General features: G+C 63.4%; 53 protein-coding genes, 2 tRNA genes and 1 riboswitch (2 of these 56 cut by a window edge). Of the genes, 26 read left to right on the top strand and 29 right to left on the bottom strand.

What is annotated here, in order from left to right; genetic code table 11:
- From AC1DX4_RS20985 to AC1DX4_RS20965, 5 genes are all read left to right on the top strand, one after another.
- Positions 1-199 carry the 3' end of a malate--CoA ligase subunit beta gene (locus tag AC1DX4_RS20985; RefSeq protein WP_027044920.1) on the top strand. Its footprint begins 986 nt before the window's first position, so the window shows 199 of its 1,185 coding nt (coding positions 987-1,185); its start codon lies off the left edge, out of view; it ends in the stop codon at positions 197-199.
- 14 nt (positions 200-213) lie between these two features.
- Positions 214-1,113, top strand: a complete 900-nt coding sequence (gene sucD, locus AC1DX4_RS20980) for a succinate--CoA ligase subunit alpha (RefSeq protein WP_477222099.1) — start codon at positions 214-216, stop codon at positions 1,111-1,113.
- Between the two features lie 809 nt (positions 1,114-1,922).
- Complete coding sequence (locus AC1DX4_RS20975) at positions 1,923-2,792, top strand: MipA/OmpV family protein (RefSeq protein WP_477222098.1); 870 nt, start codon at positions 1,923-1,925, stop codon at positions 2,790-2,792.
- A gap of 17 nt (positions 2,793-2,809) precedes the next feature.
- Positions 2,810-3,577, top strand: coding sequence for a response regulator (locus AC1DX4_RS20970; RefSeq protein ID WP_477222114.1), 768 nt, complete (start codon positions 2,810-2,812; stop codon positions 3,575-3,577).
- The gene (locus tag AC1DX4_RS20965) at positions 3,574-4,899 is read left to right on the top strand and encodes a sensor histidine kinase (RefSeq protein ID WP_477222097.1); all 1,326 of its coding nucleotides are present in this window, start codon (positions 3,574-3,576) and stop codon (positions 4,897-4,899) included. Before AC1DX4_RS20970 ends, AC1DX4_RS20965 begins: the two co-directional genes overlap by 4 nt.
- A gap of 85 nt (positions 4,900-4,984) precedes the next feature.
- On the opposite strand, the gene AC1DX4_RS20960 is transcribed toward AC1DX4_RS20965, so the two are convergent.
- Positions 4,985-5,069: transfer RNA gene (locus AC1DX4_RS20960), tRNA-Leu, on the bottom strand.
- A 274-nt stretch (positions 5,070-5,343) separates the two neighbouring features.
- Here AC1DX4_RS20960 and lipB point away from each other — a divergent pair.
- On the top strand, positions 5,344-6,087 hold the full coding sequence (gene lipB, locus AC1DX4_RS20955; RefSeq protein ID WP_477222096.1) for a lipoyl(octanoyl) transferase LipB: 744 nt from the start codon (positions 5,344-5,346) through the stop codon (positions 6,085-6,087).
- An 11-nt stretch (positions 6,088-6,098) separates the two neighbouring features.
- On the opposite strand, the gene AC1DX4_RS20950 is transcribed toward lipB, so the two are convergent.
- Positions 6,099-7,349, bottom strand: a complete 1,251-nt coding sequence (locus tag AC1DX4_RS20950; RefSeq protein ID WP_477222095.1) for a site-2 protease family protein — start codon at positions 7,347-7,349, stop codon at positions 6,099-6,101.
- A 702-nt stretch (positions 7,350-8,051) separates the two neighbouring features.
- Between AC1DX4_RS20950 and AC1DX4_RS20945 the strand changes: the two genes are divergently transcribed.
- Complete coding sequence (locus AC1DX4_RS20945; RefSeq protein WP_477222094.1) at positions 8,052-8,603, top strand: STM3941 family protein; 552 nt, start codon at positions 8,052-8,054, stop codon at positions 8,601-8,603.
- Between the two features lie 187 nt (positions 8,604-8,790).
- Here AC1DX4_RS20945 and AC1DX4_RS20940 read toward each other — a convergent pair whose 3' ends face one another.
- The 3 genes from AC1DX4_RS20940 to proS are packed head-to-tail and all read right to left on the bottom strand — an operon-like array spanning position 8,791 to position 12,082.
- On the bottom strand, positions 8,791-9,519 hold the full coding sequence (locus AC1DX4_RS20940; RefSeq protein WP_477222093.1) for an ABC transporter ATP-binding protein: 729 nt from the start codon (positions 9,517-9,519) through the stop codon (positions 8,791-8,793).
- Complete coding sequence (locus AC1DX4_RS20935; RefSeq protein WP_477222092.1) at positions 9,471-10,757, bottom strand: lipoprotein-releasing ABC transporter permease subunit; 1,287 nt, start codon at positions 10,755-10,757, stop codon at positions 9,471-9,473. Before AC1DX4_RS20935 ends, AC1DX4_RS20940 begins: the two co-directional genes overlap by 49 nt.
- The gene (gene proS, locus AC1DX4_RS20930) at positions 10,754-12,082 is read right to left on the bottom strand and encodes a proline--tRNA ligase (RefSeq protein ID WP_477222091.1); all 1,329 of its coding nucleotides are present in this window, start codon (positions 12,080-12,082) and stop codon (positions 10,754-10,756) included. Before proS ends, AC1DX4_RS20935 begins: the two co-directional genes overlap by 4 nt.
- 216 nt (positions 12,083-12,298) lie before the next feature.
- On the opposite strand from proS, the gene AC1DX4_RS20925 reads away from it, so the two are divergent.
- Entirely contained in the window at positions 12,299-14,797 is a 2,499-nt protein-coding gene (locus AC1DX4_RS20925; protein ID WP_477222090.1) for a caspase family protein, read from the top strand.
- A gap of 489 nt (positions 14,798-15,286) precedes the next feature.
- Here the strand turns inward: AC1DX4_RS20925 and AC1DX4_RS20920 are convergent, their stop codons facing one another.
- Both AC1DX4_RS20920 and mce read right to left on the bottom strand, forming a co-directional pair.
- A complete protein-coding gene (locus tag AC1DX4_RS20920; RefSeq protein ID WP_010910093.1) occupies positions 15,287-15,571 on the bottom strand; it encodes a DUF1467 family protein in 285 nt (94 codons plus the stop codon).
- A complete protein-coding gene (mce, locus tag AC1DX4_RS20915) occupies positions 15,568-15,972 on the bottom strand; it encodes a methylmalonyl-CoA epimerase (RefSeq protein WP_477222089.1) in 405 nt (134 codons plus the stop codon). The genes AC1DX4_RS20920 and mce overlap by 4 nt, the downstream gene beginning before the upstream one ends.
- A 157-nt stretch (positions 15,973-16,129) precedes the next feature.
- On the opposite strand from mce, the gene AC1DX4_RS20910 reads away from it, so the two are divergent.
- Positions 16,130-16,993, top strand: a complete 864-nt coding sequence (locus tag AC1DX4_RS20910; RefSeq protein WP_477222088.1) for an MBL fold metallo-hydrolase — start codon at positions 16,130-16,132, stop codon at positions 16,991-16,993.
- Positions 16,994-17,009: 16 nt separating this feature from the next.
- On the opposite strand, the gene AC1DX4_RS20905 is transcribed toward AC1DX4_RS20910, so the two are convergent.
- From AC1DX4_RS20905 to AC1DX4_RS20815, 19 genes are all read right to left on the bottom strand, one after another.
- The gene (locus AC1DX4_RS20905) at positions 17,010-18,680 is read right to left on the bottom strand and encodes a ribonuclease J (protein WP_475450239.1); all 1,671 of its coding nucleotides are present in this window, start codon (positions 18,678-18,680) and stop codon (positions 17,010-17,012) included.
- A 134-nt stretch (positions 18,681-18,814) separates the two neighbouring features.
- The gene (locus AC1DX4_RS20900) at positions 18,815-19,636 is read right to left on the bottom strand and encodes a biotin--[acetyl-CoA-carboxylase] ligase (RefSeq protein WP_477222087.1); all 822 of its coding nucleotides are present in this window, start codon (positions 19,634-19,636) and stop codon (positions 18,815-18,817) included.
- Positions 19,637-19,641: 5 nt separating this feature from the next.
- The gene (gene nuoN, locus AC1DX4_RS20895; RefSeq protein ID WP_477222086.1) at positions 19,642-21,078 is read right to left on the bottom strand and encodes an NADH-quinone oxidoreductase subunit NuoN; all 1,437 of its coding nucleotides are present in this window, start codon (positions 21,076-21,078) and stop codon (positions 19,642-19,644) included.
- 18 nt (positions 21,079-21,096) lie between these two features.
- On the bottom strand, positions 21,097-22,602 hold the full coding sequence (locus tag AC1DX4_RS20890) for an NADH-quinone oxidoreductase subunit M (RefSeq protein ID WP_477222085.1): 1,506 nt from the start codon (positions 22,600-22,602) through the stop codon (positions 21,097-21,099).
- Positions 22,602-24,575, bottom strand: a complete 1,974-nt coding sequence (gene nuoL / locus AC1DX4_RS20885; protein ID WP_477222084.1) for an NADH-quinone oxidoreductase subunit L — start codon at positions 24,573-24,575, stop codon at positions 22,602-22,604. The genes AC1DX4_RS20890 and nuoL overlap by 1 nt, the downstream gene beginning before the upstream one ends.
- 10 nt (positions 24,576-24,585) lie before the next feature.
- A complete protein-coding gene (nuoK, locus tag AC1DX4_RS20880) occupies positions 24,586-24,894 on the bottom strand; it encodes an NADH-quinone oxidoreductase subunit NuoK (protein WP_019858930.1) in 309 nt (102 codons plus the stop codon).
- 1 nt (position 24,895) lies between these two features.
- The gene (locus AC1DX4_RS20875) at positions 24,896-25,516 is read right to left on the bottom strand and encodes an NADH-quinone oxidoreductase subunit J (RefSeq protein ID WP_477222083.1); all 621 of its coding nucleotides are present in this window, start codon (positions 25,514-25,516) and stop codon (positions 24,896-24,898) included.
- A gap of 127 nt (positions 25,517-25,643) precedes the next feature.
- Complete coding sequence (nuoI, locus tag AC1DX4_RS20870; protein ID WP_023812382.1) at positions 25,644-26,135, bottom strand: NADH-quinone oxidoreductase subunit NuoI; 492 nt, start codon at positions 26,133-26,135, stop codon at positions 25,644-25,646.
- Positions 26,135-27,178, bottom strand: a complete 1,044-nt coding sequence (gene nuoH, locus AC1DX4_RS20865; RefSeq protein ID WP_477222082.1) for an NADH-quinone oxidoreductase subunit NuoH — start codon at positions 27,176-27,178, stop codon at positions 26,135-26,137. The genes nuoI and nuoH overlap by 1 nt, the downstream gene beginning before the upstream one ends.
- Positions 27,179-27,180: 2 nt before the next feature.
- Positions 27,181-29,262 carry an NADH-quinone oxidoreductase subunit NuoG gene (gene nuoG / locus AC1DX4_RS20860; RefSeq protein WP_477222081.1) on the bottom strand — a complete coding sequence of 694 codons (2,082 nt, stop codon included), beginning with the start codon at positions 29,260-29,262 and terminating at the stop codon, positions 27,181-27,183.
- A 74-nt stretch (positions 29,263-29,336) separates the two neighbouring features.
- Positions 29,337-30,032: an NADH-ubiquinone dehydrogenase gene (locus AC1DX4_RS20855; protein WP_477222080.1), complete on the bottom strand. Its 696-nt coding sequence runs from the start codon at positions 30,030-30,032 to the stop codon at positions 29,337-29,339.
- Positions 30,033-30,110: 78 nt separating this feature from the next.
- Positions 30,111-31,415 (bottom strand): NADH-quinone oxidoreductase subunit NuoF, encoded by a 1,305-nt coding sequence (gene nuoF, locus AC1DX4_RS20850; protein ID WP_477222079.1) that lies wholly within the window; start codon positions 31,413-31,415, stop codon positions 30,111-30,113.
- A gap of 11 nt (positions 31,416-31,426) precedes the next feature.
- On the bottom strand, positions 31,427-32,734 hold the full coding sequence (locus AC1DX4_RS20845; protein WP_477222078.1) for an NADH-quinone oxidoreductase subunit E: 1,308 nt from the start codon (positions 32,732-32,734) through the stop codon (positions 31,427-31,429).
- Positions 32,734-33,093 (bottom strand): hypothetical protein, encoded by a 360-nt coding sequence (locus AC1DX4_RS20840; protein WP_477222077.1) that lies wholly within the window; start codon positions 33,091-33,093, stop codon positions 32,734-32,736. Before AC1DX4_RS20840 ends, AC1DX4_RS20845 begins: the two co-directional genes overlap by 1 nt.
- A gap of 17 nt (positions 33,094-33,110) precedes the next feature.
- On the bottom strand, positions 33,111-34,301 hold the full coding sequence (locus tag AC1DX4_RS20835) for an NADH-quinone oxidoreductase subunit D (protein WP_477222076.1): 1,191 nt from the start codon (positions 34,299-34,301) through the stop codon (positions 33,111-33,113).
- Between the two features lie 66 nt (positions 34,302-34,367).
- The gene (locus tag AC1DX4_RS20830; protein ID WP_477222075.1) at positions 34,368-34,745 is read right to left on the bottom strand and encodes a four helix bundle protein; all 378 of its coding nucleotides are present in this window, start codon (positions 34,743-34,745) and stop codon (positions 34,368-34,370) included.
- A gap of 34 nt (positions 34,746-34,779) precedes the next feature.
- Entirely contained in the window at positions 34,780-35,382 is a 603-nt protein-coding gene (locus tag AC1DX4_RS20825) for an NADH-quinone oxidoreductase subunit C (RefSeq protein WP_477222074.1), read from the bottom strand.
- A gap of 4 nt (positions 35,383-35,386) precedes the next feature.
- Positions 35,387-35,968: a NuoB/complex I 20 kDa subunit family protein gene (locus tag AC1DX4_RS20820; RefSeq protein ID WP_027145296.1), complete on the bottom strand. Its 582-nt coding sequence runs from the start codon at positions 35,966-35,968 to the stop codon at positions 35,387-35,389.
- Positions 35,959-36,324 (bottom strand): NADH-quinone oxidoreductase subunit A, encoded by a 366-nt coding sequence (locus AC1DX4_RS20815; RefSeq protein WP_010910112.1) that lies wholly within the window; start codon positions 36,322-36,324, stop codon positions 35,959-35,961. Before AC1DX4_RS20815 ends, AC1DX4_RS20820 begins: the two co-directional genes overlap by 10 nt.
- Before the next feature lie 332 nt (positions 36,325-36,656).
- Here AC1DX4_RS20815 and AC1DX4_RS20810 point away from each other — a divergent pair, with 332 nt between their 5' ends.
- The 8 genes from AC1DX4_RS20810 (at position 36,657) to AC1DX4_RS20775 (ending at position 46,816) form a co-directional block, all read left to right on the top strand.
- On the top strand, positions 36,657-37,856 hold the full coding sequence (locus tag AC1DX4_RS20810; protein WP_477222073.1) for a winged helix-turn-helix domain-containing protein: 1,200 nt from the start codon (positions 36,657-36,659) through the stop codon (positions 37,854-37,856).
- A 29-nt stretch (positions 37,857-37,885) separates the two neighbouring features.
- Positions 37,886-38,091: riboswitch (cobalamin riboswitch) on the top strand.
- Positions 38,092-38,130: 39 nt separating this feature from the next.
- Entirely contained in the window at positions 38,131-38,559 is a 429-nt protein-coding gene (locus AC1DX4_RS20805; RefSeq protein ID WP_477222072.1) for a DUF1636 family protein, read from the top strand.
- 2 nt (positions 38,560-38,561) lie between these two features.
- A complete protein-coding gene (gene cobW, locus AC1DX4_RS20800) occupies positions 38,562-39,599 on the top strand; it encodes a cobalamin biosynthesis protein CobW (RefSeq protein ID WP_477222071.1) in 1,038 nt (345 codons plus the stop codon).
- An 18-nt stretch (positions 39,600-39,617) separates the two neighbouring features.
- A complete protein-coding gene (locus tag AC1DX4_RS20795; RefSeq protein WP_477222070.1) occupies positions 39,618-43,148 on the top strand; it encodes a cobaltochelatase subunit CobN in 3,531 nt (1,176 codons plus the stop codon).
- Positions 43,145-44,665 (top strand): precorrin-3B synthase, encoded by a 1,521-nt coding sequence (gene cobG / locus AC1DX4_RS20790; RefSeq protein ID WP_477222069.1) that lies wholly within the window; start codon positions 43,145-43,147, stop codon positions 44,663-44,665. Before AC1DX4_RS20795 ends, cobG begins: the two co-directional genes overlap by 4 nt.
- Positions 44,666-44,667: 2 nt before the next feature.
- Positions 44,668-45,300, top strand: coding sequence for a precorrin-8X methylmutase (locus AC1DX4_RS20785; RefSeq protein ID WP_477222068.1), 633 nt, complete (start codon positions 44,668-44,670; stop codon positions 45,298-45,300).
- Positions 45,297-46,055, top strand: coding sequence for a precorrin-2 C(20)-methyltransferase (locus tag AC1DX4_RS20780; protein ID WP_477222067.1), 759 nt, complete (start codon positions 45,297-45,299; stop codon positions 46,053-46,055). The genes AC1DX4_RS20785 and AC1DX4_RS20780 overlap by 4 nt, the downstream gene beginning before the upstream one ends.
- Entirely contained in the window at positions 46,052-46,816 is a 765-nt protein-coding gene (locus tag AC1DX4_RS20775) for a precorrin-3B C(17)-methyltransferase (protein WP_477222066.1), read from the top strand. The genes AC1DX4_RS20780 and AC1DX4_RS20775 overlap by 4 nt, the downstream gene beginning before the upstream one ends.
- Here AC1DX4_RS20775 and AC1DX4_RS20770 read toward each other — a convergent pair.
- Positions 46,780-47,547, bottom strand: coding sequence for a cobalt-precorrin-6A reductase (locus tag AC1DX4_RS20770; RefSeq protein ID WP_477222065.1), 768 nt, complete (start codon positions 47,545-47,547; stop codon positions 46,780-46,782). The genes AC1DX4_RS20775 and AC1DX4_RS20770 overlap by 37 nt on opposite strands.
- A gap of 1 nt (position 47,548) precedes the next feature.
- On the opposite strand from AC1DX4_RS20770, the gene cbiE reads away from it, so the two are divergent.
- From cbiE to AC1DX4_RS20730, 8 genes are read left to right on the top strand one after another with little or no spacing between them, the layout of a single operon-like run.
- Positions 47,549-48,790, top strand: coding sequence for a precorrin-6y C5,15-methyltransferase (decarboxylating) subunit CbiE (gene cbiE, locus AC1DX4_RS20765; protein ID WP_477222064.1), 1,242 nt, complete (start codon positions 47,549-47,551; stop codon positions 48,788-48,790).
- Positions 48,787-49,287 (top strand): cobalamin biosynthesis protein, encoded by a 501-nt coding sequence (locus AC1DX4_RS20760; protein ID WP_477222063.1) that lies wholly within the window; start codon positions 48,787-48,789, stop codon positions 49,285-49,287. The genes cbiE and AC1DX4_RS20760 overlap by 4 nt, the downstream gene beginning before the upstream one ends.
- Entirely contained in the window at positions 49,284-50,048 is a 765-nt protein-coding gene (gene cobM / locus AC1DX4_RS20755) for a precorrin-4 C(11)-methyltransferase (protein ID WP_477222062.1), read from the top strand. Before AC1DX4_RS20760 ends, cobM begins: the two co-directional genes overlap by 4 nt.
- The gene (gene cobA, locus AC1DX4_RS20750; RefSeq protein ID WP_477222061.1) at positions 50,045-50,863 is read left to right on the top strand and encodes a uroporphyrinogen-III C-methyltransferase; all 819 of its coding nucleotides are present in this window, start codon (positions 50,045-50,047) and stop codon (positions 50,861-50,863) included. Before cobM ends, cobA begins: the two co-directional genes overlap by 4 nt.
- The gene (locus AC1DX4_RS20745; protein ID WP_477222060.1) at positions 50,860-52,173 is read left to right on the top strand and encodes a cobyrinate a,c-diamide synthase; all 1,314 of its coding nucleotides are present in this window, start codon (positions 50,860-50,862) and stop codon (positions 52,171-52,173) included. Before cobA ends, AC1DX4_RS20745 begins: the two co-directional genes overlap by 4 nt.
- Positions 52,174-52,221: 48 nt before the next feature.
- Complete coding sequence (gene cobS / locus AC1DX4_RS20740; RefSeq protein ID WP_477222059.1) at positions 52,222-52,995, top strand: adenosylcobinamide-GDP ribazoletransferase; 774 nt, start codon at positions 52,222-52,224, stop codon at positions 52,993-52,995.
- A 49-nt stretch (positions 52,996-53,044) separates the two neighbouring features.
- Positions 53,045-54,055 carry a nicotinate-nucleotide--dimethylbenzimidazole phosphoribosyltransferase gene (cobT, locus tag AC1DX4_RS20735; RefSeq protein WP_477222058.1) on the top strand — a complete coding sequence of 337 codons (1,011 nt, stop codon included), beginning with the start codon at positions 53,045-53,047 and terminating at the stop codon, positions 54,053-54,055.
- 25 nt (positions 54,056-54,080) lie between these two features.
- Entirely contained in the window at positions 54,081-54,338 is a 258-nt protein-coding gene (locus tag AC1DX4_RS20730; RefSeq protein ID WP_477222057.1) for a hypothetical protein, read from the top strand.
- Positions 54,339-54,936: 598 nt separating this feature from the next.
- Here AC1DX4_RS20730 and AC1DX4_RS20725 read toward each other — a convergent pair.
- Positions 54,937-55,012: transfer RNA gene (locus tag AC1DX4_RS20725), tRNA-Lys, on the bottom strand.
- Between the two features lie 106 nt (positions 55,013-55,118).
- Entirely contained in the window at positions 55,119-56,027 is a 909-nt protein-coding gene (locus AC1DX4_RS20720; protein ID WP_477222113.1) for a PhzF family phenazine biosynthesis protein, read from the bottom strand.
- Positions 56,028-56,128: 101 nt separating this feature from the next.
- On the opposite strand from AC1DX4_RS20720, the gene AC1DX4_RS20715 reads away from it, so the two are divergent.
- Positions 56,129-56,609, top strand: the 5' portion of a protein-coding gene (locus tag AC1DX4_RS20715) for an efflux RND transporter periplasmic adaptor subunit (RefSeq protein WP_477222056.1). It continues 812 nt past the right edge of the window; 481 of the gene's 1,293 nt are visible here — the first part of the coding sequence; it begins with the start codon at positions 56,129-56,131; the stop codon falls past the right edge of the window.

The following is a 56,609-nucleotide window of genomic DNA, read 5'->3' as shown; positions in this document are numbered from 1 at the left end:
CGAGGGCGTCATCAAGGCGATACGCGAGGTCGGCGTCAACGTACCGCTGGTGGTGCGGCTCTCCGGCACCAAGGCCGAGGAAGGTCGCCGCATCCTGGCCGATTCCGGCGAGGCGGTGATCGTCGCCGACACGCTGGCCGAAGCAGCCGAAAAAGCCGTCGCCGCCTGGCGCGCGGCCACCAAGAAAAAAGCAGCCTGAGGGAGGTCGAGAAAATGGCAATCCTGCTCAACCGCAGCACCCGCGTCATCGTCCAGGGTTTTACCGGCAAGATCGGCAGCTTCCATGCCGAGGACATGAAACGCTACGGCACCAAGCTGGTCGGCGGCGTCACCCCCGGCAAGGGCGGCCAGACGCATCTCGGCCTGCCGGTCTTCAACACGGTCAAGGGCGCGGTGCGCGAGACCCGCGCCGAAGCCAGCATCGTCTTCGTACCGCCGCCCTTCGCCGCCGATTCGATCATGGAGGCGGCGGACGCCGGGATAAAGCTCTGCGTCTGCATCACCGACGGTATCCCGTCGCAGGACATGATGCAGGTCAAGCGCTACATGCTGCGCTACCGCTACGAAGACCGCATGCGGCTGATAGGCCCGAACTGCGCCGGCGTCATCACGCCGGGACAGGCGCTGATGGGCATCATGCCGGGCAGCATCTATCTCCCTGGCCGCGTCGGCATTGTCGGCCGCTCCGGCACGCTGGGCTACGAGGCGGCATCACAGATGAAGTCGCTCGGCATCGGCGTGTCGACCAGCGTCGGCATCGGCGGCGATCCGATCAACGGCTCGTCCTTCAAGGACATGCTGAAGCTGTTCGAGCACGACGACGACACCGACGCCGTGGTGATGATCGGCGAGATCGGCGGACCGCAGGAAGCCGAAGCCGCGATCTGGGCCCGCGACAACATGCGCAAGCCGCTGATCGCCTACATTGCCGGCCTCTCCGCCCCGAAAGGCCGCCGCATGGGCCACGCCGGCGCCATCATCTCGGCCTTCGGCGAGTCGGCGCAGGAAAAGGTCGAAATCCTGAAAGAGGCCGGGGTGATCATCGTGCCGACGCCGTCGTCGTTTGGTGAGGTGGTTGCCGATACGTTGTCGCGGATGAAGAAGGCGGCGTAACCTTCACGAACAGGCGGCCTGAGGGCCGTTGCCAACCACGAGGCGGCGCAATCTGAATGCGCCGCCCAGCGGTCTCTTCCAAATAGTCGAGCAGCCCACGCCACGATAGAAGTCCGCCAGCTTTCGATGGCCTGGCAGAAGCCGGTTCGGCCCAGCCCTTAGGTCGGGCAACCGGAGCTAGGGCAAGCTACCGCCGTTACGGCGGACAGCTTCTCGCGCCTTGCGAACACCGGCTTCACATAAATCTTCTTCATGGTATCTCCCCTTCGCCAAAACCCTCAAGGCGACCCTTGCCGTAGCCTTGATCGCATTGTCAAGCGAGCTGCGAGCAACCACAAATAACAAAACAGTGACGGCCTCAGCTCGGCTGAGGAGACGGCCAGCCATCGATGAACTTTAGTTGGTCGAAAAGAACGCCCGCCATCTTCTCGGCAGCGATTCTTGTTCGCGAGCAGCGGACTGCGGCTGCCTTTCACATTGGATTCTGGTAGCCTGAGCGGATGGGGAATCTAATAGAATTCGCTCACGAGATGTCGCAGCCAGCACTAGACATGGACTGGCGGATCTTAGCGTTGGGTAGCCTTGCCGTACTGGTGGGCATGGCCGCAATATTCTGGTCAGGGCGCAAATCCTGAAGCTACCAAGGTTCCCAATTTGACGCTCCCGCGGTTTCGGCGCGCCCGCACAGGCGACAAGATCAGACCAAGATTGCGCAACAAAACTTAACATCACTTCACGCATGCAGCCACTTTCACCTGAAATAGTCCGAGCATCAGGGGCTCTTACTGCCTCGCTGCTCTGGAGCATGCATGTTCAAAATGATTTCTGGAATGGTCGCCGGCAGGGCCTCCCTCGCGGCGATGGCAATCCTGTTTTCAACGCATTCGGGGATCGTGCTGGCAGCGGACGCCATTGCCGTCGACACCGATGCCGTCGAAAATGGGGATTTGACCCCGCCGCCCGAGCCTTCCCGTTTCGGGCGCTTCGAACAGAAACTGGGCGACTGGCATGTCGTCCTTGGCGGTGGCGCCATCATCGCCCCCAAATACGAAGGCAGCAACGAGTTCAAGGTCATACCGGTGCCTTTCGTATCGGCGACATTCCTCGACACGGTGACGATCGATCCGACAGGCGCCAACATCGCCCTCTATGAACAAGGGCCGTTCGAATTCAGTGCGCGGCTTGGCTATGACATGGGCCGCAAGGAAGACGATTCCGATCATCTGCGCGGCCTGGGGGATGTCGACATGGGCGCGGTCGTCGGCGCCAAGGCGGCAGTGAAGTTCGGCCCGGCGGAAATCTTCGCACAACTGGACAAGACCATCGGCGGCAGCGATGGCCTGCAGGGCACGATTGGCATCGAGGTGAACCAGCCGCTGTCCCAATCGTTGATGGTCGGCGCCAGCGCATCGGTCGTCTTCGCCGACGAAAATTACATGCAGGCCTATTTTGGCGTCACGCCCGAACAAGCGGCTCGCTCGGGGTTGGCGCGCTATGATGCCGGCGCCGGGTTGAAGCGCACCGATTTTTCGATCTCCGCCACATATATGCTCAATCAGAACTGGATGGTGCGTGGCCAGGCGGGGGTCGGCATTCTTGTGGGGGACGCCGCCGACAGCCCTGTTGTCGTCGACAAAGTCCAGCCCTCGGGGATGCTCCTTGTCGGATATCGGTTTTAATGCCCACACATTCAGCAATGCAGGCAGCGGCAGACTCCAGCCGGATCGATTTGAACGCTGAGTTCAAATCGCCGAGGCAAGGGTCGCGTATCCTCATTGTCGAAGACGATATCGAGATCGCGCGCATGCTGGGCGAGACGCTCACGGAAAACGGCATGATCGTGGAAGTCGCCGGCAACGGCACCCGCATGAACGCCGCGCTTCGCACCCAGAAATTCGATCTGATTGTGCTCGATATCATGCTGCCGGGTGAAAACGGCCTCAGCATCTGCCGAAGGCTTCGCGCGCAAACGAACGTTCCGATCCTGATGCTGACCGCCCTTGGCGAGGAGATCGACCGCATCTTCGGACTGGAGATCGGCGCCGACGACTACGTGACAAAACCGTTCAGCGCGCGCGAACTGACGGCAAGGATACGGGCGCTGCTGCGGCGCACGGCTTACGCCCCCGACGAGCGGGACCGGACAAAGGTGCTTTGCTTCAACGGCTGGCGCCTCGATCCCGTTCGCCGGCAATTGCACGATCCGAGCAACGCGCGGGTTGCGACCACGACGCATGAATTCGATCTGTTGCTGGCGTTTTGCCGCAATGCCGGCCGGGTTCTGTCACGCGAGGAACTTCTCAGCGTCACCCATGCCGGGCTTGCCGGCCCGATCGAGCGAAGCGTGGATGTCCATGTCAGCCGGATCCGCCAGAAGATCGAAAAGGATGCGCGCGATCCGGTGCTTCTCAGGACCGTTCGGCTGGGCGGCTACATCTTCACCGCGACGGTGGAGGAAGCGTGACGGGTTTGGTCCGCCGTTTCCTGCCCCAGTCGGTGCGCGGGCAGTTCGCGGCAATGATTTTCATCGCGGTGATCGCGATCATGTCCGTAGGATCGGTCGTCGAAGGTTTGATAGAGAATGTCGACCTTCCCGTTGTGGAAGACAGCGCCAGGCGAGCCGCCATTGTCGCTGCCTTGTTGCGCGAAACACCGACCGAAGCGCGCAGTGCAACTCTCGCTTCGGCGACGCGTGCCGGCTTTGATTTCAAGATCCTGCCCAGGCAACAGATCAGCGCAATCCCATATTCCTATCTGCAATGGCGGAGCATCGAATGGCTCCTTCGAATGGACAGGGGGGCCGTTGATGGACGCTGGATGAGGATCGGCGATCAAGACGCGTTTGTCGTCGATCTGGACCAGCAGAGCGTCCTGGCTGATTTCGGCATGCCCGATTCCTGGCTCACGTCAGGCTTCGTGCGTGCCTCGTTCTACAGGTTCATGGCTTTCGTCGCCTTGCCCATCCTGATCTGGCTGTTTGCGGTATGGGCCGTGACGGATCCGTTGAAGCGCATCTCGGCGGCGGTGGGAGAGGCCGAGATCGAGAATGGCAACGAGCTTTTCGCCGAACACGGCTCCATCGAAATGGTTGGCCTGACGCGCGCGCTGAACAGGATGCGGGCGCGTATCCGCACGATGATCGAAAACCGCACCCGCATGTTGCGCAGCGTCAGCCATGATCTGCGCACGCCGTTGACGCGGCTGCGGCTTCGCGCCGAGCGCATGGAGGATGGCCCCGTTCGAACCGCCCTGCTGTCCGATGTCCAGCACATCGAAGATCTGATCGACGAGACGCTGACCTATCTGCGCAACGATGTCTCGACCGAGAAGCTGCAGCGGGCCGACATTGCCAGCGTGCTGCAAACCGTCTGTGCCGAATTCTCCGATGTCGGGTTTTCGGTTTCCTATTCCGGACCGGACAGGCTTCTGGGCTGGTGCAAACCCAATGCGCTGGCGCGTGCGATCACCAACCTGTGCGACAATGGGGTCAAATTCGCCGGCAATGTAACCGTTGCATTGACGCAGACCGACACGGCGGCGCGCATCGCGGTCGGCGATGATGGGCCGGGCATTTCGATGACGGCGCGCTCCCGCGTTTTCGAACCCTTCTTCAAGGAGGACATGTCACGCGGCGTTGCCTCGAAGCACGGCTTCGGCCTTGGCCTTTCGATCGTAGCCGACATCATCCAGGGCCACGGCGGCAAGATCGAGCTGCACGACAACCAGCCAACCGGCCTCGTCGTTACCGTCGAACTGCCGAACGGACCAACGGTCCAGCCATTGTAGGATGGCAGGCGCCGTGCTCGGTCTGATTATCGCCAGATTGCCGGAGGTGGTTTCAAGGCGTCCGAAGGCTTGCTTCAGGAGATATTGGTGCGGTCGAGAAGACTCGAACTTCCACGGGTTGCCCCACAGCGACCTCAACGCTGCGCGTCTACCAATTCCGCCACGACCGCACGTGGTAGGAGCCGGAACCAACCGGCTCGCGGCGTGTAGCAAATCGTTTCCGGCGAAACAAGTGCGCGACACGCAATAATCGCCAGTCATTTTGGCATAACGGTCGAGACGCTTGAAACGCCCCTCGAACTGGACGTTTTGGCCGATTGCCGCCATATGAAGGGTTAGGCATGTCGTTCAAGGGCACCGAGTGGTTTCGGGACTACGACATGAAAGACAAACACCCAGGGCGTATCGCGCATTTGACATGACGCGCCGCGGTCGAGAGCCGTGATGACAGAACGCAGCCAGATTGCCACGTCGTTCCTGCCCCTGCCCGGCTCAGCACCGGTCGAGTGGCGCACCCAGCCTGGCCTTACCGCCTATCCCCAGGCGCTGGCCTTCATGGAGGCGCGTGCCGAGGCGATCCGCAGCGGGGCCGCCGGCGAAATGGTCTGGCTGGTCGAACATCCCCCGCTCTACACCGCCGGCACCAGCGCCCGCATCGAGGACCTGATCGATCCCGACCGCTTTCCGGTCTTTTCGGCCGGACGCGGCGGTGAATACACCTATCATGGGCCCGGCCAGCGGGTCGCCTATGTCATGCTCGACCTGAAGCGGCGGCGCGAAGACGTGCGCGCTTTCGTCGCCGCACTCGAACAGTGGATCATCGGCACGCTCGCCGCCTTCAACGTGCACGGCGAGCGCCGCGAGGACCGTGTCGGCGTGTGGGTGGTGCGGCCTGATCGCCCTGCCCTGCCGGACGGCTCGCCGGCGGAGGACAAAATCGCGGCGATCGGCATCCGGCTCCGGCGCTGGGTGAGTTTTCACGGCATCGCCATCAATGTCGAACCGGACCTCTCCCATTTCGGAGGCATCGTGCCGTGCGGCGTGCAGGACCACGGCGTCACCAGCCTCGTCGACCTTGGTCTTCCCTTGGGGATGGCCGACCTCGATCTGGCGCTGAAATCAGCCTTCGAGGATGTCTTTGGCCCAGCAATTGCCTTGACTGCCGAAGCGGCCCGCAAGGCCGGTTGACCGTTTCGGGTTCAAAGCAGTTGCGCCGAGGCCCACAACACGCCGCAGCCATGAATGGTGAACACCGCCAGCAGCGCGCCGGCGATGGCTAAGCGATCAACGGTGCGGATCGGCTCCAACTCGTGGCGCGGCTTCACGCCGCTGCCGACAGTGAGCAGGCTGAGGATCGAAAAGACCGCTCCCGCCACAATTAGAAAGCCGGACGAGAAGCCTGCCTGTCGGCCGAGTGCCAGGAAGACGGAAAGCAGGAAGAACGAGGCCAGCGCCAGTGCGATCGGCCCAGGGCAGATCTGGCGCAGCACCTGGCCGCCGTCGAATTTCCACACCGGCACCAGATTGGCGATGTTGAACAGGGCCGCACAGCCGGCCAGCGCCGCCAGCAGCGCGGCCGCGGCCTTGTGCCCCTCGCCGCCCGCAAACGCACTGGCGGCGATGATGATAGGCACCAGGAACGCGGAGAACCCCGCCCCCATCAGCGCCACGAAGGCCACCTCGAAACGGCTGTTATAGGGCCGGCCACCAATGGCGATGCCGCCGAGCAGCGGAATGAAGATCATCCGCGCCTTGCGGTGACCCATCAGCCGGAACGCCGCCATATGGCCGAGCTCGTGCAAGGCCACGACCGACGTCAGGATAGCGGCCAGCGCCAGCCCGCCAAGGTGGAGGCCGAAGAACGGCCACAGGATCAACGCCGACAGCACGGCAAAGCCGACCTGGCTCAGCGGATGCTCGAACCAGCCGCCTTTGCGATACTGCCCGGTTACCGCCCAACGCTGCAGCTTGGACAGTTCGCGGCGTATGGCGAAGTACCGAAACACCAGGAAGGCAGCGCCGCGGTAACGATCCGTCTGGCTGAGCGTCACCCGCGTGCCGCTGCCTTCGGGGACGAGCTCGGCGGTTTCGCGATAGTCTTTCCAGAACGAGACATCGAGCGCGGTATCCTCGAGGACGCGCATGGCGAAGCGGCTGCCCTCGACGACGTCTTCAAATCGCGCCCTGCGTTCGATCGGCTTGCCGTCGCGGCCTTCCCACGACAGCATGATGCGGGACACGCCCTCCCCGTCCAGCGGCTGCGCCGACAGGATCTCGCCGGACCAGCCGGCGTCGCTGCCAAGCGGCCACAGCGCCTGCCAGAGGCGCTGGCGGTCCATCGCCACCACGCGGCTGACCCTGACCGTGCGCAAACCAAGCGGCACGGTCATCAAGAGAAAGATCAGCCCGAGATTGCTGGCCACCAGAATGGCCGTGACGATGGGAGACACCTGGACGTTGCTCCTGCCTTGGAGACGCACCCTAGCGCCGCGGCGGCAAGAAAGACTTAACGGCGAAGCGGGTTCAACCGCTGGGAACGACGGCGGCAAGAGCCGCCAAATCACATGGCGCCGATCCAGATCGCCATGGAAACGAGAAACGCACTCATGCAAACCAGCGAGATGACATCCTGAACCAGATCGGTCATAACTCTCTCCTGTTGTTGATATGTTCGCAATTTGTTCTAATTTTGTTTCAATGTCAACGACCCCAATCCCGGGCATTTCCGGAATCGCCGGCGATCAATTCCGCAGGGTTAAGGAAAGGTTGACGCGGCGAATGCCCGGTCATCAAGCGCCGACCAGGGCTCGTCGAGATTTAGGTCAGGCTGAGTCGAGAATGGTGGACTCCGAGAACCGGAACGAAGTGTACTTTCGGGTACACCGGAAGCGCAGGAGGCCGCCTTTCGCAGCCGGGCATCAACTGGGTATGCCGTGCCCTGCTAAAGCGGCACCACCTTGCCGTCGCCGCGAACCCGTCCGGCAGCAGTCGGCCGCGATGGCGCGGGGTTGGAAAGGACGGGCGGCATTCGCAAGCAAGCACGCGAACAAGTAAAGTTGAAGTTGAACCGATTTTCCACCGCGCGAAAAACGGGCATAGCCTGCGATGGAAGGCGGGTGTGCGACAATCCCGTTAGCTGCCATGAGGTTGTGATGTTAGCTGCCCACTCAGACAGTTTCGTCGCGTATCCGTCACGCTGGCGGTGCGCACTTCTTGCATTTGGTTCATTAGCTTTTGTTATCGTAGGGCTGTGGATGTTAGGCGCCTTTGGTGCTGTGCCTACCCCTACTATCCAATACTCTCATCGGAAAATACTTATTGCCGGCTGGATTGCTGTGATAGTGGGTCCGTTTGCCGCGATAAAATGGACTTCAAAATTGTTCGTGACGGCGGAGCAATTGCGTATCGACGCGGCGGGTATTCGCTATTCGCCTTGGTCCGATAAAACTATACCCTGGTCGGAGATAGCAGACGTAACGACCTGGTCACGAAACGCGCTGAAGCGAATCGTTTTACATCTACGCCATCCCAACAACTTCCCCGGCAAAGGATTAGCTGCTCGTTTGGTTAGTAAGCTTACCGGAGGTAATGTATCCATAACCATTTTACTGACCGGCACAGACCGTAGCTACGATGAGGCTATGTCAGCGATCGAGCGTTACAGGCAGCCGAGCCAACCCCCCGTTGCCCGCTTGGCCGCCTAATCAGTCGAGAAGCGGGCGGGCTAAAACCCACCAATCTCTGCCCTTCACGTTTATGGGTTACGGCCTGAATGAGGGATGCTGATTGACACTCGGAGAGATCAGACCCCGAACGCCAACCTATATTCGCGGAAATCTCGCTGGAGGTTGTCCAGGTTGGACCCACTCCGGCAGCGAACATCGACATGCCCTAAAGCGGCACGACCTTGCCGTCGGCCAGCGTAACGCGCCGATCCATGCGCGATGCCAGGTCGTGATTGTGGGTCGCGATCAGTGCCGCGAGGCCCGATTGCTTGACCAGTGCGCCCAGCGCGTCGAACACATAGGAGGCGGTGACCGGGTCGAGGTTGCCGGTCGGCTCGTCGGCTAGCAGCACCAGCGGCGCGTTGGCGACGGCGCGCGCTATGGCGACGCGCTGCTGCTCGCCGCCTGACAATTCGGCCGGCCGGTGCGAGGCACGCTTGCCGATCTGCATATAGTCGAGCAGCTGTGCGGCGCGCTCCGCCGCTTCCTTGCGCGACAGCCCCTTGATCAGCTGCGGCATCATGATGTTTTCCAGAGCGGAAAACTCCGGCAGCAGATGATGGAACTGGTAGACGAAGCCGACATCGTTGCGGCGAATCGACGTGCGTTCGTCGTCGGACAGCCGCCCGCAGGCCCGGCCGGACAGGATCACGTCGCCGGCGTCGGGGCGTTCCAGCAGGCCGGCTGTGTGCAGCAGCGTCGACTTGCCGGTACCCGACGGCGCCACCAGCGCCACCATCTCGCCGCGCTTCAGCGAGAAATCGGCGCCGTTCAGGATGGTGAGCTTGCGCGGCCCTTGCACATAGTGCCGCTCGACACTCTTCAGCTCGATAATGACCTCGGCCACTACTCGTACCTCAAGGCTTCGACGGGATCGAGGCGGGCCGCCCGCCATGCTGGAAACACCGTCGCCAGGAAAGACAGTCCAAGTGCCATGATGACGACATAGGTCGTCTCACGCGGATCCATCTTTGCCGGCAGCTGGCTGAGGAAATAGAGTTCCGGATTGAACAGCACCTTGCCGGTCATCCAGGAGAAGAATTGCCGGATCGATTCGATGTTGGTGCAGATGACGACGCCAAGCAACACGCCGGCGAGCGTTCCGGTGACGCCGATCGCCGCCCCCGTCATCAGGAAGATGCGCAAGATGGCACCGCGCGTCGCGCCCATGGTGCGCAGGATGGCGATGTCGTGCCCCTTGTCCTTCACCAGCATGATCAGTCCGGAAATGATGTTGAGCGCCGCCACCAGCACGATCAGCGTCAGGATCATGAACATGACGTTGCGTTCGACCTGCAGGGCCGAAAAGAAGGTCTCGTTGCGCTGGCGCCAGTCGACCATGTCGATAGGCCGCTGCGCCGCCTCTTCCACTTTCGGTTTCAGCGCGTCGACATCGTCGGGATTGTCGACATAGATCTCGATCGTCTGCGCGCGGCCATCCATGTTGAAATAGAGCTGCGCTTCGGAGAACGGCATGTAGACGATGGACGTGTCATATTCCGACATGCCGACTTCGAAGATCGCCGCGATCTTGTAGCCTTTCATGCGCGGTGTTGTGCCGATCGGCGTCACGTCGCCATCGGGTGAGATGAGCGTAATGGTATCGCCGAGCGTGAGGCCGAGATTCTCGGCCATGCGTTTGCCGATGGCGACGCCCTCGCCGCTATCGAAATCGGCGAGCGAGCCTTGTTTGATGTTGCTGGCGACGATGGCGATCTTGCCGAGATCTTCACCGCGTATGCCGCGCACCAGCGCACCGGTGCCGCCGCCGACATTGCCTTGCGCCAGCACCTGGCCGTCGATAAGCGGGATGGCGTATTTGACGCCGGGCACGCCGTTGATGCGGCCGGCGACCTGGGCGTAGTCCTCAAGCGGCGAATCGAGCGGCTGCACGATCAGATGCCCGTTGACGCCAAGGATGCGCGTCAAAAGCTCGGCGCGAAACCCGTTCATCACGGCCATGACGACGATCAGCGTCGCCACCCCCAGCATGATGCCAAGGAAGGAGATCGAGGCGATCACCGAGATCACCGTCTCCTTGCGCCGCGAGCGCAAATAGCGCCACGCCACCATGCGTTCGAAGATGGAGAACGGGCCGGCGCCCGCCGATCTTGCCGCCGCCGCCTCGCTCATGCGGCCGCACCGAAGCGTTTTTTCGCGTCAGCCAGCGGCAGTGTTTCGCGCTCGCCGGTCTTGCGATTCTTGATCTCGATCTCGCCGGCGGCCACGCCGCGCGGACCGACGATCACTTGCCAGGGCAGGCCGATCAGGTCGGCGGTGGCGAATTTGCCGCCCGGCCGCTGGTCGGTGTCGTCGTAAAGCACATCCTTGCCGCTGGCTGCGAAGGCGGCATAAAGCTCGTCGCAGACGCGGTCGCAGTCGGCGTCGCCCACCTTCATGTTGATCAAGCCGATGTCGAACGGCGCCACGGCGTCGGGCCAGATGATGCCGTTGTCGTCGTGGCTGGCTTCGATGATCGCCGCGACAAGCCGTGACGGGCCGATACCGTAGGAGCCGCCGGAGACGAAATGATCCTTGCCGTCGGGCCCGGTCACCTTGGCGCCCATGGGCTTCGAATATTTGTCGCCGAAATGGAAGATGTGGCCGACCTCGATGCCGCGCGCCGAGACCCGGTCCGCTTCGCCGAGCTTGTCCCACGCCGCCTCATCATGCATCTCGTCGGTGGCGGCGTAAGGCGTCGTCCACGTCTTGACGATGTCCGATATTTCGGCGTCATTGGCGAAGTCGGTGTTTTCGCCGGGCACCTGGAGCGACAGATAATCGCGATCGCAATAGACCTGGCTCTCGCCGGTGTCGGCCAGGATGATGAATTCGTGGCTGAGATCGCCGCCGATCGGTCCGGTATCGGCCCGCATCGGGATCGCCTGCAAGCCCATGCGCGTGAAGGTCCTGAGATAGGACACGAACATCCTGTTATAGGCAGCCCTTGCGCCTTCGAAATCGAGGTCGAAGGAATAGGCGTCCTTCATCAGGAATTCGCGTGAGCGCATGACGCCGAAGCGCGGCCGCACCTCGTCACGGAACTTCCATTGGATGTGGTAGAGATTGAGCGGCAGGTCCTTGTAGGACTTGACGTAGGCACGCACGATTTCGGTGACCACTTCCTCATTGGTCGGACCGTAGAGCATGTCGCGGTCCTGTCGATCCTTGATGCGCAGCATCTCCTTGCCGTAGTCGTCATAGCGGCCGCTTTCGCGCCACAGATCGGCCGACTGGATGGTCGGCATCAGGATTTCCTGCGCACCGGCGCGATTCTGCTCCTCGCGAATGATCTGGCAGACCTTGTCCAGCACCCGCTTGCCGAGTGGCAGCCAGGAAAAGCTGCCCTGCCCCTGCTGGCGGATCATGCCGGCACGCAGCATCAGCCGGTGCGAGACGATCTCGGCCTCGCGCGGATTTTCTTTGAGGATAGGCAGGAAATAGCGCGACAAACGCATGGACTGGTCCGTGAATGAGAACGGCCACGCCAGAATCGGCGCGACACAGGCTTGCTTGACCCGGCTTCATAGCCATTTCAAGGCACAATGGAAACCCGGCGAAGGCGGCACATTGACGCCCTCATGCCCGGAATCCCTCAGTTTCCGGCCCACATAGCGCCGGCTTGCTTGAGCCGAAAAGTCGTGGGACGCTGTCCACCGGGGTGGATTGGGGCATTGCGTTTTTTCCTGGCAGTCATCCTTGCGATCTTTTTCGTCTCGGCGGCGCACGCCGAGCGGCGGGTCGCGCTCATCATAGCGGCCGACGAGTACCGCAACGTGCGTCCCCTGAAGAATGCGGTGAACGACAGCCGCACGATCGAATCGGCGCTGCAAAAACTCGGCTTCGACGTCACCACAGAAGCCAACCGCGACTTGAAGCGTATGCGCCGCGCGATGGAGGACTTTCGCGACGATGCTGCCGGCGCGGATGTCGCGCTGATCTATTTCTCTGGCCATGGCGTCGAGATCGCCGGCGACAACCGTCTCCTGCCGGTCGATGCTGATCCGTCTTCGCTGGACCGGTTGAAGGCCACAACCCTTCCGCTTGAGGAGGTGCGTGAGACCGTGACTGCGGTCGGCAAGATCGGCCTCGTGGTGCTCGATGCTTGCCGCAACGATCCTTTCGGCCAATCGGGAGAACGCAACTCCGACGCAGGACGCGGCGTGGTGTCCATCGCGCCAGAGGTTAAAGCCGAGGCCAAGCCCGGGCTTGGACGCATGGGCCGGGCGGAAAACGTGCTGTTCGCCTTCTCCGCGGCACCCGGACAGACGGCGTCTGACGGCGCATCCGGCAATTCCGAGTTTTCCGCCGCATTGGCCAGGTTCCTGCCCACCGACGGGCTGGAAATACGCTCTGTGCTGACGCTGGTTCAGCAACAGGTTTACGATCTGTCGCGCGGCAAGCAGCTTCCCTATGTCGAGAGCGGCTTGCCGCGGCTTTTCTTCGCCGCGCAGGCCAGCAAGGATGCCCTGCCCGAGCGCGATCGTCTGCTGCTCGCCATGGCCGATGTCACGCCCGACTTGCGCGTCGAGGTCGAGGCGGTGGCGGCCCACGCCGACATGCCGCTGGCGCCGCTATACGCCGCACTTATCACCTCCGATGGCAAGGCGATGGCGCCAGGGCAGCGCCAGCAGAAACTCCAGGAAGCGGCCGACGCTTTCATCAAGGTGCGAGCCGATTTACGCAACTTCGCCTCCTCCGATCCGCAGGTGACGGCGCTGCGCCAACAGGCCGAAGCGCAATTGGCACTCGGCTCGTTCGACGAGGCACGTGCGCTGCTTGGCAAAGCGGCGGATATCGACGGCAAGTCGCGCGACGATCTGAAAAACCGCTTCATCGAGCGTACGCTGTCCGAGGCAACGACGCACTATTTAGCCGGCGGCGCTTCGCAGGCGCAGTTGCGTTACGACCTCGCCATTGAAGACTATCGCAAGGCCGTGGCGCTCTACGCTGATGTCGAAGGTTTCCAGATACCGGACGACGCGCGCTATCAGCAGACACTGTCCTGGGAACTGATCGGCACGCTGGAAACGACCGTCGGTCATCTGCAGGAAGCCGGCAAAGCCTATTATTCGATGGTCCGGTCCGCTGAGAAACGCGCGGCCGCCGAGCCCGACAAGATCGACCACCAGCGCGACCTTGCCGTGGCGCAGAACAAGGTCGCCGACGTCAAGAAGGCGATGGGCGACACCGCCGGCGCGATCGCGCTTTACCAGCAGGCTCTCGCCACGATGAAGGCGATTCTCGATAAAGAGCCTACGCTTGGCTATCTGCGCGACTACGCCGTCTGCTTCAACCGCATCGGCGACGCCATGCGGGTTTCGGGCGACGGACCCGGCGCGCTGGCGAACTACCGTTCGGCGCTCAAGGTGGCCGAATTCCTGGTCGAGAAGGCGCCTGATAATGACGGCTTTCGGCGCGACCTCTCCGTCAGCCATTCCAAGGTCGGGCTGGCGCTCAGGCTTACCAACGACCTCGAAGGCTCGATCGCCGAATATGAAGTGTCCTTGCAGATCACCGAGGCGCTGGCGAAGAAGATGCCTGATGACGCCGAACTGCAGCGCGACATCACCGTCAGCCTCACCGCTATCGGCGACCTGCAGCGGCTGACCGGGCACAACGACAGGGCTTTCGAACCCTACCAGCGCAGCGTCGATATCGCGCGGAAGCTGGTGGCTCGCGACCCCGGCAACACGCTATGGCGGCGTGACCTCGAGCTCGCGCTGGGCAAGATCGCCGACGCCCGCGCCGAGGCCGGCGACCTTGATGGATCGCTCGCCGACCGCCGTTCCGCGCAGGCCATTGCGGAATATTTGGCCGAACTCGACCCCGACAATGCCGAATGGCAGCGTGACCTCGCGGTTGGCCACAACCGGATCGGCGACGTGCTGATGGGCAAGGGCGACAAGACCGGCGCGGCTGCGGAATACCAGGCTGGCTTCGTCATCGCCGAGGCGCAGCTGCAAGCCGATCCGGGCAACGCACAGCGCACGGTCGATGCCGCCTTCAGCCGCTACAAGCTGGCAATCGCCGGCGTTGAACCCTCGGCAAATCTCAAGGCCGCGCTGGCCATGCTGACCGGACTGAAATCTGAAGGACGCCTGCCGGGTGCCAATGAAGGCTGGATCGGCATGGTCGAGAAAGCGATGGCTGAGGCCGGCGTCGCAAAATAGGGTCAGCCGACTGTACGGGAGAGCCCAACCTCTTGGGATTTGGCCGCCAATTCTTAGCGCGCGTCAACTGAGGACATGCCGCAAAGGCTCCGTGGTCGTTTCGAAAGCAAAGCATGCCATACTATTGTGCAGTGCAGCACGAGAATGCCTGTTTCGAGGCAAAATTCTTCGTGACATTTTCATTCGGCTTGGGCTAATGTCCCGCGATAACCGAGAGGGCGGAGAAAAATCTGCTCTCCTACGCGGTCAAAGTCTTGGGAGGATGCGATCTAGGCGCGGTTATTCGCTGCCGCCGGAAAACGGAAACAGATCGGACGCGTTTAATTGCAAGGCCTTGTGCCTTGCATTTTTTTTGTGCAATCATCTGGTTAGCGCGGCGAATTGCCAGGTTACATGACCTTGCGTCAGTTAGCGCCCGGCACAAAAATGGCGGCATCTCGATCCCCCTCCGCAGCGCTTCGATCTCGTCGGAGCCCCTCTCGCGGAAATCTATTTTGCCGGGGTCTGGCCGAAATCCGGCACGATGTGCGGGATGTCGTTGAGGCTGTATCCGAGCCCGTGCGTCAGGCCATAGAAAATGCCCATCAGGATCGCCGTAGCGATGGTGGTGCGGATCACCGCGCGCAACATGTGCGGCCCACGCGGCGCGCTTGGAACCGTGCCCAGCGTCACGTCGTGATCGTCATCCTGCGTGCGGACGCTGAACGGCAGCACGGCAAACAGCACCACCCACCAGGTCGCGAAAAACAGGGCGGTGAACGAAACCCAGCTCATGATTGCTCCAGTTCGATCAGCGTGCCGAAGAAATCCTTCGGATGCAGGAACAGCACCGGCTTGCCATGCGCGCCGATCCTGGGGTTGCCGTCGCCCAGCACGCGGGCGCCGGCGGCCTTGAGCTGATCCCGCGCGGCCAAGATGTCGTCGACCTCGTAGCAGAGATGATGCATGCCGCCGGACGGGTTCTTCGCCAGGAACGCGGCGATCGGCGAGCCCTCACCCAACGGCTCCAGCAATTCGATCTTGGTGTTGCCTACATTGACGAACACCACCGTGACACCATGCTCCGGCAACGCCTGCGGCTCCGTCACTTCGGCGCCCAGAGTGTTGCGGTAAGCGGCAATAGCAGCAGCCAGATCCGGCACGGCAAGCGCGACATGGTTCAGCCGTCCGAGCATGTGCGAGCTGTCTCTCTTCTGTCCAATGGCTCGCGTCATACGTCAAATCGGCTGAGATCAACAGCCATTCACCAGGCGCGCACTGTCGCACTTCGGCCTCAGCTTCCAAATCGCGATCCAGGCTATTCCAATCGGAAACCGCAAAGTACAAGCAGTAATGTCCGATATCCGCCCTGCCCGCGCCCGCGTTTTCACCTTCGATCTCGGGTCATTCAAGATTGCCGCCTTGCTCGACGCCGTCGATGTTCGCGACAACCTTGCATCGTCCTTCGCAGCCGGACAGTCGCCAGATTCGGTGCTCGAACTCGCGGTCTCGAACTTCATCGACCCGGATCGGTACGAACATTGTTTCATCCCGACACTGATCGACACCGGTTCCGAAAAGATCCTGTTCGACACCGGATGCGGAGATGAAGGCAGTTCACTTCTTGACTGTTTGCAAGACCTTGGGCTCGGGCCTGATGACATTGGCGTGGTGGTCATCACGCACGGCCATCCGGATCACATCGGCGGGCTTGTCAGAAATGGCGAACCGGTTTTCAGCCGGGCACGCTATGTATTCGGCGCGGCGGAATTCGCCTTCTGGACCGAGGGAACAGCGGTTCGCGAGGCCAGATTGGCCAACCGTGACCTGTTCAGGCAGATTTGCACCGGGCTGGCCGACCGGGCAACATTCATAGCGCCTGGAGATGAGGTGCTGCCGGGCATTACCGCCATCGATGCGTCAGGCCATTCCCCCGGCCTGCTGGCATTTCTCGTCGAAAGCGGCGGCCAGCAATTGCTGATCTGGTCGGACGCCTTCCTGCACTATGTCGTGTCCATCCAGCATCCCGAATGGCATGCGGACTTCGATGACGACAAAGAACAGGCCGTCGAGACCCGCAAGCGCCTGCTGAAGATGGCCGCGGAACAGCGCCTGCTGGTCGCCGGCCACCACATGCCATTTCCAGGCCTGGGCTACATCGAATCGGCGAACGGTTCTTTTCGCTGGCTTCCGGTCAGCTATCAGCTGAACGTGTAGCGAACCGCTGTCGTCCTCACCTGGTGACGAAAACCGTCACCAGTGGCTTCTTGCCCCAGGCTTCGTTGGCGGCGCCGCGCACCGCGCGACGCACCGCTTCCTGAACCAGGTCGAGGTCCTTTCGCCGCTGGCGGGGAATCGAATCGACCGCGCCGACGGCCGCATCGATCATCAAATCCTCAAGCGTCTCGCCGCTGGCATCGGCCTCGGCGACGCCGATGGCGACCAGATCGGGGTCGCCAGCCAGTTCATACTTGTCGTCGAGCACGACATTGACCGCGACATGGCCGGCAAAGGACAATTTGCGCCGATCGCGAATGCCCATCGCCTGGTCGGTACCGATCAGCCTGCCGTCCTTGTAGATGCGGCCGAACGGCACCTGGTCGATGATGGTGGCGGGACCGGGAGCAAGCCTCAGCATGTCGCCGTCGCGCACCTGCGCCACCTGGCCGATGCCGGAGGTCGACATCAGCGAGCCCTGCGCCACCAGATGCGCCGCCTCGCCATGCACGGGAACGCCGATCTGCGGGCGCACCCACTCATACATCTTGCGCAACTCGCTGCGGCGGGGATGGCCGGAGACATGCACCAGCGCATCGCCGTCCTCGATGATCTTGACGCCGAGATCGATGAGACGGTTCTTGATCTCGAGGATCGCCTTCTCATTGCCGGGAATGGTGCGCGAGGAAAACACCACCGTGTCACCCGCCGTCAGCGATACCGATTTCATCTCGTCACGCGATAGTTTCGCCAGTGCGGCCAGCGGCTCGCCCTGGCTGCCCGTGCAGATGATGACCAAGTTTTCGCGCGGGATGAAGCCGAAATCCTCCTCGGCGATGAACTCCGGCAGGCCGTCCATGTAGCCGAGCTCATCGGCCACATCGATGACCCGCTTCAGCGAGCGGCCAAGCACCAGGCACTGGCGGCCGGCATCGCGTGCCGCCCTGGCGATGGAGACGATACGCCCGACATTGGAGGAGAAGGTGGTGACGGCAACACGGCCGACAGCACTCTGAATGACGCCCTTCAGCCCCTCGCCAACCGCCACTTCCGAAGGCGATTCGCCTTCGCGCAGCGCATTGGTCGAATCGCAGATCAGCGCCAGAACGCCCTTGTCGCCATAGGCGCGGAACCGCGCCTCGTCGGTCTTGGGTCCGATCGTCGGTTCCGGATCGATCTTCCAGTCGCCGGTATGGATGACGGTGCCGGCCGGCGTGGTGATGGCCAGCGACATCGGCTCGGGGATCGAGTGCGCCACCGGAATGGCTTCGATCTCGAAGGGACCGACGGTGAATTTTTCGCCGGCCCGGTAGATCGTCACCGGGATCTTCGGTGCCCCCTGCTCGCCCTGCCGCTTGGCGTCCAGCAAGCCGGCGCTGAACGGCGTCATCCAGACCGGTGCTTTCAGCTTCGGCCAGGTGTCGAGCAACGCGCCATAATGGTCTTCATGCGCGTGGGTGATGATGATGCCGCGCAGATTGGCGAGGTTTTCCTCGATGAAGCGCGTATCGGGCAGCACCAGATCGACGCCGGGCAGGCTGGCATCTGGAAAGGTGACGCCGACATCGATGACGATCCATTCGCGTGCGCTCGGCGGGCCGTAGCCGTAGAGGGCGAAGTTCATGCCGATCTCGCCCACGCCGCCAAGCGGCACGAAGACGAGTTCAGCGTTTTCGGCTTTCGCCATGATTTTTCCCTTCCTGGCCCTCAGGCCAAGCCGTTGAAGCAACTCCAGGAAAAGCGTGTACCGGCTTTCCCACAGGAATTGCGCAGAAACAAACAGTTATAGCCGTCATTGTTCATATCGAACAATGAACCGCCCTAAACCCGAGCCGACGCCACCGCGCCGAAATGCACGTCGCCGGCTGCGATCGTCACAACAGACCCCTCATCGTCGCGGATCACGAAACGACAGTCTTCGTCAATGGTCTCGAACACCCCACGCACCACATTACCGTCAATTCTGACAGCAACCTCGCCGCCAAGCCCCGCCGCGCGCGCCAGCCAGCGCCGCCTGACGGCGGCCAAACCGCGCCCTTCGTCCCACAGGCGGGCATTCTCGCTCCAGGCATCCGAGAGCGCAAGGAACAGCGTTTCCGCGTCGCATGTCGCTCCCAGAGCTTGCAGCGATGTCGCGGGATACGGCAAATCCGGTGGATGCGCCACCACATTGACGCCGATGCCGACGGCGACCGCGAAGCGGCCACCATCCAGTATCGCCGACTCCAGCAGGATGCCGGCGAGCTTCGCACCGGACGCAAGCACGTCGTTCGGCCATTTCAGCTCGAAGCGGTTATGCCCCTGGCTGGCGCCATCGAGGCCGATTGATATCCGGCCCTTCGGCACCACGGCGTCGAGCGCGTCGGCAAGCGACAGGCCGGCAACGAAACCGAGCGTCGCGGCAAGGCGAAGCTCGCCGCCGGTGATGACGAGCAAGGTCGCCGCCAGATTGCCTTCCGGCGATACCCAGGCACGGCCACGCCGGCCACGCCCGCTTTCCTGCTTCTTGGAAACGACCCACAGCCTGCCCGGGTCGCCTGCCCTTGCGTGGTCCAGCGCCACCGTGTTGGTGGAGCCGACGCTGTCATGGGCCTCGAGCCGGAACCCTTCCGACGCCGAGGTTGGGGCCAGCCGAAATGCCATCCCGTCTAGAAAAATGTCTTGGCGGCGGCTTCGGCATAGGTGCCGATCGGTCCGCCGATCAGCACATAGAACAGCACGAAGGCGCCGCTGACGCCGAGCACGACACGCAGTTCGCTGGCCATCGGCACGAAGCCGCCGACCGGTTCGTCGAACCACATGATCTTGATGATGCGCAGATAATAATACGCGCCCACCACGGAGGCCAGCACGCCGATGATCGCCAGCGCATAGAGATGCGCGTTGATGGCGGCGAGGAAGACGTACCACTTCCCCCAGAAGCCGGCGAGCGGCGGAATGCCGGCCAGCGAGAACATCAGGATGGTCAGGATCGTCGCCATGATCGGATTGGTCGAGGACAGCCCGGCCAGATCGCTGATCTGCTCGACATTGCCTTCCTTGCGCCGCATGGCGAGGATGAACGCGAAGGTGCCGAGCGTCATCACCAGATAGATCAGCATGTAGATGGCGACACCACGCACGCCGGCCTGGCTGTTTGCGGCAAGTCCGACCAGCGCGTAGCCCATATGGCCGATCGAGGAATAGGCCATCAGGCGCTTGATGTTGGTCTGGCCGATCGCGGCGAAGGCGCCGAGCGCCATCGAGGCGATCGAGATGAAGACGATGATCTGCTGCCAGTCGGCGGCGATCGGCTTGAAAGCGCCCATGGTGACGCGCACGATCAGCGCCATCGCCGCCATCTTGGGGGCTGCCGCCAGGAAGGCGGTTACCGGCGTCGGGGCGCCTTCATAAACGTCGGGCGTCCACATGTGGAATGGCACCGCCGAGATCTTGAAGGCAAGTCCGGCCAGCACGAAGACGAGGCCGAAAACCAGCCCGAGCTGACGCTCGCCGCTGCCGAGTGCCGAGGCGATCTCCTGGAAGCCGGTGTTGCCGGTGTAACCGTATACCAGGCTGATGCCATACAGCAGCATGCCCGACGACAGCGCGCCGAGGACGAAGTATTTCAGGCCTGCTTCGGTCGAACGCAGATTGTCGCGGTTGATCGCGCAAAGCACATAGATCGCCAGCGACTGCAGTTCGAGGCCGAGATAGAGCCCGATCATGCTGTTGGCCGAGATCATCAGCATCATGCCCAGCGTGCACAGCAGGATCAGCACCGGATATTCGAATTTGTCGAAACGCTCCGCCTTGGCAAAGCGCATCGACATGACCAGCGTCACCGCCGAGCCGACCAACGCCAGCACTTTCATGAAGTGGGAGAAGGAATCCTGGATGAAGGCGTTGCCATAGGCACTGCCCTGCCCGGTCTGGAAGATCAGCCAGAAGCCGGCGACCACCAGCACGGCCACCGCAAGGCCCGTAACGAAGTTGGCGGTGTTGGCGCGCGAATAGGCGCCGACCATCAGCAGCGCGAGCGCGCCGATGGCAAGGATCAGCTCGGGCGTCGAGAGCGACAGGCTGGAGAGAAGGTCCGGCGTCATGGTTCGCAAAACCTCTGGTCAGTTCGCCGCCGCGGTCTGCGCGGCGCCGATGGATGCGGTGACATTGGTGACGAGCGACTTGACCGATTGGGCCGTCGCGTCGAAGACGGGAGCGGGATAGACGCCGAAGAAGATGACCAGCACGACCAGCGGGTAGATGATCACCTTCTCGCGCGTCGACAGATCGAGCAGCCCCTTCAGGCTGTCCTTGGTCAGCGCGCCGAAGATAACCCGGCGGTAGAGCCAGAGCGCATAGGCCGCCGAGAGGATGACGCCGGTGGCGGCGAAGAACGCCACCCAGGTGTTGACCCGGAACACGCCGAGCATGGTCAGGAACTCGCCGATGAAGCCGGATGTGCCCGGCAGGCCGACATTGGCCATGGTGAAGATCAGGAACACGGTGGCGTATTTCGGCATGTTGTTGACCAGGCCGCCATAGGCATCGATTTCACGCGTGTGCATGCGGTCGTAGATGACGCCGACGCACAGGAACAGCGCGCCCGAGACAAGGCCGTGGCTGAGCATCTGGAAGATCGCGCCCTGCACGCCTTCCTGGTTCATGGCGAAGATACCCATGGTGACGAAACCCATATGGGCGACCGACGAATAGGCGATCAGCTTCTTCATGTCCTCCTGCATCAGCGCCACCAGCGAGGTGTAGATGATGGCGACGACGGAAAGGGTGAACACCAGCGGCGCGAACATCTCGGATGCCAGCGGGAACATCGGCAAGGAGAACCGCAGGAAGCCGTATCCGCCCATCTTCAAGAGGATGCCTGCCAGGATCACCGAGCCCGCCGTCGGCGCCTCGACGTGCGCGTCGGGCAGCCAGGTGTGCACCGGCCACATCGGCATCTTCACCGCGAAGGAGGCGAAGAAGGCCAGCCATAGCCATGTCTGCATGTTGGCCGGGAATTGGTGGGTCAGCAGCGTCGGGATGTCGGTCGTGCCGGACTGGTAGAACATCGCCATGATGGCGAGCAGCATCAGCACCGAGCCGGCGAGCGTGTAGAGGAAGAACTTGAACGAGGCGTAGACACGACGCTTGCCGCCCCACACGCCGATGATGATGAACATCGGGATCAGGCCGGCTTCGAAGAAGACGTAGAACAGCACGATATCCAGCGCGCAGAACACGCCGATCATCAGCGTCTCGAGCAGCAGGAAGGCGATCATGTAGGCCTTGACGCGCTTCTCGATCGATTCCCACGACGCCAGGATGCACAGCGGCATCAGGAACGTCGTCAGGATGACGAACAGCATGGAAATGCCGTCGACACCCATATGATAGGAGATGCCGGAGTCGAGCCAGGCGAATTTCTCGACGAACTGGAAGCCGGCCTGCGAATTGTCGAAGCCTGTCCAGATGAACAGCGAGATGATGAAGGTGAACGTCGTCGTCAACAGCGCGATGGCGCGGATGTTGCGGCGCGCATTTTCGCTGTCATCCCTGATGAACAGAATCAGCAGCACACCAACCAGCGGCAGGAAGGTGACCAGCGAGAGGATTGGCCAGGCGGTCATCAGAGCATCATCCAGGTGACGAGTGCGGCAACGCCGATCAGCATGGCGAAGGCATAGTGGTAGAGGTAGCCGGTCTGCAGCTTGACGACGCGGTTGGTGACATCGACGACACGCGCCGAAATGCCATCCGGGCCAAGACCGTCGATGATGGTGCCGTCACCGGTCTTCCACAGGAAATGACCGAGGCGCTTGGCGGGCCGCACGAACAGGAAGTCGTAGAGTTCGTCGAAATACCACTTGTTGAGCAGGAAGGCGTAGAGCCCGCGATTCTGCTTGGCAAGGTTCACCGGCATTTCCGGCGAGCGGATGTAGAATTTCCAGGCCAGCGCGAAGCCGATCAGCATGGCGATGAAGGGCGACAGCTCGACCCACAGCGGCAGTTCATGGATCTCGTGCAGGATGTGGTTGTCCGGCAGCGTGAACAGCGACGCCTTCCAGAACGCTTCGTAGCCTTCGCCGATGAACGAGTTGTGGAAGATGATGCCGGCAAACAGCGCGCCGGCGGCCAGGATGAACAGCGGCACCAGCATCACCGGTGGCGATTCATGCACGTGGTGCATCACCTCATGGCTCGCCCGCGGCTTGCCGTGGAAGGTCATGAAGATCAGCCGCCAGGAATAGAAGGAGGTGAAGCAGGCAGCAATGACCAGCAGCACGAAGGCCAAGCCGGCAACCGAATTGTGGCTGGCAAAGGCGCTCTCGATGATGGCGTCCTTGGAGAAGAAGCCGGCGGTGCCGATGACGGTCACCGGAATGCCTACGCCGGTCAGCGCCAGCGTGCCGATCACCATCATCCAGTAGGTGGTCGGGATCAGCTTCCGCAGGCCGCCCATCTTGCGCATGTCCTGCTCGTCGGAGACGGCATGGATGACCGAGCCCGAGCCGAGGAACAGCAGCGCCTTGAAGAAGGCATGCGTGAACAGGTGGAAGATCGCCGCGCCATAGGCGCCGACGCCGAGCGCCACGAACATGTAGCCAAGCTGCGAGCAGGTCGAATAGGCGATGACGCGCTTGATGTCGTTCTGGACGAGACCAACGGTCGCCGCAAAGAAGGCGGTGAAAGCGCCGATGAAGGTAACCACCGTCAGCGCCGAATGCGACAGCTCGAACAGCGGCGACAGCCGTGCCAGCATGAACACGCCGGCCGTCACCATGGTGGCGGCATGAATGAGCGCCGAGACCGGCGTCGGGCCTTCCATGGCGTCCGGCAGCCAGGTGTGCAGCGGCACCTGCGCCGACTTACCCATGGCGCCCATGAACAAGAGCAGGCAAACGACGGTCATCGCCGACTGCTTGTCCAGCGCATGGCCGAGGAAAGTCAGGACTGCCGCACCTTGCGGCGCGCCTTCAGCCGGAATGAACGTTGCCGCATTGGCGAAGATGGTGCCGAGATTGACCGAACCGAACAGCACGAACAGGCCGAAAATGCCGAGCGCGAAGCCGAAATCGCCGACGCGGTTGACGACGAAGGCCTTGATTGCCGCGGCATTGGCCGACGGCTTCTTGTACCAGAAGCCGATCAGCAGGTAGGACGCGAGACCCACCCCTTCCCAGCCGAAGAACATCTGCACCAGATTGTCGGCGGTCACCAGCATCAGCATGGCGAAGGTGAACAGCGACAGATAGGCGAAGAAGCGCGGCCGGTTCGGATCGTGGTGCATGTAGCCGATCGAATAGATGTGAACCAGCGCCGACACGGTGTTGACCACCACCAGCATCACCACCGTCAGCGTGTCGATGCGCAGCGCCCAGGACACGTCCAGTCCGCCGGACTGGATCCAGTGCAGCACCGGCACGACGAACACCTCGCCATGGCCGAAGCCGACGCTGAAGAAGGCAACCCACGACAGCACCGCCGAAATCACCAGGAAACCGGAGGTGATGTATTCTGACGCCTTGGCTCCGAGCGAATTGCCGAACAGGCCGACGATCAGGAAGCCGAGCAGTGGAAGGAAGACGATGGCCTGATACATGGTGGTTCCGTCAACCCTTCATCATGTTCACGTCTTCGACCGCGATCGAGCCGCGGTTGCGGAAGAAGACGACGAGAATGGCAAGTCCGATGGCGGCTTCAGCCGCCGCGACCGTCAGCACGAACAGCGCGAACACCTGGCCGACCAGATCGCCAAGTGCGGCCGAAAAGGCGACGAAATTGATGTTGACCGCAAGCAGGATCAACTCGACCGACATCAGGATGACGATGACGTTCTTGCGGTTCAGGAAGATGCCGAACACGCCGAGCGTGAACAGGATCGCCGATACGGTCAGATAATGTGCGATGCCGACGACCATCTCAGACTCCTTCGCCCGACTTGACCTTGCGGATTTCCATGCCGGTGGCCGGCGTGCGGCCGACCTGGGCTGCGATCGACTGCCGCTTGACCCCTTCCTTGTGGCGCAGCGTCAAAACGATGGCGCCGATCATGGCAACCAGCAGGATGAGGCCCGAAATCTGGAAGTAGTAGAGGTAGTCGGTATAGAGGATGTCGCCGAGTGCCGCCGTGTTCGAGCGCGCGGCGAGATCGGGGATTGGCTTCGAGACCGTCGCGGCCAGCCTCGGCGCGAAAGTATAGCCGCCGAGCACGACGATCAGCTCCGCCGCCAGGATCAGCCCGACCAGCGCACCGATCGGCGCATATTGCAGCGCGCCGCTCTTGAGCTCGGCGAAATCGACGTCGAGCATCATGACGACGAACAGGAACAGCACCATGACCGCACCGACATAGACGACGAGCAGGATCATCGCCAGGAACTCGGCACCGGTCAGCATGAACAGGCCGGCGGCGTTGAAGAAGGTCAGGATCAGGAACAGCACCGAATGCACGGGGTTGCGCGACGAAATGACCATGAACGCCGACGCCACGGCGACAAAGGCGAAGAGGTAGAAAAAGGCCGCCTCTAGTCCACTCAGCATTGGGGTTCCCCCGGGTTCCTGTTCGAACATGGCGCTCTGCGCCGGGTTCGATTGTTTGCGACCGCCTCCGGTCGGCAAGTTGCGTTGTCCTTAGACGAGGCCCCTCGCCCCGTCCATGCGTCAAATATCAGCGGTAGGGCGAGTCCAGCGAGATGTTGCGCGCCAGTTCGCGCTCCCACCGGTCGCCATTCGCCAACAGCTTGTCCTTGTCGTAGTAGAGTTCCTCGCGCGTCTCCGTCGCGAACTCGAAATTCGGCCCTTCGACGATGGCGTCGACCGGACAGGCTTCCTGGCAGAAGCCGCAATAGATGCACTTCACCATGTCGATGTCATAACGCACCGTGCGGCGCGTGCCGTCATTGCGGCGTGGGCCGGCCTCGATGGTGATGGCCTGCGCCGGGCAGATCGCCTCGCACAATTTGCAGGCGATGCAGCGTTCCTCGCCATTGGGATAGCGGCGCAATGCGTGCTCGCCACGGAAGCGCGGGCTGGTCGGCCCCTTCTCGTGCGGATAGTTGATCGTCTCCTTCGGCGCGAAGAACTGGCGCATCGACAGGAAGAAGGCGCTGACGAAATCCTGCAGCAGCAGCGATTTTGCGGCCTGTGAAAGAGCGGACATCACGCAAACCCCGTGATCTTGAGGAAGGCTGCGGTGGCGACCACCATGAACAGCGAGATCGGCAGGAACACTTTCCAGCCCAGCCGCATCAGCTGGTCGTAGCGGTAGCGCGGCACGAAGGCTTTCACCATGGAAATGCCGAAGAACACGAAGCAGACCTTCAGCACGAACCAGATGACGCCCGGCACCCAGGTGAAGGGTGCGAAGTCGAAGGGCGGCAGCCAGCCGCCGAGGAACAGGATGGTGGCGAGCGCGCACATTAGCACGATCGCGACATACTCGCCGAGGAAGAACAGCAGGAACGGCGTCGACGAATATTCGACCATGTGGCCGGCGACCAGCTCCGATTCGGCTTCGACCAGATCGAAAGGCGGACGGTTCGTCTCGGCCAGCGCCGAGATGAAGAAGATGATGAACATCGGGAACAGCGCCAGCCAGTTCCAGTCGAGGAAGGTGTTGGGCAGGCCAAGCCGCGTACCAATTCCATCATGCTGCGACAGCACGATATCGGTCAAATTGAGCGAACCGGCGGTGAGCAGCACGGTGACGATGACGAAGCCGATCGAGACTTCGTAGGACACCATCTGGGCAGCCGAACGCAGCGCGCCGAGGAACGGATATTTCGAGTTGGATGCCCAGCCGCCCATGATCACGCCATAGACCTCGAGCGAGGAGATGGCGAAGACATAGAGGATGCCGACATTGACGTTGGCGATGGCCCAGCCCTGGTTGACCGGAATGACCGCCCAGGCCGAGATCGCCAGCACCGCCGACACCAGCGGCGCCAGCAGGAACACGCCCTTGTTGGCGCCTGACGGGATGACCGGTTCCTTGAAGACGAATTTCAGCAGATCGGCGAAGGCCTGCAGCGTACCCCAGGGGCCGACGACGTTCGGGCCACGGCGCAACTGCACCGCCGCCCAGATCTTGCGGTCGGCGTAGAGGATGTAGGCGACGAAGACCAGCAGGATAACGATCAGCACGACCGACTTCAGCAGGATGATCAGCGCCGGCAGCACGTAGAAGGAGAAGAAGGTGTCCATGCTTATTCCGCCGCCTGCTTGAAGCCGCTCTTGGCCAGTGCCGAGCATTCCGCCATCACGGCTGACGCCCGCGCGATCGGGTTGGTCAGGTAGAAATCCTTGACCGGAGAGGTGAAGGTGCCCTTGTTCAGCCGCCCACCGAGCTTTGCCACCTTGGCGATATCCTCGGCATTGCCGGCCGCGACCTGATCGATGCGGGCCAGATGCGGGTATTCGCCATAGAGTTTCGCACGCAGCTGCGGCAGCGAATCGAACGGCAGTTTCTTGCCCAGCACGTCCGACAGCGCTCTCAGGATCGCCCAATCCTCGCGGGCATCGCCCGGCGCGAAGCCGGCGCGGTTGGTCTGCTGCACGCGCCCTTCGGTGTTGACATAAGTGGCCGACTTTTCGGTGTAGGCGGCCGCCGGCAGGATGACATTGGCGCGGTGTGCGCCTTGATCGCCATGGGTGCCGATGTAGACGACGAAGGCGCCGCCGGTCTTGCCCATGTCGATCTCGTCGGCGCCGAGCAGGAACAGCACGTCCGTCTCGCCCAGCATGCCGGCGACATCCTTGCCGCCCTCACCCGGCACGAAGCCGAGATCGAGGCCGCCGACACGTCCGGCCGCGTTGTGCAGCACGGCAAAGCCGTTCCAGTCCGCCCGCGCTGCGTTGACCGCCGCAGCGAGCTTGGCCGCCTGGCCGAGCACCGCCGCACCATCGGCACGCGACAGCGCGCCCTGACCGACGATGATCAGCGGATGCGTCGCCTTCTTCAGCGTCTGGAAGAACTTGCCATTGCCGTCGGCCAGATCCTTCAGCGAATCCGGGCCGGCGCCCAGCAGTTCGTATTCGTAGCGCGTGTCGCCGACATCGCCGATGACGCCGACCGGTAGATTGCCGACCCGCCAGCGCTTGCGGATGCGGGCGTTGAGCACCGAGGCTTCATAGCGCGGGTTGGCGCCGATGATCAGCACCGCGTCGGCCTGCTCGATGCCTTCGATGGTCGAATTGAAGATGTAGCTGGCGCGGCCGAGCGCCGGATCGAGTGCGGCGCCATCCTGGCGGCAGTCGGTGTTCTTCGAACCGAGCGAAGCCATCAGTTGCTTCAGCGCGTAGATTTCCTCGACCGCCGCGAGATCGCCGGCAATAGCACCGATCTTCTCGGGCGCGGCCTTCGACACCGCGTCCTTGATCGCCGCAAAAGCCTCGGCCCAGCTTGCAGGAACCAGCTTGCCATCCTTGCGCACATAGGGGCGGTCGAGGCGCTGCGTGCGCAATCCATCCCAGATGAAGCGGGTCTTGTCGGAAATCCACTCCTCATTCACCTGCTCGTTGACGCGCGGCAGGATGCGCATCACTTCGCGGCCACGGCTATCGACGCGGATCGCCGAGCCGACGGCATCCATCACGTCGATGGATTCGGTCTTGGTCAGTTCCCAAGGCCGCGCCTGGAAGGCGAAGGGCTTTGAGGTCAGCGCGCCGACCGGGCAAAGGTCAATGACGTTGCCCTGCAGCTCCGAGGTCATGGCGCTTTCGAGATAGGTGGTGATCTCGGCGTCCTCGCCACGGCCGATCAGGCCAAGTTCGGAAATGCCGGCGACTTCGGTGGTGAAGCGGACGCAGCGCGTGCAGTGGATGCAGCGGTTCATCACCGTCTTGACCAGCGGGCCGATATACTTGTCTTCGACCGCGCGCTTGTTCTCGTGATAGCGCGAGGAATCGACGCCGAAGGCCATTGCCTGGTCCTGCAGGTCGCACTCGCCACCCTGGTCGCAGATCGGGCAATCCAGCGGATGGTTGATCAGCAGGAACTCCATCACGCCTTCCCGGGCCTTCTTGACCATCGGCGTGTTGGTGAAGATTTCCGGCGGTTCGCCATTCGGGCCGGGGCGCAAATCGCGCACGCCCATGGCGCAGGAAGCCTGCGGCTTGGGCGGCCCACCCTTCACCTCGATCAGGCACATGCGGCAATTGCCGGCGATCGACAGCCGCTCATGGAAGCAGAAGCGCGGCACTTCCGCGCCCGCGTCTTCCGCCGCCTGCAGCAGCGTGTAGTGGTCGGGTACAGTGATCTCTTTCCCGTCGACCTTGAGCTTTGCCATTTCGCTTCAAACCCCTGCGGATTTCCCGCAATCTCATTTCCCGGGCGCGGCAAACGCAGCACCCGGCATTTCATTCACTTCTTCGCGGCCAGCACCGCGGCCTGGGCAGTCCAGTCGTCGCGGCCGATGCGGCCGTTGAACGACAGATAATCGTCAACCCAGGCGATCTCCTGCGGCGACCAGCCGGCGATCTGGGCATATGTCCAGATACCGAGCCCGTTCAGCACCTTTTCCAGCTTCGGACCGATACCCGATATCGCCTTCAGGTCCGACGGTTTCGCCGGCTTGTCGATAGCCTTGGGCTGCCTGAAATCCTCGGGCAGCAGCGCGTCGGCGGCCTCACTCGTTGCCGGAGCGACATTCACCGCCGGCGCCGTGGTGGCGGCTTCCTTCGCGGCAATGTCGGTGACTTCCTGCGCAAAGGACTGCGCCTCGGCAATCATGGTCTTCGCCGTCGCCCGCGCCTTGGTGGACGACGAGTTCGCGTCCTCGAACTGCTCGACGCGCGCCTCGAAATCCTCGATCAGCGGCTGCATCAGCCGCTGCGATGCCTCGGCGGCACCCGAAAGCGCGCCCAGCCAAACGCCGAAGGCATGGTTCGCGAGCCCAAAGCCAAGCGCCGACATCGCCGCCGCACCCGCGACAGGGTGCACGAAAAGGTTGACGGCGCTGGCCATCTCCTTCGGCATCATCCTGGTCAGGTCCTGGTTCATCTTCTCGAGCTGGTCCAAATTGGGCATCATTGGGTAGGGTGTCGAATACGGCGCCATAGAGTTCTCCTGGTCGTTCTTCGTTCGCCCCGCCCCGCTAGTCTCGCTTCGGGCTTTCGCCCGCAGTCACAAATTCGTCTATTCCGCCGCCACCATCACCGGCTCGGCCCGGTGCGCGTTTCGCGAAAACTCGTCGATACGCCGCTCAACCTCGCCGCGGAAATGCCGCATCAGGCCCTGGATCGGCCACGCCGCCGCATCGCCCAGCGCGCAGATCGTGTGGCCTTCGATCTGCTTGGTGACGTCGAGCAGCATGTCGATCTCGCGCTTCTGCGCCTCGCCGCGCACCAGCCGCTCCATCACCCGCCACATCCAGCCGGTGCCTTCGCGGCACGGCGTGCACTGGCCGCAGCTCTCATGCTTGTAGAAGTAGGACAACCGGGCAATCGCCTTCACGACATCGGTCGACTTGTCCATGACGATGACGGCGGCCGTGCCGAGGCCGGACTTCAAGTCGCGCAAAGCGTCGAAATCCATCGGTGTGTCGATGATCTGCTCGGCCGGCACCAGCGGCACCGAAGCGCCGCCCGGAATGACCGCGAGCAGATTGTCCCAGCCGCCGCGAATGCCGCCGCAATGCGTTTCGATCAGCTCGCGGAACGGGATCGACATCGCCTCTTCGACGGTGCACGGATTGTTGACGTGGCCGGAGATGCAGAACAGCTTGGTGCCGACATTGTTGGGCCGGCCGAAGGACGAGAACCAGGCCGCGCCGCGACGCAGGATGGTCGGCGCCACCGCGATCGACTCGACATTGTTGACCGTTGTCGGACAACCGTACAAGCCGACATTGGCCGGGAATGGCGGCTTCAGTCTCGGCTGACCCTTCTTGCCTTCGAGGCTTTCAAGCAGCGCCGTCTCTTCGCCGCAGATATAGGCGCCGGCGCCGTGATGCATGTAGATGTCGAAATCATAGCCGGAGGTGTTGTTCTTGCCGATCAGCTTGGCCTCGTAGGCCTCCTCGATGGCACGCTGCAGCGCCTCGCGCTCGCGGATGAACTCGCCGCGCACATAGATGTAGGCCGCGATCGCGCCCATGGCGAAGCCGGCGAGCAACGCGCCCTCGACCAGCGTGTGCGGGTCATTGCGCAGGATGTCGCGGTCCTTGCAGGTGCCGGGCTCGGATTCGTCGGCATTGATGACCAGGTAGCTCGGCCGGCCGTCGCTCTGCTTGGGCATGAACGACCATTTGAGACCGGTCGGGAAGCCGGCGCCACCGCGGCCGCGCAGGCCTGATGCCTTCATCTCGTTGACGATCCAGTCGCGCCCCTTGGCGACGAGGCCGGGCGTGTTGTCCCAGGCGCCGCGCGCCATCGCGCCGGCCAGCGACTTGTCGAAGAGGCCGTAGATGTTGGTGAAGATGCGGTCTTTGTCCTGAAGCATTTTTCTTACCCTCAGACCGGCTTCTTGCCGAAAACGCGGATGTATTCGGCGACGCCGCCCTTGGCGAGCGCCTTGGCCTGCTTGACCCAGTCGTCGCGGTCGATGCGGCCGTGGAAGGAGAGATAGCCGTCCACCCACTCGCGCTCGGCCTTCTTCCAGGAAGCGACCTGCGCGAAGGTGAAAATACCAAGCGTATGCAGGATGCCCTCGATCTTCGGGCCGACGCCGGAGATCAGCTTGAGATCGTCGACCGCGGCCGGCCTGTCGATACCGGCCGGACGGTTCTTGTCCTCCAGCGACGGCTTTACCGGCTTTGCCGCCGGCGCCTTGGTTTCCGGCGCCTTGAAGGCAGCGGCCGGCTCGGCCTTGGCCGTCGGCCCATTGCGCTGCTTGGCGACCTGCTCGACTTCCGGCGCTGCCGTGTTGGCGTTGGCGGCCGAATGCGGCGGTGCCGAAACGCTCGCCGCCTTCTCCGCCGCCGGCGCCACCTTGGTCGCCGAAGGCGTCTTCAAGGCCGGGCTGGTCTCCGGCGCGTCGGTCTTCGGCTTGCCGGCATTGGACGGCGCCACTGGTGCGGCAGCCGGCACTTGCGCCGCAGGCGCAGCCGGCGTGGCTGCGGCCGGAGCGGCGGCAGCGGTCGGCGCCGCATTCTGGGCGGCCTTGGTCGCCGCCTTGGCTTCCTTGTCACGGGTCGACTTGAGGATCGCCTTTTCGCTCTTCAGCGTCGTCAGGCCGGAGGCCGGCTCCGAGCTGGTGCGGCCGTTCTGCGGCCCCGGCGCAACCGAGGCGCCCTTGCCCGCATCATAGAGATCGATGATTTCGGCCAGCCGTTCCGGCGTCAGATCCTCGAACGTGTCCTTGAAGACCATGACCATCGGTGCGTTGACGCAGGCGCCAAGGCACTCGACCTCTTCCCACGACAAGGTGCCCTTGTCGTTGGTGTGGAACTGGTCGTGATGGATTTTCGAGCGGCAAACATCCATCAGCGCTTCCGAGCCGCGCAGCATGCAAGGCGTGGTGCCGCAGACCTGGATGTGCGCGCGGGTGCCAACGGGATTCAACTGATACTGCGTGTAGAAGGTCGCGACCTCGAGCCCGCGGATACGCGGCATGCCGAGCATGTCGGAAATCGTCTCGATCGCCGCCTTGGTGACCCAGCCTTCCTGCTCCTGCGCGATCATCAGCAAGGGAATGATCGCCGACTGCTCACGGCCCTTCGGGTACTTCTTGATCCATTGCTTCGCCGCTGCCGCGTTCGCCCGGTTGAAGGCGAAGGAGGCTGGCTGGACGCTGGCATCTGCTAGACGGCGGACTGACATTAGTTTTGAACTCTGTTGTAGCAGTCGAAATAGAAACGAGGGTCGGACCTCGCCAAGACGGCGGTGCTCTCATCGTTTCCGATTTTTTTCCAGGTAGTGTCGACATAGTCGCGATATTCTCGGTACCGATCCGAGCAATCGCCGCCAAGCGCCAGCTTCCAGTCCGGATATTGCGTATCCGCGCTGAGATACCAACCCGAATCCAAACTCCAAAGCCTGCCCATCTCGGTGATCCTGCACTTGACATTTGTCTTCAAGCCCTCAAGTGCGCAGGACACCCAATAGGCTTGCGGCGAGCTGCCCCACGCGGCAACCGCACCCATGCCGGTAACACCGGCGGCAAAGCCGACAGTAACCAACAGGGCGCCTCGCGTGCTCACCGATCGACCTCACCAAACACGATGTCGAGGGAGCCGAGAACGGCGGTGACGTCGGCCAGCATGTGGCCGCGGCAGAGGAAATCCATGGCTTGCAGATGCGCAAACCCAGGGGCGCGCAGCTTGCAGCGGTACGGCTTGTTCGAGCCGTCGGAGACGAGATAGACGCCGAATTCGCCCTTCGGCGCCTCGACCGCCGCATAGACCTCGCCGGCCGGCACACGGTAGCCCTCGGTGTAGAGCTTGAAGTGATGGATCAGCGCTTCCATCGAGCGCTTCATCGCCTGGCGCTTTGGCGGCACGACCTTGCCGTCGAGGTTCGACACCGGACCGGTGCTTTCCTTGCCGAGCAAGAGATCGACGCACTGGCGCATGATCCGCGCCGACTGGCGCATCTCTTCCATGCGCACGAGATAACGGTCGTAGCAGTCGCCGTTCTTGCCGATCGGAATGTCGAAATCCATTTCCGAATAGCATTCATAGGGCTGCGACTTGCGCAGATCCCAGGGCGCGCCCGAACCGCGCACCATGACGCCGGAAAAACCCCAGGCCCAGGCATCGGCCAGCGAAACAATGCCGATATCGACATTGCGCTGCTTGAAGATGCGGTTGCCGGTCAGCAGACGATCGAGATCATCGATCGACTTCAGGAACGGGTCGATCCACTTGCCGATATCCTCGACCAGCTGACGTGGCAGGTCCTGGTGAACGCCGCCGGGCCGGAAATAGGCGGCATGCATGCGCGAGCCGGAGGCGCGCTCATAGAACACCATCAGCTTTTCGCGTTCGACGAAGCCCCACAGCGGCGGCGTCAGCGCGCCGACGTCCATCGCCTGCGTCGTCACATTGAGGATATGCGACATGATGCGGCCGATTTCGCAATAAAGCACGCGGATCAGCTGGCCGCGCCTCGGCACCTCGATGCCGAGCAGACGCTCGACGGCAAGCGCGAAGGCATGCTCCTGGTTCATCGGCGCGCAATAATCGAGCCGGTCGAGATAAGGCACAGCCTGCAGATAGGTTTTTGCCTCGATCAGCTTTTCCGTGCCGCGATGCAAAAGTCCGATATGCGGATCGACGCGGTCGACGACTTCGCCGTCGAGTTCCAGCACAAGGCGCAAAACGCCATGCGCCGCAGGGTGCTGCGGCCCGAAATTGATGTTGAAATTGCGGACGGAGGTTTCAGCCATTCTGGCGCCTCTGACGATGAGTCAGTAGTGAGTAGTGAGTAGTGATCATCAATCTCAATGCCTGCTTCATTCCGCCTGCTTGGCCTGCACCGTTCGGATAAGAGATCTCATCATTTTTCCAATCTCTTCGCATCGCAGGAGCAGTTCAATCTCATTGTCTTTTCGTAGCAAGCCTACCCGGCATGCCAGCAGTATGTGCGTTTCCAGTTCCTTCAACGAGCCTTGCGACATGCGCAAAAATTGAACGAACGACCCTCTGTTTTCCCGACCGTATCCCTCTGCGATATTCGCCGCGATCGAAACCGCCGATCGCCGTATCTGAGAGGTCATGCCGTAAATCTCATCCCTCGGAAATTCTTTGGTGAAGCGATAACAATCTTCAGCGAGCGTCATCGCCGATTGCCACACCTTCAAGTCACGATAAGATTCGATCCGTTGCTCCAACTCTTTCCCTACTGACTACTGACTACTTCCCTACTCACTGTTTCGCTTTTTCGTCCCCGGGCAGCACGTAGTCGGTGCCTTCCCAAGGGGAAAGAAAATCAAAATTGCGAAATTCCTGCTTGAGCTCGACCGGCTCGTAGATGACGCGCTTGGCTTCGTCGTCGTAGCGCACTTCGACAAAGCCGGTCAGCGGGAAATCCTTGCGCAGTGGATGGCCTTCGAAACCGTAATCGGTCAGCAGACGGCGCAGATCGGGATGGCCCGAGAACAGCACGCCATAGAGATCGTAGGTCTCGCGCTCGAACCAGTCGGCACCTGGGAAAACGCCGGTGATCGACGGCACCATTGTCTCCTCGTCGGCCAGAACCTTGACGCGGATGCGCACATTCTGTTTCGGCGACAGCAGATGGTAGACGACGTCGAAGCGCTTGGTCCGCGACGGATAGTCGGCGCCGCAGACATCGATGATCGAGATGAACTGGCAGCGCGCATCGTCGCGCAAGAAGGTCATCACCTCGATGAGATCGCCCGGCTCGACATGGATGGTGAGCTCGCCATAGGCGATATCAGCGCCATTGACGCGACCAATCAGCTTTTCGCCGAGATAGGTCGACAGTTCGCTAAGGGATGCGGCCATGGATTTACCGTTCGATCGTGCCGGTGCGGCGGATTTTCTTCTGCAGGAGAAGAATGCCGTAGAGCAGGGCTTCAGCGCTCGGCGGGCAGCCGGGCACATAGATGTCGACCGGCACGACGCGATCGCAGCCGCGCACCACCGAATAGGAATAGTGGTAGTAGCCGCCGCCATTGGCGCACGAGCCCATCGAGATGACGTAGCGCGGCTCCGGCATCTGGTCGTAGACCTTGCGCAGCGCCGGCGCCATTTTGTTGGTCAGCGTGCCGGCGACGATCATGATGTCGGACTGGCGCGGCGACGCGCGCGGGGCGACGCCGAAGCGCTCCGAGTCATAGCGCGGCATCGAGGTGTGGATCATCTCGACCGCGCAGCACGCCAGACCAAAGGTCATGAACATCAGCGAGCCGCTGCGCGCCCAGGTGATCAGCGCCTCGGTCGAGGTGACCAGAAAACCCTTGTCGGCAAGCTCGTTGTTGATTTCGAGGAAGAAGGGATCGTCCTCCCCCACCGGCTTGCCGGTGTTGGGATCGATGATGCCCTTCGGCTTCGGCGCGACGAGGGTGCCTGAACTGTCGTTCAATCCCATTCCAGCGCTCCTTTTTTCCATTCATAGGCAAAGCCGATGGTCAGCACTGCCAAAAACACCATCATCGACCAGAAGCCGAGCATGCCGATCTTCGAGAAGGATACCGCCCAGGGAAACAGAAAGGCCACTTCCAGGTCGAAGATGATGAACAGGATCGACACCAGGTAGAAACGGATGTCGAATTTCATGCGGGCGTCGTCGAACGAGTTGAAACCGCACTCGTACGCGGAAAGCTTTTCGGGATCGGGATTGCGGTAAGCCACCAGGAACGGTGCGGCCAGCAGCGCCAGGCCGACGACCAGTGCCACGCCGATGAACAGGACGATGGGCAGGTACGAACTGAGGAGTGCGTTCATGCAGCGGTTTCCGTTGGCGCCAATCCACTTTGATTACAGCACCGGACCTTAATGCGGAAGCGTGACAGTTTAACCGCTGAACCGTTTTAAGGGGCCTATGCTGCAACGCGGCGAGGGTTAGCGCAGCACTTCCAGCGAAGCAAGTCAAACCTTGTTCAAAACGCAGTGCTGGACGGCATATCCGAAGAAACTGGTCCGATCCGCTCTTGTTTGATTTCCTTCACTTTTTACTCCACTTTTCTCTCCTGACAGGGTTGCCGCCAAAACCCTGCTAGCATGAGCTGGAATCACCCGTCAGAACCTCGGTTCAACAAGCCCTCAGAGTCCGCCGAATGAAGGAAAAGATCTCGCTCGCCACCGCCCGGCGCATCGCGCTCGCCGCTCAAGGGTTTCTTGATCCGCGCCCAAATGGCACACCCGACCGCCGCCACTTCGCCCGTGTGCTCTCCCGCACCGGCCTGCTGCAGATCGATTCCGTCAGCGCGGTGGTGCGCGCGCATTATATGCCGCTCTATTCGCGCCTTGGCCCCTACCCGCTCGCTCTGCTCGACAATGCTGCGGTGACGCGCAAGCGCACGGTCTTCGAATACTGGGCGCATGAGGCGTCGTTCCTGCCGGTCGAGACCTATCCGCTGATGCGTTGGCGCATGCAGCGCGCCGAGCAAGGCGACGAAATGTATCTGGGATTGGCCAAATGGGGCCGCGAGCACGCCGCCTATATAGAAGAGATCTACCGCGCGGTCGCCGAGCGCGGCCCGATCGCTGCTTCAGCACTCGAAGGTCAGAAGGGCTCGGGCGGCTGGTGGGGCTGGAGCCATGCCAAGCACGCCTTCGAATGGCTGTTCTGGGCCGGGCGCATTACGACGGCGCACCGCCGTGGCTTCGAACGCTTCTACGACCTGCCGGAGCGCGTGCTGCCGCAGGCGATCCTCGATCTGCCGGTGCCGGCCGCCGAGGACGCGCATCGCGAATTGCTGCGCATTTCCGCCCGCGCCCACGGCATCGCGACATCAAGCGACCTGCGCGACTATTTCCGGCTGTCGCCAGCCGACATGAAGGGGCGGCTGGAGGAACTGGTCGAGACCGGCGAGTTGGTGCCGGTGCGTGTCGAAGGCTGGGACAAGCCGGCTTACCTTCACAGGGACGCCCGTTTGCCCCGAAAAATCGAGGCCCGCGCCTTGCTGGCGCCGTTCGATCCTGTTGTCTTCGAGCGGTCGCGCTCGGAGCGGCTGTTCGATTTCCACTACCGCATCGAGATCTACACACCGGCCGAAAAGCGGCAATACGGCTACTACGTCCTGCCCTTCCTGCTCGGCGACCGGATCGTGGCACGCGTCGACCTCAAGGCAGACCGGCCGGCCAGCGTCCTGCGCGTCCATGCCGCCTACTCCGAGCCCGGCGCACCGCCTGAAACAGCGGCAGAACTCTTCGAGGAACTGAAGCAGATGCAGGGCTGGCTCGGGCTCGAGCGCATGGAAGTGACGCCGGCCGGCGATTTGGGGCCGGCGCTGGCCGACATGGCGGTGTCGTAAGCTCGCGTTGACACCGCTACCCGCAAAAGCCTAAATCCGGTTCAGACGGTCCCTTGCCCGCAACGGCAAGGGCTAAGAGGGAATGCGGTGCGGGATTTCGATCTCAAATCCGCGGCTGTCCCCGCAACTGTAAGCGAAGAGCCAAGGCCGAAAGCCACTGGGAGGTTCCCGGGAAGGCGGCTACCGAAGGCGATGACTCGCGAGCCAGGAGACCTGCCGTCTGCGACAGAAGAATCCGATCGCCCGGCGGGTTTCCGGGCAAGGAGCCCGGTTTTTGGACCAGAACAGCAGTTTTTCGGCTGGCACAGCGGATATTCCGTCCGCCAACAGTGATGCTTTGGCCGGCGTCACCATCATTGTCTGCGCCTCCTGCCGCGATGAGACCGGCTCGGATGCCCATCCGCGTGCCGGCGAACTTTTGGCTGAGGACACGCGCCGTGCAGCGTCTGACGACCATATCCGCGTGCGCACGGTCGAATGCCTCGGCAATTGCAAGCGTCGGCTCAGCGCCGCCATCCTGCGCGACGGCTGCTGGAGCTATGTGTTTGGCGACCTGACCCTGACCAGTGGCGCCGACCTCGTCACCGGCGCAAAGCTCTTCGCCACGTCAACGGACGGCCTCATCCCATGGCGCGGCCGGCCCGATTCGCTCAAGCGCGGCCTCGTGGCCCGCATTCCACCCCTCGACATGCTGAAGGACTAACCATGACCGCTTCCGTCTCCCGTGTTCCCTGCACTGTCGTCACCGGCTTCCTTGGCGCCGGCAAGACGACGCTGGTCCGCCATCTCCTGGAAAACGCCGGCGGCAAGCGCATCGCCATCATCGTCAACGAGTTCGGCGATATCGGTATCGACGGCGAGATTTTGAAAGGCTGCGGCATCGACACGTGCCCGGAAGAAAACATCGTCGAACTGGCCAATGGCTGCATCTGCTGCACCGTCGCCGACGATTTCGTGCCGGCGCTCGACAAGATCCTGTCGCTGACGCCGAAGGTCGACCATATCCTGATCGAGACCTCGGGCCTCGCTCTGCCCAAGCCGCTGGTCCAGGCTTTCCAGTGGCCGACGGTGAAGAGCCGTGTGACCGTCGACGGCGTCATTGCGGTTGTCGATGGCCCGGCGCTTGCCGAAGGCCGCGTCGCCAACGACATGGACGCCTTGCAGGCGCAGCGCGCCGGGGATGACAGCCTCGACCATGACGACCCGGTCGAGGAGGTGTTCGAGGACCAGATCGCCTGCGCCGACCTGATCATCCTGTCGAAGAGCGACCTGATGGACGCCGCCGGCTCGGCCCGCGCCAATGCCATCATTGGCGAACACTCCGCCCGAGCCGTGAAGATCGTGCCGACGTCGTATGGCAAGGTCGACCCCTCGGTGCTGCTCGGCCTCGGGCTCGCCGTCGAGGACGACATCGAAAACCGCAAGTCCCATCATGACGGCGCGTTCGACCACGAGCATGACGACTTCGACACCTTCATCGTCGACATTGCCTCGATCGCCAATCCGGACGAGCTGGCCAAGCGCGTCGCCACCGCCGCCGAACAGGAAAACGTGCTGCGCGTGAAAGGCTTCGTCGAGGTCGGCGGCAAACCGATGCGGCTTTTGCTGCAGGCCGTCGGCCCGCGCGTCAATCATTACTACGACCGCGCTTGGACCGCTGAGGATGACCGCCGCTCGCGCCTCGTCGTCATCGGCCTCAAGGGGCTGAACCGCCCGGCAATCGAGCGTATACTCGCCGGCTGATCTCGGACACGGGCCGCGATGCACATCCTCACCACGACCTCCGCCTCGCTCGACGATCTCGCCGAGCCGGTCGATCTGCGGCAGACGCCGGCGGATATCGTGGCCCTGTCCTTCACCGACAGCGACCTTGCCGGCCTTGCGGCAGCGTGGAAAGCGGATGCCGACCGCCTGCCCTCGATGCGGCTGGCCGCACTTCGCGACCTGCGCCATCCCATGTCCGTTGACCTCTGGGTCGACAGCGTCGCCCGCCACGCCAAGATCATCCTGGTGCGCATCCTCGGCGGCTACGACTGGTGGCGCTATGGCTGCGACCAGCTTGCCGCGACCGCCCGCGAACACGGGATTAAACTCGCGCTGCTTCCAGGTGAAAGCCACGACGAGGATATCAGGCTGATCGAAGCCTCGACGCTGCCACGCGAGGAATTGGATAGCCTGCTCGGCTATTTCCGCGAGGGCGGCCCGGCCAATATGAGCGCACTGGTGCAGCGGCTGGCGGGGCTGGCGGGACGGGAAGCAGCTGTCACCGAGCCGGTCAGCGTGCCGAAAGCGGGCTACTACGAGCCGAACCGCGGCGTCGTCCCCCTCCCCCTCCAAGGGGAGGAAAATGCCGCTCCCGTCATTCCCATCCTGTTCTACCGCTCGATGCTGCTCGCCGCCGATGTCGAGCCCGTCGACGCCCTTTTTGAAGCGCTCCGCCAACGCGGTATCGCGCCGGTCCCAATCTTCGTCTCCAGCCTGAAAGACCCGACCTCGCTGGCGTTCGTGGAAACCGCGCTGGCCGCCCTGAACCCCGCCGCCATCATCACCGCGACCGCCTTCGCCTCCGGCGCCGAACCCAGCGTCGAAACCCTGTTCGACCGTGCCGGCGTGCCCGTCTTCCAGGTCATCGTCGCCACCACCCGCCGCGACGTCTGGGAGAACAACCAGCGCGGCCTGGCGCCCGCCGACCTTGCCATGCATGTCGTGCTGCCGGAGCTGGACGGCCGCATCCTCGCCGGCGCCATTTCCTTCAAGGGCGAGAGCGATGTCGATCCAGCACTTGGCCACCGCGCCTTTGCCAACCGGCCGGAACCGGATCGCGTGGCGCAGGTCGCGGACCGTGTGGCAGCGTTCATCAAGTTGCAGGAGACTCCGCGCGCAGAGCGCAAGCTGGCTATTCTGATCCCGGATTATCCAAGCGCGCCTGGGCGCACCGGCTATGCTGTCGGCCTTGACGTGCCTTCCAGTGTGCTGGCGATGCTGCATGACCTGAGCGAACAGGGCTATGTGGTTGAGGGGATTCCGCAAACGCCGCGTGAATTGCTGGATTTGCTGGAGCGGGGCAATGATGGGCCGGGGTTGGAAGATTATCTGACCTTCTCGAAGGAATTGCCGGTTGAGGCAATGACCGCCGTCGAGGCGGCGTGGGGGGAAGCAGAAGACGAGACAGGTTTGTGCGAAGCACCCCCCTCTGTCCTGCCGGACATCTCCCCCGCAAGGGGGGAGATCGGCAGCTTCACCGCTTCGTACATCCCGGCAACGTTGGAGATTGGCGAAACCAGCAACGAGAGTTCGATCTCCCCCCTTGCGGGGGAGATGTCCGGCAGGACAGAGGGGGGTGTTCAAGCGCCAACCTCAGCAAGCTTCCCCTTCCGCGCCGCCACCTTCGGCAACATAACCGTGGCGCTGGCCCCCGATCGCGGCCGCTCCGCCGATCGCCGCGCCGATTACCACGACCCGACTCTCCCGCCGCGCCACGCCCTCCTCGCCTTCGGCCTGTGGTTACGCAAATCACTCGGCGTCCATGCCCTGATCCATGTCGGGGCCCACGGCACGCTGGAATGGCTGCCCGGCAAGACGGTCGCGCTGTCGCAAACCTGTTTTCCCGAGATCGTCACTGGACCCCTGCCCGTCATCTATCCCTTCATCGTCTCCAATCCCGGCGAGGCGGCACAGGCCAAGCGGCGTATTGCCGCCGTCACGCTTGGCCATCTGCCGCCGCCGCTCACCGGCGCCGGTTTGGACGAAAACCAGCACAAGCTCGAGCGGTTGGTCGACGAATACGCCCAGGCCGACGGTCTCGATCGCCGTCGCCGCGATCGTCTCGCCAAACTGATCGTCGACACCGCGCAAAAGACCGGCCTCGCCTCGGAAGCCGGTGTCGGCAGGACCGACGCCCCCGACGAGGCGCTGCGCCGCATCGACGCCTGGCTCTGCGACCTCAAGGATTTCGCCATCAAGGACGGCCTGCACATCTATGGCCGCGCGCCTGAGGACGAACCCGACGCCATGCGCCGGCAAAGTGCCGAGGCTGAAAAGGCGGCGCTGCTTGCCGCGCTTGATGGCCACCACATCAAGGCCGGTCCAGCCGGCGCGCCGGCGCGGGGGCGCTCCGACGTTTTGCCCACGGGCCGCAATCTGTTCACATCCGATCCGCGCACCATGCCGACGCCGACGGCCTATGATCTGGGCAAGGTGGCAGCGGAAGAAGTCGTGCGTGGCTACATGCAGTCGCATGGCGACTGGCCGCGCTCGCTGGTCATCGATCTCTGGGGCTCGGCCTCGCTGCGCACCGGCGGCGAGGAGATTGCGCAAGGCCTGGCGCTGATGGGTTGCCGGCCGCAATGGGATGCCGCCACCGGCCGCATCACCGGCATCGAGGTGCTTCCGCCGGCAGCACTCGGCCGGCCGCGCGTCGACGTCACCTGGCGCATATCGGGCCTGTTCCGCGACATGTTCCCGACCCAGATCGCGCTGATCGATGCCGCAGCAAACGCCGTCGCCGCGCGCGACGAGGACGATTCGGAAAACCCCCTCGCGGCGCGAACCCGCGCCGATGGCAAGATCAGCCCACGCATTTTCGGCACCTCGCCCGGCACCTATGGCGCGGGTGTCGAGGATCTTTTGTCCCGTGGCGACTGGGCCGTGCGTGAAGAGATCGGCCGCGCCTATCTCGATGCCACCTCGCATGCCTATGGTGGCGCCGGTGGCGAAGGCATCTCGGCGCCCGGCGCCTTCGAGGGCCGCATCGCCGAGGCTGACCTTCTGGTCCACACCGGCGACGACCCCGGCCGCGACATTCTTGAGGGCTCCGCCGATGTCGCTTTCATCGGCGGCTTTTCGGCCGCCCTTGCCGCGCTGGGCAGAAATGCCGACGTCATCGTGCTCGACACGACAGACCCGCAGAAGCCGAAGCCGCGCTCGGTCAGCGAGGCCGTCTCACGCGTCGTGCGCGCCCGCGCCGTCAATCCACGCTTCATATCAGGCCAGATGCGCCACGGCCCGCGCGGCGCCTCCGAATTCGCCGAGACGGTCGACCGGCTGGTCGGCTTCGCCGAAACCACCCACGCCATTTCAGGTGCGCTGATCGAGGCCGTGCACGATGCCTATGTCGGCGATCCCGACGTTCGCGCCTTCATCCTGCGCGAAAACCCCGCCGCCGCGAAGGTCATCGCCGAGCGCTTCCTGTCGGCGCGCCGGCGTGGCCTCTGGCATCCCCTGCGCAATTCCATCGACGACGACCTCGCCGCGCTGATTGCCGAAGCAGAAGCGCTCGGGGTTGCGGCATGAACGCCTTCTCACGACGTGGCGCCTGTCCGGCTTTGTCAGCGCCGATGCAGACCGGCGATGGACTGCTGGTGCGGCTCAACCCGGTCGCCGGAGGCCCATCTTCCGGAGGCTTGTCGCCGAAGCTGTTGATCGGGTTGGCAGAATCCGCGCTGCGACATGGCAACGGCATCATGGAAGTCACCGCGCGCGGCAGTTTGCAGATACGCGGTCTGACAACAGGAAGTGCTACGCTGCTGGCAGCGGAGGTGGATGCACTGGGCATTGCGGTGCGCACCGGCGTGCCGGTTGAGACCGGGCCGCTGGCGGGCATCGATCCGCAGGAGATCGCCGATCCGCGGCCACTGGCTGAGCGGATCAGGGCGGCGGTCGAGGACGCTGGGCTGACGCCAAGACTGGGACCAAAGGTGTCTGTTGTCGTCGACGGCGGCGGACAACTGACGATGGATGCGGTGACGGCCGATGTGCGGCTTAAGGCGGTGCGAGCCGACAACGACATCGTTTGGAGCGTATCGGTTGCCGGCGACGGCCGAAACGCGAAGGTATTGGCAAAGGTCGATGCGGATGACGCGAGAGACATAGCCGTCGCTGCGCTGAAGATGATTGCCGAAAAAGGCCGCGAAGCGCATGCGAGGGATTTGTCGGAGAGGCAGCTTGCCTCTCTCGCAAGCTGGCATTCTGTGGCGCCCCCCTCTGTCCTGCCGGACATCTCCCCCACGAGGGGGGAGATTGCTCATGCGCGCTCGCCTTCGCCAATTTCCAACGCCGAAACGGCTGAGCAACCCTCCGCCTTCGCAAGAACGGCGCAGCCGGCCGAGCTGCCAATCTCCCCACCTGTGGGGGAGATGTCCGGCAGGACAGAGGGGGGCGCCTCGCGCAAACCTATCGGCCTTTTCCCCTTAACCGGCAACACTTTCACCCTCGGCATCGCTCTCCCCTACGGCAGCATGCCAGCAGATAAAATCATTGCCCTCGCGCAAAGCGCCCTCGCCTTCGGCACCACCGAAATCCGCCTCGCCCCAGGCCGCGCCCTCCTCTTCCTCGGTCAACCGGCAACCGCAAACGAACTCTTCCAGCACACCGCCGCCACCCTCGGCTTCGTCACCTCCCCCACCGACCCGCGTACCCGTATCGCCGCCTGCCCCGGCACGCCGGCCTGTGCTTCCGGGCGCATCGCCACGCGCGACATCGCGGAGACGATTGCCGCAGAAAACGCCGACATCCTCGACTTCACCCTGCACATTTCCGGCTGCGCCAAGGGCTGCGCGCATCCCGGCCCGGCGGCACTCACAATCGTCGGCGGCGAAAATGGAGCCGGACTTGTCGTGAACGCGACGGCAAAGGCCCTTCCTGCCGGCTACAGGCCGGGCTATGACGCCGCGCGCGGCATCAGCCGCGTCGCGGCAATGATCCGCAGCGCACGATTTCAGGGCGAGACCGCCGCCGACTGCCTGACAAGGCTCGGGCCGGCAGCAATCGCCGAGGCTTACCGACAGGCCCAAACTAAAAAACGGAAATGAGCATGGCCGCCTACGACTACATCCACGACGGCACGGCGATCTACGAGCGCTCCTTCGCCATCATCCGCGCCGAGGCTGACCTGTCGCGCTTCACAGAAGCCGAGGCCGATGTCGCCATCCGCATGATCCATGCCTGCGGCCAGGTCGAAGCATCAAGTCATTTCGTTTTCTCGCCAGACTTCGTCACTGCAGCGCGCAAGGCGCTCGCCGCCGGTGCGCCGATCTTCTGCGACGCGGAGATGGTCTCGCATGGCGTCACCCGCGCCAGGCTGCCGGCCGGCAACGAGGTGATCTGCACGCTGCGCGACCCGCGCACGCACGACATCGCCAAAGCGATCGGTAACACCCGTTCGGCCGCGGCGATCGACTTGTGGGGCGAGCGCATGGCAGGCTCCGTCGTCGCCATCGGCAATGCGCCGACAGCACTGTTCTATCTCCTGGAAAAGCTGCGCGACGGCGCGCCGAAGCCGGCGGCCATCATCGGCATGCCGGTCGGCTTCGTCGGCGCTGCCGAATCCAAGGATGCGCTGGCAGAGAATTCCTATGGCGTGCCCTACGCCATCGTGCGCGGCCGTCTGGGCGGCAGCGCCATGACCGCAGCCGCGCTCAATTCGCTGGCGAGGCCGGGCCTGTGAACGCGCTTTCAAAAGGCCGTCTCGTCGGAGTCGGCACCGGTCCCGGCGACCCCGAACTGTTGACGCTGAAGGCCGCGCGGGCCTTGGCCGAAGCCGATGTCGTCGCCTATTTCGCCAAGCGCGGCAACAACAGCAACGCCCGCGCCATCGTCGAAACGCGCTTCCGGCCTGATATGCTGGAGTTGCCGCTGCTCTATCCCGTCACCACCGAAATCGACAAGGATCACGACGACTACCGCTCGCAGATCACCGGCTTCTACGAGGAATCTGCCGAGAAGGTCGCCGAGCACCTCGACGCCGGCAGGATGGTTGCCGTCCTGTCCGAAGGCGACCCGCTGTTCTACGGCTCCTACATGCATCTGCATGTCCGCCTTGCGCATCGTTTCCCCACAGAAGTCATTCCCGGCGTCACCGCCATGTCAGGCTGCTGGTCGCAAACCGGTGTGCCGATCGTCCAGGGCGACGACGTGCTGACGGTTTTGCCCGGCACGATGAGCGAGTTCGAGCTGACGCGACGGCTGGCCGACACCGATGCTGCCGTCATCATGAAGGTCGGCCGCAACCTGCCCAAGATCAGGCGCGCGCTGGAAGCCACCGGCAAGTTGACGCGCGCCGTCTATGTCGAGCGCGGCACCATGGCCGGCAGCGTCTCGATGAAGCTTGCCGACAAGCAGGACGACAAGGCGCCCTACTTCGCCATCGTATTGGTCGCCGGCTGGTCCGGCCGCCCCGGCGCGCTGGGAGCGCAGGCATGAGCGGCCGTATCACCGTCATTGGCCTCGGGCCCGGCAATGCCGACCAGGTCACGCCCGAAGCCAGCCGCGCCGTCGCGGAAGCAAAATTCTTCTATGGCTACAAGCCCTATCTTGACCGGCTGGAACTGCGCCCGGATCAGACCCGCGTCGCTTCCGACAACCGCGAGGAACTCGCCCGCTCCAAGGACGCCTTGACCAAGGCCGCCGAGGGCCATGAGGTCGCCGTGGTTTCGGGTGGCGATCCCGGCGTCTTCGCCATGGCGGCGGCCGTCTGCGAGGCGATCGAGGCCGGCCCGGCCGAATGGCGGGCCGTCGATGTCGCCGTCGTGCCGGGCATCACCGCCATGCTCGCCGTCGCCGCCCGTATCGGCGCGCCGCTCGGCCATGATTTCTGCGCCATCTCGCTGTCCGACAATCTGAAGCCGTGGGATCTGATCGAACTGCGTCTCCTGGCGGCGGCCGGCGCCGGCTTCGTCATCGCGCTCTACAACCCGATCAGCAAGGCCCGCCCCTGGCAGCTAGGCCGCGCCTTCGAGTGCCTGACCGCAATCCTGCCCGGCACAACGCCGGTCATCTTCGGCCGCGCCGCCGGCCGTCCCGACGAGCGCATCGAGGTGTTCCTGCTGGCCGACGTCGACGCGCAAAAGGCCGACATGGCGACCTGCATCATCATCGGCTCGCCGGAAACCCGGATCATCAAGCGTGGCGACAGACCGGCGCTGGTCTACACGCCGCGTTCGGCAGCGGGCTCGACAAAATGATCGACCATCGCGGCCAGCGCTTCGACGGTTTCAGCCGAAGGCACATCGGGCAACGCCGGCCTGCGGACCATGATCACCTCGATGCCAAGCGCCCTTGCGGCGGCAATCTTGCCGTAGGTCGCCGCGCCGCCGCTGTTCTTGGACACGACGACATCAATGCGATGGTTTCCGAGCAAGACGCGTTCGTCCGTCTCGCGAAACGGGCCGCGCGCCAGCAGATAGTCAGCGTCGGGAACGGCCAGCTTCGGTTCGACCGGATCAACGCTGCGGATGAGATAATGGTGTTGGGGCGCCGCCTCGAACGCGGCGACCTCTTGCCGTCCCAACGCCAGGAAGACCCGGCGCGGCTTGGCGCCGAGCGCTTGCACAGCATCACCTGTTGTATCGACTTCAGTCCAGAGATCGCCCTCGACAGGCTCCCAACCGGGACGGCGCAGAGCGAAGATCGGCGCGCCGGCCATGCGTGCCGCTTGCGCGGCATTGGCGGAGATTCGCGCCGCATAGGGATGCGTGGCATCGATCAGCAGGTCGATCCGCATGTCATTGAGATAGGCCGCCAGCCCGCCAGCACCACCAAAGCCACCGACCCTTGTCGGCACGTTCTGTGCGATCGGGTGCTCGGTGCGGCCGGCCAGCGACAGCGTGACCGAGAAATCCGTGCGGACAGCCAGTCTTCCGGCCAGTTGCCGGGCTTCCGTGGTGCCGCCGAGTATCAGAATACGGTGGGTCATCATGCCTGCTGAGGGTCCGCGCAGCGCCAAGCTCAACTCTCGATGGCTGACGGTCATTGGCATCGGCGAGGACGGTTTAGCCGGTCTCGGCGACGAGGCCAAGCAGCGGATCGCCGAAGCGGAATTCATCTTCGGCGGCAAGCGGCATCTGGCGCTTGTCGCGTCCTTCGCCAAAGGCAAGCCCTGCCCCTGGCCGGTCCCTTTCGATGCGGGAATGAGCGACGTGCTGGCGCTTGCTGGCAGGCGCGTCTGCGTGCTCGCCTCCGGCGATCCCTTTTTCCACGGGGTCGGCGCCACTCTCGCCCGCAAAGTGAAGCCGCAGGCGATGCATGTCATCCCCGCGCCGTCAGCCGTTTCGCTGGCGGCCGCTCGCCTGGGCTGGGCACTGCAGGACATCGAGACGATCTCGCTGCATGGCCGTCCGCTCGACCTGATCCGGCCGCTGCTGCAGCCAAACGCGCGCATCCTGGCATTGACGTCGGATGCCGAAGCGCCAGCGGCAATTGCCCGCCTGCTCACCGAACTCGATTTCGGCGCCTCGCGGCTGACGGTCCTGGAGGCACTTGGCGGGCCAAAGGAAACGCAGCGCACGGCTCGCGCCGATGCCTTCGCCCTCGAAAACATCAATCCGCTCAACGTGCTGGCGGTCGAAATTGAATCCGGCCCGGATGCACGTATTCTGCCATTGGCGTTCGGCCTTGCCGATCATCTCTTCGACCATGACGGCCAGATCACCAAGCGCGAAATCCGCGCCATCACCCTTTCGGCGCTGGCGCCGAGGCGTGGCGAATTGCTGTGGGATATCGGTGCCGGCTCCGGTTCGATCGGCATCGAATGGATGCTGGCCAATCCCCTGATGCGCACTATCGCCATCGAGGCCGACCCGACCCGCGCCGCCCGCATCCACCGCAACGCCGCCGCCTGCGGCGTTCCCGGCCTTGTCGTGGTGGAAGGCAGCGCCCCCAAGGCGCTTGCAGGGCTGGACACGCCGGACGCGATCTTTGTCGGCGGCGGCGGCAGCGACACCGGCGTGTTGAAGGCCGCCATCAAGGCGCTGCGCCCTGGCGGCCGTCTGGTCGCCAATGCGGTGACGCTGGAGATGGAAGCCCTGCTTCTCGCCCAGCACACGAAACTCGGTGGCGATCTCACCAGGATAAACATTTCGCGCGCCTCGCCCGTTGGCTCGATGCAGGCATGGCGGCCGGCGATGCCGGTCACCCAGTGGAGCTGGGTGAAGCCATGATAGTCGCGGGCATCGGCAGCCGAAAAGGCGTGAGCGTTGAAGACGTGCTTGCCGCGATAGAAACTACCCTCGAAGCACATGGGCTGGCGATGACTGCGCTGTCCGCTTTGGCGACAACCGAGTTCAAACGCCGCGAAGAGGCCATTTTCGCCGCCGGCCGTGAACTCAATCTCCCTGTCATAGTGGTGGATGTCGCGGGATCCGAACCGTCGCTCCCCCTCACCCAGCCTCCGCTTCGCTCGGCTGACCTCTCCCCGAGGGGAGAGGAGACTACCAGCGCCGGCGCCAGTCTCTTCTCCCCAACGGGGAGAAGGTGGCCCGAAGGGCCGGATGAGGGGGCCGCCTCGCGCAGCCTCTCGCAAGATCTGGCCGGCACGCCGTCGGTTTCCGAAGCGTCAGCCCTCGCCGTTGCCGGCGTCGGGGCAAAACTGCTTGGCCCCCGCACCGTGTTCGGCCCGGTCACCTGCGCCATCGCCATCAGCGGAGATGCTGAATGACCGTCCATTTTATCGGCGCCGGTCCGGGCGCCGCCGATCTCATCACGCTGCGCGGCGCCAGGCTTCTGGCAAGCTGCCCGGTCTGCCTCCACGCCGGTTCGATCGTCGCTCCCGAATTGCTGCAGCATTGCGCACCGGGAACGAAACTGATCGACACCGCACCGATGTCGCTCGACGAGATCGAGGCCGCCTATCTCGACGCACATAACGCCGGCCATGATGTCGCCCGCCTGCATTCCGGCGACCTCTCGGTGTGGAGTGCCGTTGCCGAGCAGATCCGCCGGCTGGAAAAGCACGGCATCCCTTACACGCTGACGCCGGGCGTTCCTTCCTTCGCCGCTGCCGCTGCCGCGCTGCGCCGCGAGCTGACCATTCCCGAGATCGCGCAAAGCCTGGTGCTGACCCGCGTTTCCGGCCGCGCCTCAAAGATGCCGCCCGGCGAAACGCTGGCCGGTTTCGGCCGCACCGGCGCTACGCTTGCCATTCATCTGGCCATCCACGCCATCGATCGCGTCGTCACCGAGCTGACGCCGCATTATGGCGGCGATTGCCCGGTGGCGATCGTCTTCCGCGCCTCCTGGCCGGATGAGCGCGTGCTGACCGGCACGCTGGCGACCATCGAGGCACAGCTTGCCGCCGATCCGATGGAGCGCACTGCGATCATCTTCGTCAGCCGCTCGCTGGCGGCGGAAGGCTTTGGCGAGAGTTCATTGTACGACGCCCATTATCAGCGGCGCTTTCGCGGACGGGACGGATTGTGAGCGGCAGCACCAAAGACAACGGCGAAAACGCCACGCTCGAACAGGCGCTCGCCCGGCTGAACTTCAAGCCGCGCCGGCTCGAGCCTGGCCATGTCTGGCTGGCCGGCGCCGGTCCTGGTGACCCCGGCTGCCTGACCCTGGAAGTGCTGGCAGCGCTGACCGAGGCGGATGCGCTGGTCTACGACGCGCTCGTCTCGCCGGATGTCGTCGCGGTGGCCGCAAACGCCGAGCTGTTCTTTGCCGGCAAGCGCGGCGGAAAACCGTCGATGAAGCAGGACGACATCACCGCTTTGCTGGTGCGGCTGGCGCGCGAAGGCCGCCGCGTCGTCAGGCTGAAGGGCGGCGATCCCTATATTTTCGGCCGCGGCGGCGAAGAGGCGCTGGCACTCGCGCGCGAAAACATCCCGTTCCGCGTGCTGCCCGGCCTGACCTCGGGCCTCAGCGCGCTGGCGGCCACCGGCATTCCGGCCACCATGCGCGGCATCAACAAGGCGGTGATCCTGGCGACCGGCCACGCCGCCGGCACCGATGACGACATCGACTGGGCAGCAATCGCCCGCACCGGCCAGCCTGTCGTCGTCTATATGGGCATGGCCAATCTGCCGCTGATCGCAGCCGCCCTGCTCGACGGCGGGCTGGCGCCATCGACGCCGGCGGCGGTGATCGTCGCCGCGACGACGCCGCAGGAACGAACCGTCGTCGCCACGCTCGCCACCATCGCCGAGGAAGCCGCCGCCGCAGGCCTTGCCTCGCCGGCACTGATCGTCGTCGGCGGCATCGTCGCCATGCGCGCGGCATTGATGGGGCAAGCATGACCGCCCGCGCCATCATCATCGGCGCGCCGCGTTCCGGCTCGGGCAAGACCAGCGTCACCATCGGCATCCTGCGCGCACTCACCCGTCGTGGACTGAAAGTGCGTGGCGCCAAATCCGGGCCTGATTATATCGACCCCGGTTTTCATACCGCGGCCACGGGGCTGTCCGGCGTCAATCTCGACAGCTGGGCGATGCCGCCATCGCTGCTCAATGCGCTCGCCGCGCAACAGGCCGACGACACCGATTTCGTCATCCTCGAAAGCGCCATGGGCCTATTCGACGGCATTCCGGCCGCGCCGGGGCGCACCGGCTCTGCCGCCGACCTCGCCCGGCTCTACGGCCTGCCGGTGCTGCTGGTGCTCGACGTGTCCGGCCAATCGACCACGGCGGCGGCCGTCGCCAAGGGGTTTGCCACCTACGACCCGGATGTGCGCATGGCCGGCGTCGTGCTTAACCGGCTGGGCAGCGAGCGCCACCGCCGGCTGTCCGGCGACGCCATCGAGGCGATCGGTCTGCCCGTCGTCGGCGCCATCCTGCGCGATCCCACGCTCAATTTGCCCGAACGCCATCTCGGCCTCGTCCAGGCCGGCGAGTATGATGATCTGATGGCGCATCTCGACCGACTGGCAGACATGGCGGAGAAATCGCTCGATCTCGACGCGATCATGGCGCTGGCAACGCCCCTCACCCCGGCAGTTGGTGACTTCGACGGCGCGCTGCAGCCGCCCGGCCAACGCATCGCACTGGCCGAGGATGCCGCCTTCACCTTCCTCTACCCGCATGTCGCCGCCTACTGGCGCAAGGCCGGCGTGGAGATCGTTCCGTTCTCGCCGCTCGCCGACGAAGCGCCCGACCACGAGTGCGATGTCTGCTGGCTGCCCGGCGGCTATCCCGAGCTTCATGCCGGCAAGCTCGCAGCGGCGGAGACGTTCAAAACCGGCATGGCAGGATTTGCCGCAACGAAGCCCATTCACGGCGAGTGCGGTGGCTTCATGGTGCTTGGCGAAGCGCTGGAGGATCCAACCGGCGAAACGCATCGCATGCTCGGCCTGCTCGGCCACTCCACCAGCTTCGCCAAGAGAAAAATGAACCTCGGCTATCGCGAGGCGCGGCTGCGCGCCGACTGCCCGCTTGGCTCACAGGGCGCGCTGATCCGTGGCCACGAATTCCACTATGCGCAGATGACAGCCACCGGCAATGATGAACCTTTGGCCGACCTCGCCGACGGCCAGGGCAATCCGATCGGCGCTTCCGGCTACCGGCGCGGTCATGTCAGCGGCACCTTCTTCCACGCCATTGCGAGGGGCTAGAACAAGATGCCGAAAAATGGCGACCGGTTTTCGGAAAAGATCAGGCTCATGGTCCGGAACATCATCGTTTCGCCCCGGCAGATCCTCGATGACATCGCGCACTGCCTGGTGTTTTTCACCAGACTGCCGCTCCCCGTCTTCGATTTTCGCGGCCGCAGCCTTGCCGCCGCGATCTGGGCCGCCCCCATCGCCGGCCTTGTCGTCGGCCTGATCGGCGCCATCGTCTTTGCCACGGCGGAACGGTTTGGCCTTGCCATGGGTCCGTCGGCAGCCCTTGCCCTTGTCGCAACGGTGATCACCACCGGCTGCCTGCACGAGGACGGGCTTTCCGACGTCGCCGACGGCTTTGGTGGCGGCAAATCGCGCGGACGCAAACTGGAGATCATGCGCGACAGCCGCATCGGCGCTTATGGCGCCATGGCGCTGGCTCTATCACTGCTCATCCGCTGGAGCGCGTTGTCGCAATTGGTCGACCCAACGCAGGCTCTCTTTGCCCTTGTTGCCGCGCACGCGGCCTCGCGTGGCATGCTGGGCGCCTTCATGCATCTCTTGCCCCCGGCGCGCGACGACGGCCTCTCGGCCGGCGCCGGCACCGTCTCGCTTGAAATAGCGATTACTGCTGCCGTGCTTGGCGCCATCCCGCTCGTGCTGCTTGGGCTCGGCGGCGCCATCGCCGCGCTGATCCTGCTTGGCCTGCTGTTCGCCGCCTTCCATGCGCTCTGCCTCAACCAAATCGGTGGCCAGACCGGCGACACGATCGGCGCCTTGCAGCAAGTGAGCGAAATCGCGGTGCTGCTCGTCGCTTCCGTAGCCCTCTCTTGATTCCCTTTGGCCTGATTCCCCTTGATTCCCTTCCGGAGACCTTGCCCCCATGCCCTTCAAATCCCTCGATGAACTGCGCGCCGCTTGCCTCGATCTGCCCGCCGGAAGCGATACGGCCGCAAAGGCCGTTGCCAGCCGCCAGGACACGCTGACCAAGCCGCAAGGCAGCCTCGGCCGGCTGGAGACCATCGCCGCATGGCTGGCGCGCTGGCAGGGCCGCGACATGCCCAGACTGGACCGGGTGAAGGTGTTCGTCTTCGCCGGCAATCACGGCGTCACCGCGCAAGGCGTGTCGGCTTTCCCCTCCGAGGTGACCGTGCAGATGGTGGCGAATTTCGCCGGCGGCGGTGCTGCCATCAACCAGCTCGCCCGTATCGCCGGCGCCGAACTCGACGTCATCCCGCTCGATCTCGATCATCCGACCGGCGATTTCACGCAAGTGCCGGCAATGGATGAGAAGTCCTTTCTCGCCGCCGTCTCAGCTGGCTATGACGCAGTGACGAAAGACCTCGACCTCGTCTGCTTCGGTGAAATGGGCATCGGCAACACCACGCCGGCGGCTGCCATTTCGGCGGCGCTATTTGGCGGCGGCGCGGAAAAATGGACCGGGCGCGGCACCGGCGTCGACGATGCCGGCCTGAAGCGCAAGGTGGTCGCCATCGAAGCCGGTCTCAAGCGCCACGCCGCTGCCCTCGCCGATCCGCTGGGCATTGCGGCTGCACTCGGCGGCCGCGAACTCGCCGCCATCTTCGGCGCCACGCTGGCCGCCCGTCATCTCGGCATACCCGTGCTGCTCGACGGCTTCGTCTGCACCGCAGCCGCAGCCCCGCTGGCAAAGCTGCACCCGACCGGCCTCGCCCACACCATCGCGGCCCATGTCTCCGCCGAATCCGGCCATCGCGGCCTTCTGGAAGCACTTAGCCTGCCGCCGCTGCTCGATCTCCGCATGCGTCTTGGCGAAGGCTCCGGCGCCTGCCTCGCGGTCAACATCGTCCGCTCGGCGCTCGAGTGCCATGCAAGGATGGCAAGCTTTGCCGAGGCGGGGGTCTCGGAGAAGTAGATTCGCAACGCCCGGATCACACCCGATGAATGAGCCCTCGCAGATATTCGGAGACCCCAAACAGGGTCTTCGGGATATTCTTGCTCGGATTATCCGGGATTTCGACAGCAAGAGCGGAGCGTTTACCGGGCTGACGTACAATTCGCCGTGGATACTGGCAACGCAGGATTGGGCAGAGCGATCAGGCCATACGGTCGAAGAGCTGTGCGAGATGATTTCTCAGTGGCGGATTTCGATCTTTTCTGGCGAGCAGACCGGCCCGAGAATCGTTCAGGTTTTTTGAAGACCTCCACAGCGCGGCAGAAGAGTGGAGAACCGAGACAAATTACGTCGATCCACCCCTGCCTTATGATCCTGAAAAGGCAAAATTCCCCAATCGCAAAGAACTGAAAGCCCATACTCTGAAGGCATGGAGTTCTCTGGGATTAGCGACGCAATGGCATAGCTACGACGCCAGAGACCTTAATTTTAGCGGAATTTTTGAAGACAGATTCGGTCACGAAATCAGATTCTCGATGACTTTCAAGCTCGCATATGGCGGCCCCATAAGATTGTGGTTCCAATTTCCTTACTATTCGGAAGGTGATCCGACGCACCTAAACCTCTTGATTCTTTCGGGCTGGTTTGTGTGTCAGGACCTCCGTTTGCCCGAAGAACCCGATCTTAAATGGATCGTCGGTAAAAGCAGGACAAACTTCGACGCCGTCGACGGCGTCTTGGCCATAGTGCGGGCAATCCTCAGCTATTTGCGGCCCACGCTTCAGTAGCCAGCCTGCCACCGCTGCTCGACCCTCGGCAGGCTCGCGCCGCCATCGACACATGCTTAAGACGCGCCAAACGCGTCTCGCTTTCAGGGTCTTTCCACCAATTTTTGAAGAATTTGGTGGGTGCGCACAGGATTGAACTGTGGACCCGCTGATTAAGAGTCAGCTGCTCTACCAACTGAGCTACGCACCCACTCGGCCGGCAAAAACCGGCGTTGGCGGGCATATAGCCGCCACCATCGGTCATGTCTAGCCCTGCCGGAATCATTTCCCGACAAATCGCTGAAGTGCCGCACGTCTCAGACGAACAGTCTGCCTTCCGCCACCTTCACCGCATGGCCGCCAATGCGCGCCGAGGCCAGTTTTCCGGCCTGCACGGTCAGTTCGAGGCGGATGCGCGACGGCCGGCCCATCTCCAGGCCCTGCTCGATCCACAGCTGTGAAATGCCATCGGTCGGGCCGTCGAAATGCATGATGGCACCGGCAAAGGCGGCCGCTGCCGAACCCGTCGCCGGATCTTCGTACGAAGGTGTGCCGGGCACGATCATGCGCACATGGAAGGCGCTTTCGTGGTTCACCGTCTCGCGGCAATAGACATAGGGGCTGGCGAAGGCCCAGTCGCTCTTGCGCGGCGCCAGTTCCGACCACGCCTGGTTGTCCAGCTTGACCCGTCCGGCCGCTTCGAGGTTGGCGACCGGAATGGTCACATAGGGCACACCCGCCGACCAGAAGGCGACGCGGTGATTCTCGAAGCCGATTTCATGCGGCGCCAGGCCAAGGGCGGCACCGATCGCCTGCGGATCGGCCTCCAGCTTCAGTGGCTCCGGCAATTTCGCCAGGTCGAACTCGGCAAAGGTCGCGCCATCATGCGTGCTGACGGCGCAGCGCACCGGGCCGATGTTTTCTTCCAGCACGAAGATGCCGGCCCCACCCTCGCCGGAGAGTTCCGCAAGCGCGATTGCCGACCCCACCGTCGGATGGCCGGCGAACGGCATTTCATAGTCGGGCGTAAAGATGCGGATGCGGTTTTTATGCTTGGGATTGTCCGGCGGCAGCACAAAGACCGACTCGGACAGATTGAATTCGCGCGCGATGGCCTGCATCGCTGCCGTGTCCAGACCTTTGCAATCCAACACCACCGCCAGCGGATTTCCGGCCAGTCGCTCGGTCGTGAACACATCGTAAAGCAAGTAATTCCGGGTTTGCATTCCTGCCTCAATCCCAACATGGGCGAAATTTAATTTGATATTTGAACCAGTAAGCCTGATCTGTGCACAGATAGGGACGTTACGCATCATAGGGGTCCGACGTGGACCAAATTGTCAATCTGCCAAAGACGGAATCGGATTCCGCCATCGAGACGGCGCTCGGCCTCGATAAAAACGGGCGGAGCAAGTCGCGCCGGCGTGGCTGGCTCTATGCGTTGCTGACCCTGATCGTGCTTGCCGCCGGCCTTGGCCTCTACCAGTGGTATGCGGGCACGCCGGCAAGGATTGATTACACCACAACCCCCGCCGCCAAGGCCGACCTCACCGTCCAGGTGTCGGCGACGGGCACGCTGCAGCCGCTCACCCAGGTCGACATTTCAAGCGAATTGTCCGGCATCATCCGCTCGGTCTCCGCCGAGGAGAACCAGCAGGTCAAGAAGGGCGACGTCCTGGCGACACTCGATACGGTGAAACTCGAGGTCCAGATCGAACGCGCCGAGGCATCCGCCAAGGGCGCCGCTGCCAATGTCGAAGACGCCACGGTGACGCTGGCCGAGAACGAAAGCGCGCTGGTACGCGCGG

The organism is Mesorhizobium sp. P3_A8 (assembly GCF_056402995.1).
The sequence above is the reverse complement of the archived record's forward strand: the minus strand, read 5'-3'. Positions and strand labels throughout refer to the sequence as shown.

Coding starts and splice junctions, on each gene's coding strand:
- sucD (WP_477222099.1), top strand. CDS start 214: ATGGCAATCCTGCTCAACCGCAGCACCCGCGTCATCGTCCAGGGTTTT.
- AC1DX4_RS20975 (WP_477222098.1), top strand. CDS start 1,923: ATGTTCAAAATGATTTCTGGAATGGTCGCCGGCAGGGCCTCCCTCGCG.
- AC1DX4_RS20970 (WP_477222114.1), top strand. CDS start 2,810: ATGCAGGCAGCGGCAGACTCCAGCCGGATCGATTTGAACGCTGAGTTC.
- lipB (WP_477222096.1), top strand. CDS start 5,344: ATGACAGAACGCAGCCAGATTGCCACGTCGTTCCTGCCCCTGCCCGGC.
- AC1DX4_RS20945 (WP_477222094.1), top strand. CDS start 8,052: ATGTTAGCTGCCCACTCAGACAGTTTCGTCGCGTATCCGTCACGCTGG.
- AC1DX4_RS20940 (WP_477222093.1), bottom strand. CDS start 9,519: ATGGCGGGCGGCCCGCCTCGATCCCGTCGAAGCCTTGAGGTACGAGTA.
- AC1DX4_RS20935 (WP_477222092.1), bottom strand. CDS start 10,757: ATGAGCGAGGCGGCGGCGGCAAGATCGGCGGGCGCCGGCCCGTTCTCC.
- proS (WP_477222091.1), bottom strand. CDS start 12,082: ATGCGTTTGTCGCGCTATTTCCTGCCTATCCTCAAAGAAAATCCGCGC.
- AC1DX4_RS20920 (WP_010910093.1), bottom strand. CDS start 15,571: ATGAGCTGGGTTTCGTTCACCGCCCTGTTTTTCGCGACCTGGTGGGTG.
- mce (WP_477222089.1), bottom strand. CDS start 15,972: ATGCTCGGACGGCTGAACCATGTCGCGCTTGCCGTGCCGGATCTGGCT.
- AC1DX4_RS20910 (WP_477222088.1), top strand. CDS start 16,130: ATGTCCGATATCCGCCCTGCCCGCGCCCGCGTTTTCACCTTCGATCTC.
- AC1DX4_RS20905 (WP_475450239.1), bottom strand. CDS start 18,680: ATGGCGAAAGCCGAAAACGCTGAACTCGTCTTCGTGCCGCTTGGCGGC.
- AC1DX4_RS20900 (WP_477222087.1), bottom strand. CDS start 19,636: ATGGCATTTCGGCTGGCCCCAACCTCGGCGTCGGAAGGGTTCCGGCTC.
- nuoN (WP_477222086.1), bottom strand. CDS start 21,078: ATGACGCCGGACCTTCTCTCCAGCCTGTCGCTCTCGACGCCCGAGCTG.
- AC1DX4_RS20890 (WP_477222085.1), bottom strand. CDS start 22,602: ATGACCGCCTGGCCAATCCTCTCGCTGGTCACCTTCCTGCCGCTGGTT.
- nuoL (WP_477222084.1), bottom strand. CDS start 24,575: ATGTATCAGGCCATCGTCTTCCTTCCACTGCTCGGCTTCCTGATCGTC.
- nuoK (WP_019858930.1), bottom strand. CDS start 24,894: ATGGTCGTCGGCATCGCACATTATCTGACCGTATCGGCGATCCTGTTC.
- AC1DX4_RS20875 (WP_477222083.1), bottom strand. CDS start 25,516: ATGCTGAGTGGACTAGAGGCGGCCTTTTTCTACCTCTTCGCCTTTGTC.
- nuoI (WP_023812382.1), bottom strand. CDS start 26,135: ATGTCCGCTCTTTCACAGGCCGCAAAATCGCTGCTGCTGCAGGATTTC.
- nuoH (WP_477222082.1), bottom strand. CDS start 27,178: ATGGACACCTTCTTCTCCTTCTACGTGCTGCCGGCGCTGATCATCCTG.
- nuoG (WP_477222081.1), bottom strand. CDS start 29,262: ATGGCAAAGCTCAAGGTCGACGGGAAAGAGATCACTGTACCCGACCAC.
- AC1DX4_RS20855 (WP_477222080.1), bottom strand. CDS start 30,032: ATGGCGCCGTATTCGACACCCTACCCAATGATGCCCAATTTGGACCAG.
- nuoF (WP_477222079.1), bottom strand. CDS start 31,415: ATGCTTCAGGACAAAGACCGCATCTTCACCAACATCTACGGCCTCTTC.
- AC1DX4_RS20845 (WP_477222078.1), bottom strand. CDS start 32,734: ATGTCAGTCCGCCGTCTAGCAGATGCCAGCGTCCAGCCAGCCTCCTTC.
- AC1DX4_RS20835 (WP_477222076.1), bottom strand. CDS start 34,301: ATGGCTGAAACCTCCGTCCGCAATTTCAACATCAATTTCGGGCCGCAG.
- AC1DX4_RS20825 (WP_477222074.1), bottom strand. CDS start 35,382: ATGGCCGCATCCCTTAGCGAACTGTCGACCTATCTCGGCGAAAAGCTG.
- AC1DX4_RS20820 (WP_027145296.1), bottom strand. CDS start 35,968: ATGGGATTGAACGACAGTTCAGGCACCCTCGTCGCGCCGAAGCCGAAG.
- AC1DX4_RS20815 (WP_010910112.1), bottom strand. CDS start 36,324: ATGAACGCACTCCTCAGTTCGTACCTGCCCATCGTCCTGTTCATCGGC.
- AC1DX4_RS20810 (WP_477222073.1), top strand. CDS start 36,657: ATGAAGGAAAAGATCTCGCTCGCCACCGCCCGGCGCATCGCGCTCGCC.
- cobW (WP_477222071.1), top strand. CDS start 38,562: ATGACCGCTTCCGTCTCCCGTGTTCCCTGCACTGTCGTCACCGGCTTC.
- AC1DX4_RS20795 (WP_477222070.1), top strand. CDS start 39,618: ATGCACATCCTCACCACGACCTCCGCCTCGCTCGACGATCTCGCCGAG.
- cobG (WP_477222069.1), top strand. CDS start 43,145: ATGAACGCCTTCTCACGACGTGGCGCCTGTCCGGCTTTGTCAGCGCCG.
- AC1DX4_RS20785 (WP_477222068.1), top strand. CDS start 44,668: ATGGCCGCCTACGACTACATCCACGACGGCACGGCGATCTACGAGCGC.
- AC1DX4_RS20775 (WP_477222066.1), top strand. CDS start 46,052: ATGAGCGGCCGTATCACCGTCATTGGCCTCGGGCCCGGCAATGCCGAC.
- AC1DX4_RS20770 (WP_477222065.1), bottom strand. CDS start 47,547: ATGACCCACCGTATTCTGATACTCGGCGGCACCACGGAAGCCCGGCAA.
- cbiE (WP_477222064.1), top strand. CDS start 47,549: ATGCCTGCTGAGGGTCCGCGCAGCGCCAAGCTCAACTCTCGATGGCTG.
- AC1DX4_RS20760 (WP_477222063.1), top strand. CDS start 48,787: ATGATAGTCGCGGGCATCGGCAGCCGAAAAGGCGTGAGCGTTGAAGAC.
- cobM (WP_477222062.1), top strand. CDS start 49,284: ATGACCGTCCATTTTATCGGCGCCGGTCCGGGCGCCGCCGATCTCATC.
- AC1DX4_RS20745 (WP_477222060.1), top strand. CDS start 50,860: ATGACCGCCCGCGCCATCATCATCGGCGCGCCGCGTTCCGGCTCGGGC.
- cobS (WP_477222059.1), top strand. CDS start 52,222: ATGGTCCGGAACATCATCGTTTCGCCCCGGCAGATCCTCGATGACATC.
- cobT (WP_477222058.1), top strand. CDS start 53,045: ATGCCCTTCAAATCCCTCGATGAACTGCGCGCCGCTTGCCTCGATCTG.
- AC1DX4_RS20730 (WP_477222057.1), top strand. CDS start 54,081: ATGAATGAGCCCTCGCAGATATTCGGAGACCCCAAACAGGGTCTTCGG.
- AC1DX4_RS20720 (WP_477222113.1), bottom strand. CDS start 56,027: ATGCAAACCCGGAATTACTTGCTTTACGATGTGTTCACGACCGAGCGA.